General features: G+C 60.5%; 49 protein-coding genes and 1 riboswitch (2 of these 50 only partly in view). Of the genes, 27 read left to right on the forward strand and 22 right to left on the reverse strand.

Translation table 11 applies throughout. The features are described from left to right. Positions 1-621: the 5' portion of a ribonuclease HII gene (locus tag FBZ97_RS25740; protein ID WP_113330980.1), read on the reverse strand. 39 nt of this gene lie to the left of the window's left edge; the window shows 621 of its 660 coding nt (coding positions 1-621); the start codon lies at positions 619-621; its stop codon lies off the left edge, out of view. A 105-nt stretch (positions 622-726) separates the two neighbouring features. Next, the gene (locus tag FBZ97_RS25745) at positions 727-1,884 is read right to left on the reverse strand and encodes a PA0069 family radical SAM protein (RefSeq protein WP_113330981.1); all 1,158 of its coding nucleotides are present in this window, start codon (positions 1,882-1,884) and stop codon (positions 727-729) included. Between the two features lie 241 nt (positions 1,885-2,125). Between FBZ97_RS25745 and FBZ97_RS25750 the strand changes: the two genes are divergently transcribed. Both FBZ97_RS25750 and FBZ97_RS25760 read left to right on the forward strand, forming a co-directional pair. After that, positions 2,126-2,644: a glycosyl transferase gene (locus tag FBZ97_RS25750; RefSeq protein ID WP_069612432.1), complete on the forward strand. Its 519-nt coding sequence runs from the start codon at positions 2,126-2,128 to the stop codon at positions 2,642-2,644. A 278-nt stretch (positions 2,645-2,922) separates the two neighbouring features. Beyond that, positions 2,923-3,231, forward strand: coding sequence for a hypothetical protein (locus tag FBZ97_RS25760; protein WP_145322659.1), 309 nt, complete (start codon positions 2,923-2,925; stop codon positions 3,229-3,231). 31 nt (positions 3,232-3,262) lie between these two features. Here FBZ97_RS25760 and moaB read toward each other — a convergent pair whose 3' ends face one another. The 4 genes from moaB to FBZ97_RS25780 form a co-directional block, all read right to left on the reverse strand. After that, the gene (gene moaB, locus FBZ97_RS25765) at positions 3,263-3,817 is read right to left on the reverse strand and encodes a molybdenum cofactor biosynthesis protein B (protein WP_145322794.1); all 555 of its coding nucleotides are present in this window, start codon (positions 3,815-3,817) and stop codon (positions 3,263-3,265) included. Next, entirely contained in the window at positions 3,817-4,731 is a 915-nt protein-coding gene (locus tag FBZ97_RS25770) for a 4-(cytidine 5'-diphospho)-2-C-methyl-D-erythritol kinase (RefSeq protein ID WP_145322661.1), read from the reverse strand. The genes moaB and FBZ97_RS25770 overlap by 1 nt, the downstream gene beginning before the upstream one ends. Before the next feature lie 7 nt (positions 4,732-4,738). Beyond that, on the reverse strand, positions 4,739-6,595 hold the full coding sequence (locus FBZ97_RS25775) for a tetratricopeptide repeat protein (protein ID WP_113330985.1): 1,857 nt from the start codon (positions 6,593-6,595) through the stop codon (positions 4,739-4,741). 124 nt (positions 6,596-6,719) lie between these two features. After that, positions 6,720-7,736, reverse strand: a complete 1,017-nt coding sequence (locus FBZ97_RS25780) for a polyprenyl synthetase family protein (protein ID WP_069612437.1) — start codon at positions 7,734-7,736, stop codon at positions 6,720-6,722. Between the two features lie 108 nt (positions 7,737-7,844). Here FBZ97_RS25780 and FBZ97_RS25785 point away from each other — a divergent pair, with 108 nt between their 5' ends. From FBZ97_RS25785 to FBZ97_RS25800, 4 genes are all read left to right on the forward strand, one after another. Next, positions 7,845-8,075 carry a DUF2007 domain-containing protein gene (locus tag FBZ97_RS25785; RefSeq protein WP_069612438.1) on the forward strand — a complete coding sequence of 77 codons (231 nt, stop codon included), beginning with the start codon at positions 7,845-7,847 and terminating at the stop codon, positions 8,073-8,075. An 8-nt stretch (positions 8,076-8,083) separates the two neighbouring features. After that, positions 8,084-8,860, forward strand: a complete 777-nt coding sequence (locus tag FBZ97_RS25790) for a methyltransferase (RefSeq protein ID WP_113353861.1) — start codon at positions 8,084-8,086, stop codon at positions 8,858-8,860. A gap of 109 nt (positions 8,861-8,969) precedes the next feature. Then, the gene (locus FBZ97_RS25795) at positions 8,970-9,830 is read left to right on the forward strand and encodes a S49 family peptidase (protein ID WP_145322663.1); all 861 of its coding nucleotides are present in this window, start codon (positions 8,970-8,972) and stop codon (positions 9,828-9,830) included. 16 nt (positions 9,831-9,846) lie between these two features. Further along, positions 9,847-10,038 (forward strand): hypothetical protein, encoded by a 192-nt coding sequence (locus FBZ97_RS25800; protein ID WP_069612441.1) that lies wholly within the window; start codon positions 9,847-9,849, stop codon positions 10,036-10,038. A 122-nt stretch (positions 10,039-10,160) separates the two neighbouring features. Here FBZ97_RS25800 and FBZ97_RS25805 read toward each other — a convergent pair whose 3' ends face one another. Next, a complete protein-coding gene (locus tag FBZ97_RS25805; RefSeq protein WP_145322665.1) occupies positions 10,161-10,475 on the reverse strand; it encodes a type II toxin-antitoxin system RelE/ParE family toxin in 315 nt (104 codons plus the stop codon). An 8-nt stretch (positions 10,476-10,483) separates the two neighbouring features. Then, the gene (locus tag FBZ97_RS25810) at positions 10,484-10,768 is read right to left on the reverse strand and encodes a hypothetical protein (RefSeq protein WP_145322667.1); all 285 of its coding nucleotides are present in this window, start codon (positions 10,766-10,768) and stop codon (positions 10,484-10,486) included. A gap of 119 nt (positions 10,769-10,887) precedes the next feature. On the opposite strand from FBZ97_RS25810, the gene FBZ97_RS25815 reads away from it, so the two are divergent. The 6 genes from FBZ97_RS25815 to FBZ97_RS25840 all read left to right on the forward strand — a co-directional run bounded on the left by FBZ97_RS25815 (position 10,888) and on the right by FBZ97_RS25840 (position 18,721). Next, positions 10,888-11,847: a glycine--tRNA ligase subunit alpha gene (locus FBZ97_RS25815; RefSeq protein ID WP_113353864.1), complete on the forward strand. Its 960-nt coding sequence runs from the start codon at positions 10,888-10,890 to the stop codon at positions 11,845-11,847. 126 nt (positions 11,848-11,973) lie between these two features. Beyond that, on the forward strand, positions 11,974-12,525 hold the full coding sequence (locus tag FBZ97_RS25820; protein ID WP_145322669.1) for a LemA family protein: 552 nt from the start codon (positions 11,974-11,976) through the stop codon (positions 12,523-12,525). Between the two features lie 87 nt (positions 12,526-12,612). Beyond that, a complete protein-coding gene (locus tag FBZ97_RS25825; RefSeq protein WP_186449550.1) occupies positions 12,613-13,869 on the forward strand; it encodes a 3-phosphoshikimate 1-carboxyvinyltransferase in 1,257 nt (418 codons plus the stop codon). A gap of 94 nt (positions 13,870-13,963) precedes the next feature. Beyond that, the gene (locus FBZ97_RS25830) at positions 13,964-15,898 is read left to right on the forward strand and encodes a DUF2207 domain-containing protein (protein WP_145322673.1); all 1,935 of its coding nucleotides are present in this window, start codon (positions 13,964-13,966) and stop codon (positions 15,896-15,898) included. A gap of 85 nt (positions 15,899-15,983) precedes the next feature. After that, complete coding sequence (gene glyS / locus FBZ97_RS25835) at positions 15,984-18,212, forward strand: glycine--tRNA ligase subunit beta (protein WP_145322675.1); 2,229 nt, start codon at positions 15,984-15,986, stop codon at positions 18,210-18,212. 14 nt (positions 18,213-18,226) lie between these two features. Further along, positions 18,227-18,721, forward strand: coding sequence for a DUF523 domain-containing protein (locus FBZ97_RS25840; RefSeq protein ID WP_145322677.1), 495 nt, complete (start codon positions 18,227-18,229; stop codon positions 18,719-18,721). Between the two features lie 74 nt (positions 18,722-18,795). On the opposite strand, the gene FBZ97_RS25845 is transcribed toward FBZ97_RS25840, so the two are convergent. The 3 genes from FBZ97_RS25845 to purD form a co-directional block, all read right to left on the reverse strand. Further along, positions 18,796-20,610: a methyl-accepting chemotaxis protein gene (locus tag FBZ97_RS25845; protein WP_145322679.1), complete on the reverse strand. Its 1,815-nt coding sequence runs from the start codon at positions 20,608-20,610 to the stop codon at positions 18,796-18,798. A gap of 360 nt (positions 20,611-20,970) precedes the next feature. Further along, positions 20,971-21,399: a plant virulence effector HPE1-like domain-containing protein gene (locus FBZ97_RS25850; RefSeq protein WP_145322681.1), complete on the reverse strand. Its 429-nt coding sequence runs from the start codon at positions 21,397-21,399 to the stop codon at positions 20,971-20,973. A 214-nt stretch (positions 21,400-21,613) separates the two neighbouring features. Continuing rightward, the gene (purD, locus tag FBZ97_RS25855; protein WP_145322683.1) at positions 21,614-22,882 is read right to left on the reverse strand and encodes a phosphoribosylamine--glycine ligase; all 1,269 of its coding nucleotides are present in this window, start codon (positions 22,880-22,882) and stop codon (positions 21,614-21,616) included. Positions 22,883-23,128: 246 nt separating this feature from the next. Here purD and FBZ97_RS25860 point away from each other — a divergent pair, with 246 nt between their 5' ends. Beyond that, positions 23,129-25,438 carry a Tex family protein gene (locus FBZ97_RS25860; protein ID WP_145322685.1) on the forward strand — a complete coding sequence of 770 codons (2,310 nt, stop codon included), beginning with the start codon at positions 23,129-23,131 and terminating at the stop codon, positions 25,436-25,438. A gap of 144 nt (positions 25,439-25,582) precedes the next feature. Then, positions 25,583-26,842, forward strand: coding sequence for a cyclopropane-fatty-acyl-phospholipid synthase family protein (locus tag FBZ97_RS25865; protein WP_145322687.1), 1,260 nt, complete (start codon positions 25,583-25,585; stop codon positions 26,840-26,842). A gap of 89 nt (positions 26,843-26,931) precedes the next feature. Here the strand turns inward: FBZ97_RS25865 and FBZ97_RS25870 are convergent, their stop codons facing one another. Beyond that, positions 26,932-27,318: a hypothetical protein gene (locus tag FBZ97_RS25870; protein WP_246661844.1), complete on the reverse strand. Its 387-nt coding sequence runs from the start codon at positions 27,316-27,318 to the stop codon at positions 26,932-26,934. A gap of 342 nt (positions 27,319-27,660) precedes the next feature. Between FBZ97_RS25870 and FBZ97_RS25875 the strand changes: the two genes are divergently transcribed. The 3 genes from FBZ97_RS25875 to FBZ97_RS25885 all read left to right on the forward strand — a co-directional run bounded on the left by FBZ97_RS25875 (position 27,661) and on the right by FBZ97_RS25885 (position 29,979). Further along, entirely contained in the window at positions 27,661-28,446 is a 786-nt protein-coding gene (locus FBZ97_RS25875; protein ID WP_246661852.1) for a MipA/OmpV family protein, read from the forward strand. 74 nt (positions 28,447-28,520) lie between these two features. Next, positions 28,521-29,483: a 4-hydroxybenzoate octaprenyltransferase gene (ubiA, locus tag FBZ97_RS25880; RefSeq protein WP_145322796.1), complete on the forward strand. Its 963-nt coding sequence runs from the start codon at positions 28,521-28,523 to the stop codon at positions 29,481-29,483. A 40-nt stretch (positions 29,484-29,523) separates the two neighbouring features. Further along, positions 29,524-29,979: a GNAT family N-acetyltransferase gene (locus FBZ97_RS25885; RefSeq protein ID WP_145322692.1), complete on the forward strand. Its 456-nt coding sequence runs from the start codon at positions 29,524-29,526 to the stop codon at positions 29,977-29,979. Positions 29,980-30,048: 69 nt separating this feature from the next. On the opposite strand, the gene FBZ97_RS25890 is transcribed toward FBZ97_RS25885, so the two are convergent. After that, on the reverse strand, positions 30,049-30,615 hold the full coding sequence (locus FBZ97_RS25890) for a DUF6101 family protein (RefSeq protein WP_069613709.1): 567 nt from the start codon (positions 30,613-30,615) through the stop codon (positions 30,049-30,051). Positions 30,616-30,933: 318 nt separating this feature from the next. On the opposite strand from FBZ97_RS25890, the gene FBZ97_RS25895 reads away from it, so the two are divergent. Further along, a complete protein-coding gene (locus FBZ97_RS25895) occupies positions 30,934-33,450 on the forward strand; it encodes a DUF1217 domain-containing protein (protein WP_145322694.1) in 2,517 nt (838 codons plus the stop codon). Between the two features lie 220 nt (positions 33,451-33,670). Beyond that, the gene (locus tag FBZ97_RS25900) at positions 33,671-36,646 is read left to right on the forward strand and encodes a DNA translocase FtsK (RefSeq protein ID WP_145322696.1); all 2,976 of its coding nucleotides are present in this window, start codon (positions 33,671-33,673) and stop codon (positions 36,644-36,646) included. 326 nt (positions 36,647-36,972) lie between these two features. Here the strand turns inward: FBZ97_RS25900 and FBZ97_RS25905 are convergent, their stop codons facing one another. After that, on the reverse strand, positions 36,973-37,524 hold the full coding sequence (locus tag FBZ97_RS25905; protein ID WP_145322698.1) for an MOSC domain-containing protein: 552 nt from the start codon (positions 37,522-37,524) through the stop codon (positions 36,973-36,975). Positions 37,525-37,596: 72 nt separating this feature from the next. On the opposite strand from FBZ97_RS25905, the gene phnF reads away from it, so the two are divergent. Beyond that, a complete protein-coding gene (gene phnF, locus FBZ97_RS25910) occupies positions 37,597-38,331 on the forward strand; it encodes a phosphonate metabolism transcriptional regulator PhnF (protein WP_145322700.1) in 735 nt (244 codons plus the stop codon). Positions 38,332-38,334: 3 nt separating this feature from the next. Here phnF and FBZ97_RS25915 read toward each other — a convergent pair whose 3' ends face one another. From FBZ97_RS25915 to FBZ97_RS25925, 3 genes are read right to left on the reverse strand one after another with little or no spacing between them, the layout of a single operon-like run. Next, entirely contained in the window at positions 38,335-39,765 is a 1,431-nt protein-coding gene (locus FBZ97_RS25915; RefSeq protein WP_145322702.1) for an FAD-binding oxidoreductase, read from the reverse strand. Between the two features lie 33 nt (positions 39,766-39,798). Next, complete coding sequence (locus FBZ97_RS25920) at positions 39,799-40,773, reverse strand: L-threonylcarbamoyladenylate synthase (RefSeq protein ID WP_145322704.1); 975 nt, start codon at positions 40,771-40,773, stop codon at positions 39,799-39,801. Positions 40,774-40,832: 59 nt separating this feature from the next. After that, entirely contained in the window at positions 40,833-41,450 is a 618-nt protein-coding gene (locus FBZ97_RS25925) for a DUF6656 family protein (protein WP_069613716.1), read from the reverse strand. Positions 41,451-41,799: 349 nt separating this feature from the next. Further along, positions 41,800-42,004: riboswitch (cobalamin riboswitch) on the forward strand. Between the two features lie 95 nt (positions 42,005-42,099). On the opposite strand from FBZ97_RS25925, the gene FBZ97_RS25930 reads away from it, so the two are divergent. Continuing rightward, positions 42,100-43,344: an aromatic ring-hydroxylating dioxygenase subunit alpha gene (locus FBZ97_RS25930; protein WP_145322706.1), complete on the forward strand. Its 1,245-nt coding sequence runs from the start codon at positions 42,100-42,102 to the stop codon at positions 43,342-43,344. 2 nt (positions 43,345-43,346) lie between these two features. Further along, positions 43,347-44,435 (forward strand): hybrid-cluster NAD(P)-dependent oxidoreductase, encoded by a 1,089-nt coding sequence (locus FBZ97_RS25935; protein WP_145322708.1) that lies wholly within the window; start codon positions 43,347-43,349, stop codon positions 44,433-44,435. Positions 44,436-44,529: 94 nt separating this feature from the next. On the opposite strand, the gene FBZ97_RS25940 is transcribed toward FBZ97_RS25935, so the two are convergent. After that, positions 44,530-45,540 carry a GH25 family lysozyme gene (locus FBZ97_RS25940; protein ID WP_145322710.1) on the reverse strand — a complete coding sequence of 337 codons (1,011 nt, stop codon included), beginning with the start codon at positions 45,538-45,540 and terminating at the stop codon, positions 44,530-44,532. 246 nt (positions 45,541-45,786) lie between these two features. Here FBZ97_RS25940 and FBZ97_RS25945 point away from each other — a divergent pair, with 246 nt between their 5' ends. After that, a complete protein-coding gene (locus FBZ97_RS25945) occupies positions 45,787-46,254 on the forward strand; it encodes a BA14K family protein (RefSeq protein ID WP_145322712.1) in 468 nt (155 codons plus the stop codon). 70 nt (positions 46,255-46,324) lie between these two features. On the opposite strand, the gene FBZ97_RS25950 is transcribed toward FBZ97_RS25945, so the two are convergent. Further along, positions 46,325-47,326: a transporter gene (locus FBZ97_RS25950; RefSeq protein ID WP_113330486.1), complete on the reverse strand. Its 1,002-nt coding sequence runs from the start codon at positions 47,324-47,326 to the stop codon at positions 46,325-46,327. Positions 47,327-47,615: 289 nt separating this feature from the next. On the opposite strand from FBZ97_RS25950, the gene FBZ97_RS25955 reads away from it, so the two are divergent. Together FBZ97_RS25955 and FBZ97_RS25960 are read left to right on the forward strand one after the other, a co-directional pair. Further along, entirely contained in the window at positions 47,616-49,394 is a 1,779-nt protein-coding gene (locus tag FBZ97_RS25955) for an acyl-CoA dehydrogenase (protein WP_145322714.1), read from the forward strand. A gap of 9 nt (positions 49,395-49,403) precedes the next feature. Next, positions 49,404-50,156, forward strand: a complete 753-nt coding sequence (locus tag FBZ97_RS25960; protein ID WP_145322716.1) for a crotonase/enoyl-CoA hydratase family protein — start codon at positions 49,404-49,406, stop codon at positions 50,154-50,156. A 390-nt stretch (positions 50,157-50,546) separates the two neighbouring features. Here the strand turns inward: FBZ97_RS25960 and FBZ97_RS25965 are convergent, their stop codons facing one another. Further along, a complete protein-coding gene (locus FBZ97_RS25965; RefSeq protein WP_145322718.1) occupies positions 50,547-51,797 on the reverse strand; it encodes a class I SAM-dependent RNA methyltransferase in 1,251 nt (416 codons plus the stop codon). After that, positions 51,794-52,534: a TlyA family RNA methyltransferase gene (locus FBZ97_RS25970; RefSeq protein WP_145322720.1), complete on the reverse strand. Its 741-nt coding sequence runs from the start codon at positions 52,532-52,534 to the stop codon at positions 51,794-51,796. Before FBZ97_RS25970 ends, FBZ97_RS25965 begins: the two co-directional genes overlap by 4 nt. Before the next feature lie 112 nt (positions 52,535-52,646). Between FBZ97_RS25970 and FBZ97_RS25975 the strand changes: the two genes are divergently transcribed. Beyond that, positions 52,647-53,654: a DUF4424 domain-containing protein gene (locus FBZ97_RS25975; protein WP_145322722.1), complete on the forward strand. Its 1,008-nt coding sequence runs from the start codon at positions 52,647-52,649 to the stop codon at positions 53,652-53,654. A 224-nt stretch (positions 53,655-53,878) separates the two neighbouring features. After that, positions 53,879-55,861, forward strand: coding sequence for a methyl-accepting chemotaxis protein (locus tag FBZ97_RS25980; RefSeq protein ID WP_145322724.1), 1,983 nt, complete (start codon positions 53,879-53,881; stop codon positions 55,859-55,861). A gap of 72 nt (positions 55,862-55,933) precedes the next feature. Here FBZ97_RS25980 and dxs read toward each other — a convergent pair whose 3' ends face one another. After that, positions 55,934-57,671, reverse strand: the 3' portion of a protein-coding gene (gene dxs / locus FBZ97_RS25985) for a 1-deoxy-D-xylulose-5-phosphate synthase (RefSeq protein WP_113353892.1). Its footprint extends 179 nt past the window's final position; the window shows 1,738 of its 1,917 coding nt (coding positions 180-1,917); the start codon falls outside the window, past its right edge; it ends in the stop codon at positions 55,934-55,936.

The following is a 57,671-nucleotide window of genomic DNA, read 5'->3' on the forward strand; positions in this document are numbered from 1 at the left end:
GTGCAGCGGGCAGGGACCATGCTCCTCGATACCTGCACGATGCTGCGCCGTGCCATAGCCGGCATGGGCCGCGAAACCATAGGCCGGAAAAACGACACCAGCACGCGCCATCATTCTGTCGCGTGTCACCTTGGCCACGATCGAAGCGGCAGCAATGGAGAAGGAGCGCGCATCACCTTTGACCACGGCTTTTCCTGGGCAGGCGAGCCCAACAGGCACGTCGAGCCCATCGGTCAACACATAGCTCGCCGGCACGGCAAGCCCGCAAATGGCACGGCGCATCGCATCGAGGCTTGCCTTGCGAATATCGGTCGTGTCGATACGGCCGGCACTCGACGAGGCGATGGACACGGTTGCCGTCGCCAGGATTTCGACGAACAGCTCCTCACGTCTGGCGGCTGTCAACTGTTTGGAATCGTTTAGCCCGTTCGGGATACGCTCTGGATCGAGAATGACGGCGGCCGCCACGACCGGTCCGGCAAGTGGGCCTCGGCCCGCCTCATCGGCCCCGGCAACCGGCCAATGGCCGGCACGGCGCGCAATCAGTTCCAGCTCGAAAGTGGGGACGAGCGGAACATCCTCGAACAGCATTGGAGAATCGGGTGGTGCACGGCGTGACATGCGGCGAAGCTCGCACACCACCCGATCTCCTGCAAGCCCCCGGTGGATCATGGCGGCGAAGCCAGGGGCTTTTCCAGCGGGTACAGGGAAAACCCGCAGGGATCGTCAGAGCAGCGACAGCTGCACGCCGCTGCCATCCGGCGGCACGAACAGGTCGTCGCGTAGCGCAATATTGCGGCGTGTGAGCGCGAGCCGGCGGGTCGCCATCTCGAAACGGCGGCTGATCTGCCAGGCATAGGGTCCGGCACCCTTCATGCGCTTGCCGAATTCGGCATCGTAATCCTTGCCACCGCGCATCGAGCGGATCAGCGACATGACGTGACGGTAGCGATCCGGATAATGCTGCAGCAGCCAGTCGCGGAAGAGCGGGCTTACTTCCAGCGGCAGCCGCAGGATGACATAGCTTGCCTCCAGCGCACCGGCCGCCTTGCCGGCGTCGAGGATACGCTCGATCTCATGGTCGTTGAGCGCTGGAATGATTGGTGCCACCATGATCGAGGTGCGGATCCCAGCCTCGCTCAAAGCCTGGATCGCCTCCAGCCGCCGCGGCGGCGTCGCGGCTCGCGGCTCCATGGTGCGCGCGAGCTTGCGGTCGAGTGTCGTCACCGACAGGCCTACGCGCACCAAGTTCTTGGCGGCCATCTCTTTCAGAATGTCGATATCGCGCATGATCAGCGCCGACTTGGTGACGATGGCAACCGGATGGTTCGCCCGGTTCAGCACTTCGAGAATCTGGCGCATGATCCGCCATTCCTTCTCGATCGGCTGATAGGGGTCGGTATTGGTGCCGATGGCAATCACCCGCGGCTTGTAGCCGGGCTTTGCCAGCTCACGCTCCAGAAGCTTGGCGGCATCCGGCTTGGCAAAGAGCTTCGATTCGAAATCCAGCCCCGCCGACAGTCCCATATAGGCATGCGTCGGCCGTGCGAAGCAATAGATGCAGCCGTGCTCGCAGCCGCGATAAGGATTGATCGATCGGTCGAAGGGAATATCGGGGGATTCGTTGCGGGTAATGGCCGTGCGCGGCTTCTCCACCTGCACTTCGGTTTTGAATGGCGGCAACTCTTCCCAGCTTTGCCAGCCGTCGTCGAAGGCTTCGCGCTGCTGCGGCTCGAACCGGCCGCTCGGGTTCAATCCGGCGCCGCGCCCACGCCGACGCTCGACGTCGACCCTGAGACCGGCATCGGCGATCAAAGCATTGGCAACATCTGCCGTATTGGCAGGCGCGAAAGCGGCCTGCCCTGCAAGGGACTGCTCGTTCATCGGTAGCTCCAGGGCGGCTCATGCCATCGCATGCCGCGTCTAAGATGATTAAATTCCTATCCGACAAATAAGAACATTGCAAGAACAAAAATCCGCGATCGTCATTTTCCATCTCATTCACGGGAGGTATTCGGCGGCGCCGGCCGTGAGAATTTTCGGCCGCTTATGATGCTTTTCTTAAACGCTCGAGCCTGAGGGTTAGGTGCTGGCAATAAATTATGCGCCGCTCTATAAATGGGCAATGTTGACGGTCATCATCGAATGCCAGGATCACGAACCCGAGCTGGCGCAGACATTGGCGGCATTGGTGGCAGGAGCGGTCGAAGGGCTGGTCAGCGACGTGGTCGTGCTCGATCACGGTTCCAGGGACGGCACATCGAAGGTGGCCGATGCCGCCGGCTGCCGCTTTTATTCGCAGTGGGATATCAAGGATATATTACGGTCTGCGAGGGGCGAATGGTTGCTGCTGGTCGAGCCGGGCGCGCGGCCGCAAGCCGGCTGGATCGATGAGATCGCCGAATATGTCTCGCTGAACAAGGTGCCGGCGCGCTTTACAGCATCGCGCGGCTATCGTCGCCCCTTTCTGAAGCGAATTGGCCGTCGTACGGCGCCCCTGGAACTGGGTTTGCTGCTTTCCAAGCACCAGGCGATCGCCGTCGCCAGGTCGGGCATGGGGCTGGCGGAGTTCGCCAAGGGACAGAAGGGCCGACGGCTTTCAAGCGAGCTCATTCCGTCCTGGGTGGCACGCGCGGCGCGATAGGGCCTAGAGCGTTTCCGCTTTTCTTCGAATCGCGAAAACGCTCCATCTTCTTGTTTTTACGCAGCTCCGGACGCAAAATCGCTTCGCACTTTTGCTGGAACTGCGCTAGCGTTCCGCAGATTCCATTTGTAAACGCGCGAATAGCTGCGATAATTTGCATGTGGCGGCACCTTATGCGTGTCGCGTCAGGCGGCCGACCATGAAGATGCCGATATCAGGCGGAACTGGTCAGCGGAACTCTCCTTTTCTGCCGGGATTTCGGCGAAAGGAGGTGCGTTATGAAACGCACGATGCTCTACCGCCTCATGGCAACGATCTTCGTTGCAAATGCAACTCTTTTCCCCGGCATTGCCGCCGCTCAGGTGACCTTGGCCTGCGCTCAACGCGTCGATATCGTCGCGTTTCTTGGTGACCATCTCTCTGAAAAGCTTTCGGCCGTCGGCAAGCTCGATCAGAGCACGATTGTTGAGATCTACGCCGCCGAGAGCGGCAACTGGACACTGCTGATGAGCGACGTATCCGGCCGGAGCTGCATCATTCTCATCGGCGATTCTTGGGAATCAATTCCTGTTCTGCCGAAGGCATGATCGACGCGCAATATCGCGTTGAGCAGAAGACTTATCTCGAGCCGGCGCCGCGCTTTAGATGCTCGTCGAGGCGCGGCATGATCTCCACGAAATTGCAGGGCATGTGGCGATAGTCGAGTTGCGCCTTCAAGATGCCGTCCCATGCATCCTTGCAGGCGCCAGGCGAACCCGGCAGTACGAAAATGAAGGTGGCATTGGCTACACCGCCGGTCGCCCGTGACTGGATCGTCGCCGTGCCGATCTTGTCGTAGGAAATGCGATGAAAGACCTCGGAAAACCCATCCATCCGCTTCTCGAACAGCGGCTCCAGCGCCTCGGGCGTGACATCGCGGCCGGTAAAGCCAGTCCCGCCGGTGGTAATCACCACATCAATCGCATCGTCCTTCGTCCAGGCTTCCACCTGCGCGCGGATGCGCTCCTTGTCGTCTGGCACGATAGCGCGGGCAGCAAGCCTGTGACCCGCCTCCACAATGCGGGCAGCCAGCGTATCGCCGGATTTATCGTCAGCGAGCGTGCGTGTGTCGGAAACGGTCAGCACGGCGATGCCGACGGGAATGAAGGATCTTTCGTTGCCTGACGCTGCCATCATGCCTCTCCCGCGATCGTTTCGGTTACCTGGAAATACCAGTCCGGCCGCTGCCTGTGAAGCGAAGCGGCGGCGGCCGCCGCCTGTTCGATATCGTTGAAAATACCGAAGCACGTCGCACCGGAACCGGACATGCGCGTCATGATCGGCGCCTGGCTTTCGATCAGGCCGGAGAGCGCTGAAATCTCACCGCAGATCGATCGTGCCGGCGGTTCGAGATCGTTGCGCAAGGTCTTGATCGTGTCGATCCATTCGCCATGTCCCTGCGGCATCTGCGATGGAAACAAGAGCGGCGGATTGTCCTTGCGGGTGAGCTGCCGAAACACATCCGATGTCGAGACGCCGACAAGCGGATTGCCGAGAACAACGGCAAAGGCGGGAAATCCCCGCAGCAGGTCTATCGCCTCGCCAATCCCGCGCGCGACCAGCGGTTGGCTGGCAAGGCACATCGGCACATCGGCGCCGAGTTTCAAGGCGATGGTTTTGACCGTCGCCTCCGGCAGGGTAACGCGCCATAGCCGCATCAGCCCGCGCAAGGTCGCCGCCGCGTCCGCCGAGCCGCCGCCGATGCCGGATGCGATCGGTAGATTCTTTTCCAGATGAATATGGGCAGGGGGGGCATCGAAGCCGGCCGAGTTGACTGCCTGCCGCAAGAGATCGCGCGCCTTGAGAACGAGATTGTCGCCGGCCTCGGCATCGGCCGAAAGCAACGGGCCAAAACGTCCTGAGAGACTGAAATCGTCATCCGCACTTGCGCGAAAGAAAAGACGGTCGCCATGGCGGGCAAAGCTGACGAGCATGTCGAGCAAATGATAGCCATCGGCTCGGCGACCCGTGACATGCAATGCAAGATTGATCTTTGCGGGCGCTTCTTCCGTGAGGTCGAAATCGCCCGCAGCCAAGATCGTGCTCATGGAAATCTTAGGACTTCTTGTCGACCGGCGCCGGAGCGTTCGCGTCGGGCGAGGGCGCGGGTGCTGGATCGGGCAGCTTGCTTTTGTCAACAGTCTTCGGATCGTTGTCGAGCGGCGGCAAGCCCTTCTCGACCTTCTCCTTGATTTTCGGAATATCGGCTTCTTCCGGCTTCGAGGCGAGCGCCCGGTTCCACTGATAGACGGCTTCGAGCTTGCGATTGACACGCCAGTAGGCGTCGCCGAGATGGTCGTTGATCGTCGGATCGCCGGCCTTGAGCTGCGCTGCCCGCTCCAATTCGCTCACCGCATCATCGAAACGGTTGAGGCGGAAATAGGCCCAGCCAAGGGAATCGACGATATAGCCGTCATCCGGCCTCAGATCGACGGCCTTCTTGATCATGTCCAAACCCTGGTCGAGGTTCATGTTCATGTCGACCCAGGAATAGCCCAGATAATTCAGCACCTGCGGCTGGTCCGGATTGAGTTCGAGGGCCTTCTTGAAGTTCGGCTCTGCATCCGCCCATTTCTTCAGCCGCTCATAGGCAATGCCGCGCTGGAAGAAAACCGCCCAGTCGCTGCGCTTCGGCACCGGGCCGATGATCTGCACGGCCTTGTCGTAATTATCGGCCATGGACTGGAAGTCCTTGGCGTCGGAAAGCACGCTGCCATAGGCGAGATAGCTGCGGACATCGTTGGGATCGGAATCGATCAGTGCCTTCAGATGTTTGCGTGCATCGTCGATTTTACCTGCCTGGGCGAGTGCGAGGCCGAGCTGCAGCTCGGAGATGCGGGCCATCGGCGAATTATCAGGCACCTTCTTGTAGAAGGCGATCGCTCGATCGGTCTGCTCCTGTTTTTCGGCCAGCCCGCCGAGCAGGACCAGCGTATCGGCCGCCTTCGGATCGAGGGAGTTGGCGATCTGCAAATAGAGCGAGACGACATCCTCGGCACCATCGCGGTTCAGCGCAGCACCGATGGTGAACAGAACGGCGGCTGCACCCTCGCTGGCGTTCGTCACCTGCTGATCCGGCGTATCGCCCTTGCTGATGCTGTCGCGCAGTGCATTCAGCGGCGCATAATTGCTGACGAGATTGTCGCCGACGGAAATCGCATCCAGGGCCTTCTGCTTGTCTCCGGCCTTGGCTTCGAGGCGTGCGAGCGCCATGACGGCGCGCATGAAGGTGTCAGGTGCGGTCGCGCCGCCCGTCTTGTCGAGGATGGCATCGTTAAGGTGAGAGCGTGCCGACTTCAGGTCGCCCAGCGTCAGCGCAATGGCGCCGGCATGATAGTTCTTGAAGATGTTGAACCAATCCGGGCCCTTCATCTTGTCGATCATCGAGATTGCTTCCTTGCCGCGGCCGGATCCGGCACGCGCCCAGGCGGCGAGCAGGTTGGTCATCATTCGGTCGAGATCGTTCGGACCGTTATATTTGAGGATTTCCTGCGCGGTGCGGTATTCATGGCGGCGGATGGCATCCATGCCGCGCACGATCGTCGTGACACGCTCGACCGAAGGATCGCTCTTCAACTCGTTGGCGTATTTGACGCCTTCTTCCAGATTGCCGTTCAGCAGCAGCGAGATCATCAGCCGCTGGCGAATTTCCGGATTGCTCGGATCGATCATCAGCGCCTTTTTGTAGAGCGCAATGGCAGTATCGTAGTCGTGATCGACATCTGCGGTACGGGCGGCGAGGAACGCGCCTGCGAACGTATCGACGCTATCCGGATCGAAAGAAGTGACCGGAGCACTGGCCTCCGGCGCTGCCGGCTTATCCTCTGCGCGCGCGCCAGTCAGGGCGGACACCGAAAGGATTGCCGCCAAGGCTACGCCCGAAAGGAAACGGATGGCAAGTCTCTGCCGCATTAGAAAGCCTTTCATCAAGGGAATGGCCGGCGACTTCGCCGGCGGCACAACGCATTCGTGTCAACTGATTCACAACAGGATGGCTTTTTTGAAGCGGCCCTGCAACAAATTCAGGCCGCCGCTGTCAATTAACGCGTTCGATGCAGAAATCGATCACTTCCAGAAGTGCCGATTTCCAGGGCGTTTCCGGCAATGGCGCCAAGGCGTCGCGGGCAATGGTGCCGTAGTGTACGGCGCGGGCAATTGTGTCGGCCAGCGCGCCGTATTTCGTGATCAGGCCGAGGGCCTTTTCGAGATTCTCGTCGCTGTTATCGCCGGTTTCGATGGCCTCACGCCAGAAGGCGCGTTCCTTCTCGGTGCCGCGGCGATAGGCGAGGATTACCGGAAGCGTGATCTTGCCCTCGCGGAAATCGTCGCCGACATTCTTGCCGAGGTCGGCAGCCTTGCCGCCGTAATCGAGCGCATCGTCGACGAGCTGGAAGGCTAGGCCGAGATTGGTGCCGTAGGATTTCAGCGCATTGCGCTCCGCCTTGCCGGCATTGGCGACGATCGGGCCGACTTCGGCCGCGGCGGCAAAGAGCGCCGCGGTCTTGGCGCGGATGACCGAGAGATAATCGTCTTCCGTCGTCTCCATGTTCTTGGAAACGGAAAGCTGCAGCACTTCGCCTTCCGCGATCACGCAGGCTGCCGAAGAGAGTACGTCGAGCGCTTCGAGCGAGCCGACTTCCACCATCATGCGGAAAGCCTGGCCGAGCAGGAAATCGCCGACCAGAACGCTCGCCTGGTTGCCCCAGATCATCCGGGCCGTGGATTTGCCGCGGCGCAGATCGCTTTCATCGACGACGTCGTCGTGCAGCAGCGTCGCCGTATGCAGGAATTCGACCGATGTCGCGAGCTTGATGTGATTGTCGCCCTGATAGCCGTACAGTGCGGCGGACGCGATCGTCAGCATCGGCCGCAAACGCTTGCCGCCGGAGGAGATGAGGTGCTCCGCAACCTCGGGGATCATCTGCACATCGGAGCCGGCCTTGGACAGGATGAGCTGATTGACGCGTTCCATGTCCGCCTTGGTCAGGTCCACCAAAGGCTTGATGGATGCCAGTTTATTCTTGCTTTCTTCCAGCGGTATCACGACGCCCAACGATCCGGACTCCTGTTCATTTCCTGCAAAGCACAATAAGAAGGGGCGAAAGAGGCGGCAAGAGGCGAATTGTCTCGTCGCGTAAATTTGACAGGAATTCTAAGGCTTATGCACGAGCTGATCCGCACCAACGACCCGGTCCTTCTCTCATTTGCAGAGAGTCTGATGAAGGATGCAGGAATCCATTGCCTGGTGGCGGATCAGGCGATGAGCGTTCTGGAGGGTTCGCTCGGCATGCTGCCCCGCCGCTTTCTGGTGGAGGAGGAGCGTGCCGATCTGGCGCGCCGCATCCTCATTGATGCTGGTCTCGGTGACGAACTGCGCCCGGTGCGGACCTGAGGTCGGCCATGACCGGCAAGCCCTCCGAAACCATCGATGCCTTCCACCGCGGCGCCTTCCATGTCGTGCAGCCGAAAGGCAGGGGGCACCGCTCCGGTATGGATGCCATGTTGCTGGCGGCCCTCGTCGCAGATGAGCGGACGATCCGGGTGGCGGATCTCGGCGCAGGTGCTGGAGCAGCCGGAATGGCCGTGGCCTCGAGACTCGACCGGGCGGAGGTCGTGCTGTTCGAGCGCTCGTCCGACATGGCCGAGTTCGCGCGCAGGAGCCTTTCGTTGCCGGAAAATGCCCGTTTTGCCGGCCGCGTGTCCGTTATCGAGGCCGACGTGACGCTGACCGGCAAGGATCGCAACGAGGCGGGGCTTGTCGACGACAGCTTCCACCATGTCATCATGAACCCGCCTTTCAACGATGCCAGCGACCGGTTGACGCCCGACGCCTTGAAGGCAGAGGCACATGCCATGACGGACGGACTGTTCGAGAAATGGATTCGCACGGCAGGTGCGATCATGATCCCTGGTGGGCAGCTGTCGCTGATCGCCCGGCCGGAGTCGATCGGCGAGATCATCGCCGCCTGCGGTCGCCGCTTCGGCGGCATTGAAATCACACCGATCCATCCCCGCGAAGGCGAGAGTGCGGTGCGCATCCTGGTGACGGCGATCAAGGGTTCGAGGGCGAGGCTGGCGCTGCGCGCACCTCTGATCATGCACGGCGAAGGGACGCATAAATTCACCGATTTCGTCGATGATATGAACAACGGCCGCGCTTCGTATCCGCGCCGATAGCCATTCGGCTGCCCTCAGCGTCAGAGCATCAAATACAATCCGCAATATTGCGTTTGCCATTTCCATGCATACATCACGGGCAACAAACATCATGAAACAGGGATGACGAATGGTTGGGTTCTTGAGACGCATGCTTCCGAAGCGCTTCCGCAAGGAGGAGGTGATCATCCCCGTCGTCCGCCTGAGCGGCGTCATCTCTTCCGGGGGAGGGCCGCTGCGGCAATCGCTGAATCTGGCAGGCTCATCCCAGGCTCTTGAAAAAGCCTTCGGTATGAAGCCGGCGCCGGCTGTCGCCATTATCGTCAATTCGCCGGGCGGTTCTCCGGTGCAGTCGCGGATGATCTACAATCGCATCCGCGATCTGGCAGCCGAGAAAAACAAGAAGGTCCTTGTCTTCGTCGAGGACGTTGCGGCCTCCGGGGGTTACATGATCGCGTTGGCCGGCGACGAGATCATTGCCGATGCCACCTCGATCGTCGGCTCGATCGGCGTCGTTTCCGGCGGGTTCGGATTTCCGGAGCTCCTGAAGAAGATCGGCGTCGAGCGCCGCGTCTATACCGCCGGCGAGAACAAGGTGATCCTCGATCCCTTCAAGCCGGAGAAGGAAAAGGACATTGAATATCTAAAGAGCCTGCAGCAGGAGATCCACAAGGTCTTCATCGAAATGGTGCTCGAGCGTCGTACAGGAAAACTCTCGGCTGACGAAACGGTGTTCTCCGGCCTGTTTTGGACCGGCAGCCGCGGGCTGGAGCTCGGCCTGATCGATGGTCTCGGCGACATGCGCCAGGAGCTGAGGAAGCGCTTCGGCGATAAGGTCAAGCCTATGTTGATCACCACGCCGCGCAGCCTTTTCGGCCGCAAGGCTCCGGGCATCTCGCTTGGGAGCATGGATGGCCTCGGCGCCGGGCTTGCATCCGGGCTTGCGGAAGCGGCAGAGGAAAGGGCATTGTGGAGCCGGTACGGATTGTAAGCGGGAGCGCTGGCTAATGTCCCGGATCATCTTCTTCATCATCGCAGTCGGCGGGATTTGGTTCCTGTATCGGCGTTTCGTCCGCGATGCCCAGCGGCTCGCCGAAAAATCCCGCCGTGCCGAAACGGAACGCCGCACCGGCGCGATGGGAACGCTGGTTAAGGACCCGAAAACCGGCGAGTATCATGTGAAGCGCGAGGATAAGTAGTATGGACGAAGCAGAGCGGCTGAAGTCGGCTTTGGAGAAAGTCAAGTCGTTCAGGTTGGAGTTTCCCGCCGATTGGAAGTTTGATCGCGATGAAGCCAATATGCGTAGCGATCATTCGGATCTCAGCGTCGTTTTTCCACCCGTGACATCCAATCCGCTCCCGCGTAGCTGATGCAGATAATGTGGACGACCTGGGCCGCATCATCTACCGTGAAGCATACGACCGCCTTTTCTGAAGCGGGAATTGCTCTCAGCTTTGGCCCGATATCGGTGCGCACTGTGCCTACATGTGGAAAGTCGGCGAGCTTATCGATGAATTCCGTGATTTCATCGATTTTTGCTAGCCCGACTTCGATACCTGCATAGCTGGAAATGAAATCGACGATGTCGAAGAGATCACCTTCGACAAGCGGATGTTTGGTTATCGCATAACGCATGGGCCGACTTACTTGGCGTATTTCTGGCGCAGCCGATCCTTCACTCTGGAGGCCATTACCTTGCCGTCCCAAGGGAGCCACCGATCCTTGGGCAATTCCATGCGCCGGCGAATTTCATCCGCCATGCCGGATACCGCATCGTTGGGTGCATCATCATGGTGAGTTATTTGGTCGATCTGCTCGATCGCAGCTTCGACGAGGCTGGAAATCGATGGAAACGCACCTTCCTCGACCATCTTTTCAGCAAGGCGAAGATGGTGTTCGGATAGTGTGATTTCGGTTTTGATGTTCATTATCTTCTCCAGGAAAGCGCGGAGACGCATAGCGCTATCTATACGTCATGTCTTGACCCTTGTCTCCTATCGTGGCACCTGTCGCGCCACCCTACACCAAGCAGATAGTAGCTGATCCCATGACTGCCAACGTGCCCGACCATATGAACCCGAAGCGCTCCTTTCAGGCGCTGATCCTGACGCTGCACAATTACTGGGCCGATAAGGGTTGCGCGGTTCTGCAGCCGTACGACATGGAGGTCGGCGCCGGCACGTTCCATCCGGCGACCACGCTGCGCTCGCTCGGTCCCAAGCCGTGGCGCGCTGCCTATGTCCAGCCGTCGCGCCGCCCGTCCGATGGCCGCTATGGCGAGAATCCGAACCGCCTGCAGCACTATTATCAGTATCAGGTCATCCTGAAGCCTAATCCGCCTAATCTGCAGGAGCTCTATCTCGGCTCGTTGAAGGCGATCGGCCTCGATCCGCTTCTGCACGATATCCGCTTCGTCGAGGACGATTGGGAAAGCCCGACGCTCGGCGCATGGGGCCTCGGCTGGGAATGCTGGTGCGATGGCATGGAAGTCTCACAGTTCACCTATTTCCAGCAGGTCTGCGGCATCGAATGCGCTCCCGTCGCCGGTGAGCTGACCTACGGCTTAGAGCGTCTTGCGACCTATGTTCAGGGCGTCGACAGCGTCTATGACCTGAACTTCAACGGCCTCGAAGGCGAAGACAAGATCACCTACGGCGATGTCTTTCTCCAGGCCGAGCAGGAATACTCCCGGCATAATTTCGAATATGCCAATACCGAGACGCTGCATCGCCATTTCATCGATGCCGAAAAGGAATGCCAGGCGTTGCTGGCAGCCGGTGCGCCCGGCGACAGCGAAAACCATCGCCTGCACAAATGCGTCTTTCCGGCTTACGACCAGTGCATCAAGGCGAGCCATGTCTTCAACCTGCTCGATGCCCGTGGTGTCATCTCGGTGACGGAACGCCAGAGCTACATCCTGCGCGTGCGCACGCTCGCCAAGGCCTGCGGCGAAGCTTTCCTGCTGACGGATGCCGGCGGCGTCAACTGGAACCAGCAGGCCGCTTGAGGCAAGCTTCCCCAGGATTGGGCATTGCGGCCCTATCTTGGCTCTGCGCTACCGTTAAAGCCGAGTGACATTGGCGTGAAATCTGCCTAGTGTCCCTTGGGTTGCAGTCGCCACGGGGGATTTCAGATGCTTGTTCTTCTCGCGATCATAGTGCTGGCCGCGCTCTATGTCGTCTTCGCCTATAACGGGCTCGTCCGCGCACGTCAGGTAGCTGAGGAGGCCTGGTCAGGCATCGATGTGCAGTTGAAGCGCCGCGCTGATCTCATTCCCAATCTGGTCGAGACGGTCAAAGGCTATGCCGGCCACGAGCGCCAAACCTTGGAAGAGGTTGTCGAACTGCGCAACAAGGCGCAGGCCGTGCCGTCTGGAGATGTCGCCGCCCGAGGTCAGGCAGAGGGCTTGTTGTCGCAGGCCCTTGGCCGGGTGATCGCGCTCGCCGAAGCCTATCCCGATCTCAAGGCCAATACCAACTTCCTGGAACTGCAGCGCTCACTCGAGGGCGTGGAAAACGAAATCCAGATGTCGCGCCGCTATTACAACGGTGCCGCACGCGATCTGAACGTCAAGGTCGAAACCTTCCCGAACAATCTCATTGCCGGCCCCTTCGGCTTTGTCAAGAAGGCCTATTTCGAGATCGCTAACGAAGCCGACCGCGCCGTTCCTACGGTAAAGTTCTGAGATTCCCGCTATCGGTTTTTCATGCGAGGCGGTAAAGGATGCCGACCGCCGGCCATCGGCCGGCTTCCTGACTGACCAAAGAGAATGATGATGGGTAGAGCCAAACTCACGATTATCCCGCCGGGCAAGCCTTTGACCGGACGCGCCATGCCGCCCGGATCGAAGTCGATTACCAATCGCGCACTGCTGCTGGCTGGCCTTGCCAAGGGCACGAGCCAGCTGACCGGCGCGCTGAAGAGCGACGATACCCGCTATATGGCCGAAGCGCTGCGTGCCATGGGCGTTGTCATCGATGAGCCCGATGACACGACCTTCATCGTGACCGGCAGCGGCAAGCTGCAGGCGCCGGCTGCACCGCTTTTCCTCGGCAATGCCGGAACCGCGACGCGCTTCCTGACAGCTGCTGCGGCACTCGTCGAAGGCAAGGTCATTGTCGATGGCGACGCGCATATGCGCAAGCGGCCGATCGGCCCACTGGTCGACGCATTGCGCTCCCTCGGCGTCGATGCCTCCACGGAAACCGGCTGCCCGCCCGTCACCATCAACGGCACCGGCCGCTTCGAGGCAAGCCGCGTGCAGATCGATGGCGGCCTGTCCAGCCAGTATGTCTCTGCGCTTCTGATGATGGCCGCCGGCGGCGACCGCGCCGTCGATGTCGAGCTGCTCGGCGAACATATCGGTGCCCTCGGCTATATCGATCTCACGGTCGCGGCCATGCGCGCTTTCGGCGCCAAGGTCGAGCGCGTGAGCCCGGTTGCCTGGCGCGTGGAGCCCACCGGCTATCATGCCGCCGACTTCGTGATCGAGCCGGATGCGTCCGCCGCAACCTATCTCTGGGCGGCCGAAGTTCTCAGCGGCGGCAAGATCGATCTCGGCACGCCGGCGGAACAGTTCTCGCAGCCGGATGCGAAAGCCTATGACCTGATCTCGAAGTTTCCGCATCTTCCGGCCGTCATCGACGGCTCGCAGATGCAGGATGCCATCCCGACGCTTGCCGTTCTCGCTGCCTTCAACGAAACGCCGGTGCGCTTCGTCAGCATTGAAAACCTGCGCGTCAAGGAATGCGATCGCATCCGCGCATTGTCGAGCGGCCTGTCGCGCATCGTTCCGAACCTCGGCACCGAAGAGGGCGACGATCTGATCGTGGCATCCGACCCAAGCCTGGCGGGCAAAGTGCTGCCGGCGGAGATCGACAGTTTCGCCGATCACCGCATCGCGATGAGCTTTGCGCTCGCCGGTCTGAAGATCGGCGGCATCACCATTCTCGACCCCGATTGTGTCGCCAAGACCTTCCCGTCCTATTGGAACGTGCTGGCTTCGCTGGGGGTCACCTACGAAGACTGACGCTCCGCCATCTCAAGGGAGGCTGAGCGCGGAATAATCATGACGCAAAGCGGTGCCGGTAGCAGCGGCGCCGCGGCCATCCTTTGGGGGAGTGATGACACGGCTTTGCGGATTCTTTCTGGCCCTGTGCCTGCTGCTCTGTGCGACGGCGGTGACGGCAGCCGAGCTCATCACCAATTTCGATCAGGCAATCGCGCTGCATCGTGACGGCTCCATGCGCGTTGTCGAGACGATCTCCGTAAATGCAGAGGGGCGTGATATCCGCCGCGGCATCTTCCGGGATTTCCCGCTGACGATGACAGATGCCAACGGCCGCGAAATCGAGGTGGATTTCAAGGTGGTCTCCGTCGAGCGTGACGGCCAGCCGGAGGATTGGCGCAGCGAGCGTATCAGCGGCGGCGAACGCATCTATATCGGCAAGGCCGATCGTATCCTGAACCCAGGCCCGCATACATTTCGCCTGACGTATGACACCAACAGGCAGATGCGCTATTTCGGTGATCACGACCAGCTTTACTGGAACGTGACGGGCAACGGCTGGCTGTTCCCGATCATCAACGCGAAGGCAATCGTCACCTTGCCCGACGGCGTGCAGCCGCAGCAGCTTGCCTTCTTTACGGGGCCGCTCGGCGCTACGGGCAAGAACGCAAGTGCGAGCCAACAGGGCAATATTGTTACCTTCGCGACAACCAGGCCGCTCGCCACCGCCGAGGGCCTGACGATCGCCATCAAGCTGGCCAAAGGAGCGATTGCGCCGCCGAGCGACAGCCAGCAATGGGGCTGGTTCCTTCGGGATCATCTCGATACGATCATAGCCATCGGCGGGTTGATCCTGCTGTTTGCCTATTACATGCGAAGCTGGATCGCGGTCGGCCGAGATCCACCTGCAGGTGTCATGGTCCCGCGCTGGGATCCGCCTGACGGCATTTCGCCAGCGCTCGTGAACTATATCGATAACAGGGGCTTCGCCAGTTCCGGCTGGACGGCATTCTCTGCGACGGCAATCGACCTTGCCGTGCGCGGCTATGTCATTCTCGATGATCTGAAGGAAAAGGTCGTTGTCCGCCCGACCGGCAAGGCCGGCGGCGATCTCAGCGGCGGCGACAAGGTGCTGATGCAGGCCGTCGGACCATTTTCTCCGCTCGTCATAGACAAGGAAAACGGCGAGGCGGTGCAGGGTTTGGGTGCGAAGTTTCGCAGCGCGATCGAGCGCGATCATCGCGGCGAGTATTACAAGGCCAACTCGCTCTATGTCGTGGTCGGTGTTGCTCTCTCGGTCTTGATCCTGGCATCCATCATCATCTTCGGGCGGTTGCATGAAAATGCGGTGCCGCTGATCGTCATGCCCGGTGTCCTGTCGATTTTCGTGACCATCTTTACCAATATCATCGGTCGAAGATTCCGGCGTCCCAACGCCAGTCTCGGCCAGCGAATTCTTTCCGTTCTGATCTGCGCCTTCTTCGGCTTCGTATTGGTATCCGTCGCGGTCAACGGCTTTGCCGCCGCGGTCGTGCCACTGTGGGAAGCGGGCCTGCTGCCGCTAGTGGCGGGCATCGTCGGCATTTTTGCGCTCAACGTCGTCTTCTATTTCCTGATGGGCGCGCCGACACCGCTTGGACGCAAGATGATGGATGGCATCGCCGGCCTCCGGCAATATCTGACGCTCGCCGAACGAGACCGGATGAACATGCAGGGCGCGCCGCAGATGTCGCCGCAGCATTTCGAAAAACTGCTGCCCTATGCGGTCGCGCTCGGTGTCGAAAAGCCCTGGTCGAGCGCTTTCGAGACCTGGCTTGCGACCGCCGCAGGTGCAGCCGCGGCAGCCTACGCACCGGTCTGGTATTCCGGCGATTTCCGCCCTGGTAATATCGGCGGCACGATCGGCGACTTTTCCTCTTCCATGGCGTCGACCATAGCCTCGACGATTCCTGCACCGGCATCGAATTCATCCTCCGCTTTCGGCGGTGGAGGCGGCGATGGTGGATCCTCCGGCGGCGGTGGCGGAGGTGGCGGCGGCGGTGGATGGTAATTTCGCCGTTTGCCTTGGTGACTTTTGTTGCCGGGCTTGCTAAGTCCGCCCGGATCCTTTTTGCCTCAACGTAAAGACAATTCCCATGCCCGATCTCCTTCTCGAACTCCGCTCCGAGGAAATTCCCGCCCGTATGCAGCGCAAGGCTGCCGGCGACCTGAAGAAGCTGGTGACCGATGCGCTGGTCGAGGCTGGTCTGTCCTATGAGGGCGCCAGGGAATATTGGACGCCGCGGCGCCTCACGCTCGACATTCGCGGGCTGACGGCGCGCTCCGCCGACGTGCGCGAAGAGCGCAAGGGTCCGCGCACCGATGCCAATGAAAAGGCGATCGAAGGCTTCCTGCGCGGCGCCGGCCTGTCCTCCATTACCGAGGCACAGGTGCAAAGCGACCCGAAGAAGGGCGATTTCTACGTTGCGGTGATTTCCAAGCCCGGCCGCGCCGCGGAAGAGATTGTCGCTTCCGTGATGCCCGATATCATCCGCAACTTCCCTTGGCCGAAATCGATGCGCTGGGGTAAGGCATCAGTAAAGCCCGGCTCGCTGCGCTGGGTGCGCCCGCTGCAATCGATCGTCTGCGTCTACGGCACCGAGCATGAGGAAACCGTCGTCATCCCCTTCGAGATCGACGGCATCGTCGCCTCGAATGTGACCTATGGCCATCGCTTCCATGCGCCAGGCCCGATCACGGTCAAGCGTTTCGAGGATTATGCGTCGAGCCTGGAAAAGGCCCACGTCGTTCTCGATGCTGAGCGCCGCAAGGACATTATCCTGCATGATGCCCGCGATGTCGCCTTTGCCAATGGCCTGGAACTGGTCGAGGATGAAGGCCTGCTGGAAGAAGTGTCCGGCCTGGTCGAGTGGCCGCAGGTGCTGATGGGCTCCTTCGAGGAGGATTATCTCTCGATCCCCTCGGAGATCATTCGCCTGACCATCAAGACCAACCAGAAATGCTTCGTCACCCGGCCGCAGGCCGGCGAGACGCTGTCCAACCGCTTCATCCTCGTCGCCAATATCCAGGCGACGGATGGCGGCAAGGAAATCATCCACGGCAACGGCAAGGTCGTGCGCGCCCGTCTGTCGGACGCGCTGCATTTCTGGAAGCGCGATCAGGGCGATCTGCCCGATCTCGAAATGCTGGAAGCCTCCGCTAAAAAATTCGGCCTCGATCTGAAGAAGCCGCTCGATCAGCGCATGGCCAAGCTCGATGCGCTGAATGTTACCTTCCATGCCAAGCTCGGCAGCCAGGGTGAACGCGTCGCCCGCATCCGCGCGCTGGCCGCTGAACTCGCCAAGATCACCGGCGCCGATGCCGCTCTGGTCGACCGTGCCGTCGTGCTCGCCAAGGCCGATCTGCGCACCGAAGCCGTCGGCGAATTCCCCGAACTGCAGGGCGTGATGGGCCGCAAATACGCCTCGCTGCAGGGCGAGAATGCTTCTGTGGCAACAGCGATCGAAGATCACTACAAGCCGCAAGGCCCGTCCGACCGCGTTCCCGAAGACAAGGTTGCAATCACTGTCGCGCTGGCCGACAAGCTGGATACGCTCGTCGGCTTCTGGGCGATCGATGAAAAGCCCACGGGCTCGAAGGACCCTTATGCACTGCGCCGCGCAGCCCTCGGTGTCGTGAGAATATTGTTGGAAATGAAGACTCGGTTGGCGCTTGGAGGCGCCATATCATCACAGATGAAGCGCCTGGATGCCGATATTTCTGCTACCGAAGCTCAAAAGAAATCAAAGACCGGTAGTGACTTTGTTGTGGCATCAGTTGTCATCGGAAGTGGGGATTCTCGGCAATCCGACCTGCTCGCCTTCTTCCATGATCGCCTCAAGGTTTATCTCCGCGATCTCGGTGCCCGGCATGACCTGATCGACGCCGTGCTGACGCCGGAGGCCGATGATCTCCTGATGGTGGCCCGCCGTGTCGAGGCGCTGACCGCTTTCATCACCTCCGAGGATGGCAAGAACCTGCTCGCCGGCACCAAGCGCGCCACCCAGCTTTTGGCCGCCGAAGAGAAGAAGGGCACCGTCGTCGCCGACGGCGTTTCGGAAGCCTTGCTGAAGCTCGATGCCGAAAAGGATCTCTTTGCTGCCGTGAAGGCCGCCTCTGCGGAGGCCTCTGACGCGATCGCCAAGGAAGATTTCCGCTCGGCCATGGCAGCCCTTTCCAAGCTGCGCGCGCCCGTAGACCGCTTCTTCGAGGACGTACTCGTGAACGATGAAGACGCCGCCATCCGCGCCAATCGCCTGGCACTGCTGCGCCTGATCCGTGAGGCAACCGGCACGGTCGCTGACTTCTCGAAGATCGCGGGATAAGACATGGGGGCGCGATGACCGGAAAAATCCTCGTCAGCGCCTGCCTCATGGGCCATGCCGTCCGCTATGACGGCCGCTCCAAGCCTCTTGTCCATCCGGCGATCGATCGCTGGCGGGAGGAGGGGCGGTTGGTGACGATCTGCCCGGAAATGTCCGCCGGCATGGCGGTTCCAAGACCGCCTGCCGAAATTGCAGGCGGCGCGACCGGCGAGGATGTGCTTGCCGGCACCGCACGGGTAATGGAAATCACCGGCGGCGATGTCACGGCGGAATTTCGCCAGGCGGCGGAAAATGCGCTGGCGCTCGCAACGGAAACCGGCTGTCGTTACGCTCTCCTGATCGACGGCAGCCCATCCTGCGGCTCCGGCTTCATCTATGACGGCACATTTTCCGGCGGCAAGCAGAACGGCCGCGGCGTCACGGCGGCGCTGCTCAAGCAGGCCGGTATCGAGGTCTATTCCGATCGCGAGATCGACAGGTTGGTCGAGCGGTTGAAGGTCGCAGACTAACGCAGCAAAGCCTTGCTCAAAAGAAAACCGCCGGATGCGAGGCCGGCGGTTTCCCATTTTTGCAGCTGTACTGATCAGGCGGCGCGGCGATGATCCATGGTTGCGCGGCCTTCGTTGACACGGAAGCCGCGGATGAGGGCAAGAAGATCTTCCGTGTCGGCGGCGAGCGTCTCAGCCGATGCGGTGGTTTCCTCAGCCATGGCGGCGTTCTGCTGCGTGGCGGCATCGAGCTGGTTCATCGAGGACGAGATCGAGCGCAGCGTCGTATCCTGCTCGGAGGCGCTGTGGGCGATCTTCGAGACGATCTCATTGGCTGCCTTGATCTGACCGGAGATGCGTTTCAGCGCTTCGCCTGCCTCACCGACAAGGCGAACGCCCTGATCGACCTGACCGGAAGAGCGGGCGATCTGGTCCTTGATCTCCTTCGCGGCTGCGGCGGAGCGCTGGGCGAGTTCACGCACTTCCTGGGCGACGACCGCAAAGCCCTTGCCGGATTCGCCGGCACGAGCCGCTTCCACACCGGCGTTGAGCGCCAACAGGTTGGTCTGGAAGGCGATCTCGTCGATGACGCCGATGATCTTGCCGATTTCGGCCGAAGATTTCTCGATGCCGCTCATCGCTTCGATCGCCTGAGCAACCACGGCATCGCTGCGCGATGCTTCGGCGCTGACGGCATGGACCCGCTTGCTGGCCTCATCGGCGCCTTCCGCGGTCTGACGGACGGCGACAGTGAGTTCGTCGAGCGCTGCCGAGGTTTCTTCCAGGCTTGCGGCCTGTCGCTCGGTGCGCTGCGACAGCTCGTTGGAGGCGCGACGGATTTCTTCCTTGCTGAGGCCGATGTCGTTGCCTTTGGCATTGACGCGTCCCATCGCGGCTTCGAGGTGCGACAGTGCCTCATTGAAGTTGTTGCGAAGGCCGGCATAGCTGGCGCCGAGATCGCCGCAGCGCACCGTCAGATCGCCGCGAGCAAGCTCTTCGAGCGACTTGCCGATGACCGCAACGACGCGGGCCTGTTCGCGGGCCTCGTCCTGCTGCTGGCGCAGGTTCTGTTCGCGTTCGTTGCTGATTTCCAGCTCCTGTGCCGCCTGACGGTCGGCAAGCGCATGACGTTCGCGAACCTTTTCCTGCAGCGCCTGGGTCGCCTTCGCCATCAGGCCGATTTCATTGCGCATCTCGGTATGCGGGATGGCGGTCTTCACGTCTTCGTCCGCGACGGCCTTCAGGGCTGCGTGGACGTCGGTCAGCGGCTTCGTGATGCCGCGGATGAAGTAGAAGGCGGCACCGATACCGATCAGGAAGACGATGCCGCAGATCATGAGAGCACGCCACATCGTGGCATTGATCTGTGCCTCGAGGTCATCCATGTAGACACCGCAGCCGAGCACGATCTGCCAGGGAGCGAAAGCTGCCGAATAGCTGCCCTTCAGGAAGAACTCGCTGTCGGAGTGACCCGGCTTGTTCCAGTAATAGATGGTGCGGCCGCCGCCCTTGATGCCCTTCTCGACCATTTCCTTGCTGAAATGGGTGCCATTCTTGTCGACTTGGCCGGACATGTCCTTGCCGATATTGACGGGGCTCGGATGAATGCGCTGGATCACATTGTAATCGAAACCGAAGAGATAGCCTGCCGGCGCGAAGGTCACATGCGAGAGAACCTTGAAGGCTTCGGCCTGGGCCGCCTCATGGGTCATCTCGCCGGATTTTTCGCGCTGATAATACTGGTTCAAAACCGAGATGCCGGATTCGACCTGCGTGCGCAGCATGTCGAAGCGGTCGTCGTAAATGGAATCGGCCTGGGACCGGATCTGGAAATAAGTGGCCACCGCGAAGGCGGCCATCAGGACGCCAAGCAGGGCAAACAATTGATGCGATATCTTGAGATTCTTCATGGTGCCTCCCACAGGGGTGAATACCGGTGCGGTTTCCTACCGCCTGTGCGATCGCCTGAGAGAATCCCAATACGCTTGCCGCCGCTTAAATGACATGCTGCTGTCCGGTGACAGTAAAATCGCTGTTTATGTCTAAAAAAGCTTTAATTATGGGGTCTTGGTTGTATTTAATTTCGAATTAAACCGCAGATATGTGCAATCATTGTAAGTAATACGCAATTATATTTGAAGATCACACCAGCGAAACTTAGGTTTTGTGAGAGATTATTTAGTTCTGCCGAATACGAAGAGGATATATTTCGAAGTATGAATATAGTCGGCATTTCGCAAGCGCCCAAACGCGGGAACGCCTTGTGAAGATTACTGGCGAAGCTGGAAGCCGGAGATATCGAGCGGCGCAGGTTCGCGAGCTACGGAGGAGTTGGGCAAAGCCGCCGTCTGAGCGGTCATGTCGATCCCATCGGCAGGCTCACCGGCCGCAGCAAGCGCTTCTGGCGTCGGTTTGCTGACGAAGTTAACAGGCGAGCCGCCCATCCACGCTTCGGTGCGGACGACCCTTTTCTGACCATCGATATTGCGCACGACCACGGATTGGGTGCCAGGCTCCAGCGCCGGCACGGTATATTCCTTTTCCGTGACCGGCGGCTTCAGCGGAGGGCATTCGGCACAGCTCTTGTCGATAATGCTGCCTTTGCCGCCGATCATCGTGCCGTTGATCGGCTGAATCGACGAAGCCATGGTGGAGCCGCCGGCTAGTACGCACGCCAAGGTCAGAAAAAAGGAACGCATAACCAAGAACTCCGCCTTGAGCAATTCCAGGAAAAGTGCGAAGCGGTTTTCCGTCCGGAATTGCGTAAAAACAAAGGGATAGAGCATTTTCGCGTTTCGAAGAAAAGCGCAATGGCTCTATAGTGACGAAGACATTAGTGTCGCTTTATTTCCATCCCGTCAGGAGATTAGGTAAAAATTTAATGGACTTGCGATTGCAGAGCCGCAGGGATGTTTACTTTTCGCGCTCCACTGCACGCCAGCCGATATCATTGCGATAGAAGCCGTTATCCCATTTCACCTTGCTGGCCAGGGCATAGGCGCGTTCCTTTGCTTCGCCCACTGTCTTGCCCGTTGCCGTAATATTCAGCACCCGACCACCGGTTGCAACCAGCGCTCCGTCCTTCAGGGCTGTGCCGGCATGGAACACCTTCTCGTTTTCACCATCCGCGGGCAGCGCTGTGATCGGCGTGTTCTTGGCATAGGAACCGGGATAGCCCTTCGAGGCCATGACGACGGTCAGCGCCGGGTCGTCGCTCCATTCGGCCGTCATCTGATCCAGGGTGCCGTTGGCGCAGGCATAAAGCAGCGGCAACAGATCGCTCTTCAGCCGCATCATCAGCACCTGGCATTCGGGATCGCCGAAGCGGACATTGTATTCGATCAGTTCTGGCCCCTTGGCGGTGATCATCAGCCCGGCGAAGAAGACGCCGCTGAAGGGATGGCCGCTTTCCGCCATGCCGCGCATCGTCGGCTCGATGATTTCCTTCATGGTGCGCTCGACCATGTCTGGCGTCATCACGGGAGCAGGGGAGTACGCGCCCATGCCGCCAGTGTTCGGGCCGGTATCGCCATCGCCGACGCGCTTGTGGTCTTGGGCGGTCGCAAGCGCCAGCGCATGCTTGCCGTCGCAAAGGCAGAAGAAGCTTGCCTCCTCGCCGTCGAGATAGGCCTCGATCACCACTTCCGCCCCGGCCTCGCCGAAAGCGCCCTCGAAGCAATCGTCGATCGCAGCAAGCGCCTCGTCGATGGTCATGGCGACAGTGACGCCCTTGCCCGCCGCAAGACCGTCCGCCTTCACCACGATCGGCGCCCCTTGCGCGCGGACATAGGCTTTCGCCTTCGGTGCATTGTTGAAGCGCTGATAGGCCCCTGTGGGAATATCGTAGCGGGCGCAGATATCCTTCGTGAAACCCTTGGATCCTTCAAGCTGGGCTGCCGCCGCGGAAGGGCCGAAGACGGCGATGCCGACGGCGCGTAGCGCATCGGCAATGCCGGCGACCAGAGGCGCTTCCGGGCCGACCACGACAAACTCGATGGCCTTTTCCTTGCAGAAGGTAACGACGGCCTCGTGATTGTCGATATCGAGCGCTGCCAGCGTCGCATACTCGGCAATGCCGGGATTGCCGGGTGCGGCATAGAGTTCCGTCATGAGAGGCGATTGCGCCAGCTTCCAGGCCAATGCGTGTTCGCGTCCGCCCGATCCGATCAACAGAACTCTCATGGCTTGCCCTTTCGTTGCGTCCTTTTGCGCGGTTAAGCGGGGTTGAGCCAAAGGTCAAGCGGCAAATCCTGTGGAGGCAGGGCCGGCAACATTGCCATGCCTTTTTATCCCGCTAAAGCGGAAACGGCTTTCGCCCTCCACGCCATCTCCGCGCCGGGATTAGCGTGTTGCGTGGCGAAAACCGCTTCTTATGTCCGCGGGATCATGCTTATGGTCCCATCACGCTCGTTCAGTTCAGAGAGACACATGGCCGCTGATATCCGTTCCCTTGCCGCAACCATCGCCGCCGAGATCAATGCCCGCCCGGATCAAGCCAAGGCCGCCATTGAACTCCTGGATGAAGGCGCGACCGTGCCCTTCATCGCGCGCTACCGCAAGGAAGTAACCGGTGGCCTCAACGATACCCAGCTTCGCACGCTCTCGGAACGTCTCGTCTATCTGCGTGAACTCGAGGCTCGCCGTGCGGCCATCATTGAATCCATCACCAGCCAGGGCAAGATGACCGACGAGTTGATGGCCAAGATCGGCACCGTCGCCACCAAGTCGGAGCTGGAAGACCTCTATCTGCCCTACAAGCCGAAGCGCCGCACGCGCGCCGAGATTGCCAGGGAGCGCGGCCTCGGCCCCTTGGCCGACACGATCCTCGGTGATCGCTCCAAGGATCCCACGGTGCTGGCCGAGGGCTTTATCACGGCCGATGTGCCTGACGTGAAGACGGCGCTGGAAGGCGCGCGCGATATCATCGCCGAAGGCATTGCTGAAAATGCCGATCTGCTCGGTAAGCTGCGCAATTATATGAAGACCCATGCCACGCTGAAGGCCGCTGTCGTCGACGGCAAGCAGGAAGCCGGCGCCAAATTCTCGGATTATTTTGCGCATCAGGAGCGTTGGGCGACAGCGCCCGGTCATCGGGCGCTCGCCATGCTGCGCGGCTGGAACGAAGAGGTGCTGACGCTGACCATTGAGGTTGATACGGATGCCGTCTCGCCCAACAAGCCGGTCGAGCGCATGATCACTGCGGCCTATGATATCGGCGCCAGCCGGCCCGGCGACCGCTGGCTGACGGAAGTCGCAAGCTGGACCTGGCGCGTCAAACTTTCGATGTCGCTGTCGCTCGACCTGATGCGCGAACTGCGCGAACGTGCCGAAGAAGAAGCGATCCACGTCTTCGCCCGCAATTTGAAGGATCTGCTGCTGGCAGCGCCGGCGGGCTCGCGCGCTACTATGGGCCTCGATCCCGGCATCCGCACCGGCGTCAAGGTCGCCGTGGTGGACGGTACGGGCAAGCTGCTAGAGACGACGACGGTCTATCCCTTTCCGCCGAAGAACGACGTACACGGCACACAGGCCGCACTTGCCTCGCTCATCCGCAAGCACAAGGTCGAGCTGATCGCGATCGGCAACGGCACCGGCAGCCGAGAAACTGAAAAGCTGGTGGCCGACATGCTGGCCGAACTGCCCGCGCCGAAGCCGACCAAGGTCATCGTCTCCGAAGCCGGTGCATCGGTCTATTCCGCCTCGGAAACGGCTGCGCTCGAATTTCCCGATCTCGACGTTTCGCTGCGTGGTGCCGTCTCCATCGCTCGCCGCCTGCAGGATCCGTTGGCGGAGCTGGTAAAGATCGAGCCGAAGTCGATCGGCGTCGGCCAGTACCAGCACGATGTCGACCAGCAGAAGCTGTCCCGTTCGCTGGATGCCGTGGTCGAAGATGCGGTGAATGCTGTCGGCGTCGATCTCAACACGGCCTCGGCGCCGCTGCTTGCCCGCGTCTCCGGCCTCGGGCCGTCGATCGCCGATGCTATCGTTAGGCATCGCGACGGCGAGGGGCCATTCGAGACGCGGCGCGATCTCCTGAAAGTCGCCCGTCTCGGCCAGCGCACCTTCGAGCAATGCGCCGGCTTCCTGCGCATCCCGAATGGCAAGGAGCCGCTCGACGCTTCCTCGGTGCACCCGGAGGCCTATGGTGTGGCCAAGAAGATCGTCGCTGCCTGCGGCCGCGATCTCCGCACGCTGATGGGCGATACGGCAACGCTGAAGGCTATCGACCCCCGGCAATTCATCGACGACAAATTCGGCCTGCCGACCGTGCGCGACATCATCGCCGAGCTGGAAAAGCCGGGCCGAGATCCGCGTCCGAGCTTCAAGACAGCAACCTTTGCGGAGGGCGTCAACGAGATCAGCGACCTTAAGCCGGGAATGCTGCTGGAGGGAACCGTGACCAATGTCGCGGCCTTCGGCGCCTTCGTCGACATCGGCGTCCATCAGGACGGTTTGGTGCATGTCTCGCAGTTGGCGGATCGCTTCATCAAGGACCCGCATGAGGTCGTGAAGGCCGGCGATGTCGTCAAGGTCAGGGTTGTGGAAGTCGACGCAAAGCGTAAGCGAATCGGCCTCTCCATGCGTAAAGATGGCAGCACTGTGGCAGCCCCGTCGGGGCGGGATACACGCGAACAGGGTGGTGCGCGCAACGCTGGCGTTAAGGGAAATACCCGTCCGAAGGCCGAGCAGCAGGGTAGTTTTGGCGCCGCCTTGGCCGATGCACTCAAACGAAAATAAGGACTTAGCGGAACTTCGTGCAAGAATGTCACACTCTGGCAGCGTTGTTGCCAGAGTGCCAATGACTGTGGAAAGGTGCGCTTGCCACAACGCTGTGAGGCGTTAAAGTTGCCTTAATGTCATGTCATAACATTCGAGGCGTCCATGGCGTCGACTCTTTTTCCTCTCGTCCAGAAAATCATCCGTAAAGGTTCACTCAGGCTTACGCTCGCATCCGGCGAGACCCATGTGGTCGGCGACGGAACTGGAGAGACGGTGGCCGTCCGCTTTGCCGATCAGCAGGCAGAAGATGCGGTTGCCCGCGATCCGACGCTCAAGCTCGGCGAAATGTATATGGAAGGCCGCTTCATCCTGGAGCAGGGCGACATTTACGAGTTCCTGTCGCTGGTGAAGCAGAATACCACCAATGAGGTCTTCGACTTCCGCATGGCGGCGCTGCTGATCGGTCGCATTGCCTGGCAGCAGATCAAGAGCCGCTCGCCGATCAATCGCAACAAGCACAATGTTGCGCATCACTACGATCTCTCAGCGAAGCTCTTCGACCTCTTCCTCGATGAGGACTGGCAATATTCCTGCGCCTATTTCAATCCGCCTGGCATCAGCCTGGATGAAGCGCAGGTCGCCAAGAAACGGCACATCGCTGCCAAACTGCTGGTCGAGCCCGGCCAGAAGGTATTGGAAATCGGCTCCGGCTGGGGCGGTATGGCCATGTATCTCGCCGAGGCCTATCCCGGCCTCGACGTGACCGGTATCACGCTCAGCGAAGAGCAGCTCAAGGTATCGCGTGAGCGGGCGGCCAAGCGTGGCCTCTCCGATCGCGTCCGCTTCGAACTGCAGGACTATCGCTACATGTCCGGCAAGAAATTCGACCGTATCGTCTCGGTTGGCATGTTCGAGCATGTCGGCATCGGCGATTACGGCAAGTTCTTCCGCAAGGTTTCGGAGCTGCTTGATGATAACGGCGTCATGCTGCTGCACTCCATCGCCCGCCCGAAGCCGAGCTTTGCCACCAACGCCTTCATCGAAAAATATATTTTCCCCGGCGGCTACATTCCGTCGATCGGCGAGACCACGCCGCCGCTGGAAAAGGCAGGCTTGCTCACGCGTGATGTCGAGACCCTGCCGATGCACTATGCCTATACGCTGAGGCATTGGCGCAACCGCTTCGTGGCGCGCAAGGCCGATGCCGTCGCGCTCTACGACGAGAAGTTTTTCCGCATGTGGGAATTCTATCTGGCCGGCTCCGAAATGGGCTTCCGCTGGGATGAGCTCTTCATCATGCAGCTCCAGATCACCAAGAACCAGTTCGCCGTCCCCGACAACCGCAATTACATCGCGGAACGCGAGGCGAAGCTGAAGGAGTTCGAGGCGGGGCGTGCACCTTTGGAGAAGGTGACGTTCTGAGCCTCCGTCATCGCGCCGTTTGACGAGGCCGGACCGCGGAAAGCCACGGTTCGGCCTTTTCTATTCATGCCTGCACGTCATCAAAGTTGCTACCTGCCGACATGGACGGTGAAGGTGCCGTCCTGCACCGTACCATCCGTATTCAGTCCCGCAAGGCGCAGGGTGAATTGGTCGGTGCCCGAGAAACCGGGATTCGGCGTGTAGTAGACAATGTTCCCCTGGACCGTCTTGCCCGAGCATAGATAGGCATTGCTGTCTTTCGGGAACTTTGCCGCGACCGGGCCGTGCTCGACGTCAACCTTGCCGTGGGCAGGCTGCTTGATGACGCCCGTATAGGGAAATCCCGCAAAGGTGCAGTCCTGTTTCACGAGCGAAGTGCTCGTAATCTTCGTCTTCTTGCCGGGGGCGACGCTTCCCGAAAAATGGCTTTGTTTCGCCCCGCCGATCGGAGTGCCGACGCAGCCGGAAAGCGCCACGCCGGCAGTCAGGATCAGACCTAAGGAGATCAGGGATATGTTCTTTATTCGTTTCTCATCTTTTGAAATTGGGGGCTACGAGATGGCGGGCACTTGGCAATTGCGACCATTACCCACGATTGAGAATCTATACAGAAATTAAATCAGCACGATAGGCCGGCGCATGTCGAATGGCATCCGGTTAGAGCAACCTGAATTTGATGTTCTGACTGGATTCGGCGTCTTGTGGTTAAGGGAGCGGTAACGCGATCCGCATAATTTGAGGCAACTCTCGGGTCCTCCGGCCCTTTGTATTGCGTATCATGGAGTTTCATTGTGTTTGCAAAGTTAAGGTTCCTTTTCATTGGCGGCCTCTCCGCTATCGCCTATGGCGGCGCTGCTGAGGCGGGCGACGGTCAGCATTTGTGGTCGGGTGACTGGTACCTAAGCGTCGGTGCGGCCGGTTTCTCTGCACCGAAATTCGAAGGCGGCAAGCACAACAAGCTGCAATGGTCGCCGTTGGTATCCATCGGCCGGCAGGGTCCTGGCCCTCGCTTTTCCTCGCGCAACGACAATCCCTCCTTCGCCCTGATCGAAAGCGATGCATTCCGCGTCGGCATCGTCGGCAAGTTTGTGCCGAGCCGCGACAGCAGCGATGGCCACGAGCTGAGGGGATTGAAGAAGGTCAAGTGGGGTGTGGAAGCTGGCGGCTTTGCCGAGGCCTATCCCACGGATTGGCTGCGCGCCCGCGTCGAAGTTCGCCAGGGCATTCGCGCCCATAGCGGCGTCGTCGCCGATGCCGCGGTGGATGCCTTTACCGACATCACACCGGAGCTTCGCGCTTCGGCCGGTCCACGCATGACGCTCGCCAGCAGCGACTATTTCGACACCTATTATGGCGTCAATGCGCGCGAATCGGCTGCCTCCGGCCTCAGCGGCTACAAGCCCGGCGGCGGCGTCAAATCCGTCGGTTTCGGCGGCGCACTGACCTGGAAGGCCTCGCAGAACTGGACCACCAGCACCTTCCTCGAATATACCCGGCTCACCGGCCCGGCTGCCGACAGCAGCCTCGTGCGCGAGCGTGGCGACCGTAACCAGCTGCTGATCGGGGTTTCCGCCAGCTACAAGTTCAATTTCACGATGAACTGAGCAACGGACGAGGTCATGTCTCGTTATGGCCTCGCCGCTTGACCTCGGGTGCCGGATATCACTACTACTCGCCTATGCAAAACACAGGCGACATCAACGGGCGCGTCGCTGACGCGCCATCCGGCAACTGGGTCTACCGCGTTCTGCCCCCGACGCTTTGGCCATACGCCCAGCTTGCACGCTGGGACAGGCCGATCGGCTGGCAGCTCCTGATGTGGCCATGCTTCTGGTCCGTCGCGCTTGCGGCCAATGCCTCCGTCGCCCTGGGACATGGCTCCCCCGGCTTCGTGGTGATCTACCATCTCTCCCTCTATTTCATCGGCGCCGTCGCGATGCGCGGTGCCGGCTGTACCTACAACGATCTGGTCGACCACGAGATCGACATGTCCGTGGCGCGTACCCGCTCGCGCCCGCTGCCCTCGGGCCGCGTGACGCGCCTTCAGGCCAAAGTGTTCATCGCATTGCAGGCTCTCGTCGGCTTGCTGGTGCTGCTGCAGTTCAATTGGTTTGCCGTCGTGTTCGGTGTCCTGTCGCTCGGCATCGTTGCGCTCTATCCCTTTGCAAAGCGCTTTACCGACTGGCCGCAATTCTTCCTCGGCCTTGCCTTTTCCTGGGGCGCTCTGATGGGCTGGGCGGGTCTCTTCGGCAGCCTGTCGCTTGCCCCGATCGTGCTCTATCTCGCCGCCATCCTCTGGACCATCGGTTACGATACGATCTACGCGCATCAGGACAAGGAGGATGATGAGCTGATCGGTGTGCGCTCGACCGCCCGGCTTTTCGGCGATCAGACGCGCCTCTGGCTGGTCGGGCTCTATGGGGCGACGCTGCTTCTGATGCTGCTATCCTTTGCGCTCGCAGGTACAAGCTGGCTGGCCTATCTCGGCCTGGCCGTCGCCGGCGGCATGTTCGCCTATCAGATCGCCGTGCTCGATATCAACGACGGCGCACAATGCCTGGCCCTCTTCAAATCAAACAATCGGGTGGGGCTGATCATCTTCGCCGGTCTTGTCCTGTCGTTCCTGTTTCTTGCTCCCTGAAGGAAGGGATGCGCCGCATCAGGTTCCAGGGGAGGGCGTCATGGCATGCGAAATCCGTCTGGCCTCAGAGGCGGACACCGAGGCGATCAGCGGCGTAATCCCGACCGCACTTCACGAGAGCAACGCTCAGGATTATTCCCCCGATATCATCGCGCGCGTTGCCGAAAGCTTTAGTCCCGCTGGCGTGCGCAGGCTCATGAGCAGCAGAACGGTCTTCGTGGCGGTCGAAGATGGAAGCATTGTCGGCACCGCGAGTCTTGACCGTGCCGTCGTGCGCACGGTGTTCGTCTCTCCCTCCGCGCAGCGACGTGGCATTGGCGCCTACCTGATGGCGGCAATCGAACGAGCGGCGAGGGCAGGTGGCAATACTACCCTGTCCGTCCCCTCGTCGATTACCGCGCAGGGCTTTTACGAAAAGCTCGGCTTCCATGCTGTCGGCGAGAGTTTCCATGGCGATGAACGAACGATCATCATGGAACGCTCGCTGATACCATAAGATTTCGGCCGCGGGATCGGTTTTCCCGCGGCCGGTTTCTGGCGATATTCGGTTTCAAGCCTTATCGGCTTAATGTCTGGCGATGATCTCGCGACCCTGAATTTTCATCTTGATGCCGAGCTTGCCGGTCGTGCGGCGCACGAGGAAGCGTGGGCGGCGATTTGCGAAATAGGAATGGCGGCGACGCGGCTGGCTGTCCTGCGATCGGACACCGCCGAGATGTTCTTCCAGCGGACGGGCCACGCCGTCGGCTTCGATCATCAGCATCGGAATACGGAAGGCTTCCGACCAGGAGCGCCAGTCGGCGGCGATGTCGCTCAAATCGTGGGCCACGAGAAGGGGGATGCAGAGGTCCGGATCGGAGTGATGCAGTTCCAGCGTGACGGTGACTTCGCCGTCGCCGTGATCTATGGCGCGGGCGGCTACACCCTGGAATGCACGCTTGGGCAAGGCGACGGACAGCGGCAGGCCGCTGGACGGCAGGATCTTGCGCAGCACTGCGCCGCGCTCGTCGATCGTAATGGTGACATCACCTTCGGCACCTCGCATGGCGTAGCTGACCTGTTGCGGGAAGCGCGCCGGATCAAGCCGCAGTGTGGTTCCAGCCCAGTCGGGCTTCAGGACGGTATTAGTCATCGATTTTTCTACCCTTGCTTTACCTGAGAGCCGGTTGTTCCGGTCTTCTCTCGGAGAACTTTTGTCCTCTCGTTGTTGGGCAGATTAGGCGCCGTCCCTTCCAGACAGCTTAAAAATCGAGGTTAAGAAAACTTTGCGTCCTCAAATGGTTAGCAAACTCGAATGCATCAGGGTTTCCATAAGGTGAACACAGGGCAGGGTGGTGCGCCAGTATAGTGCACGCATAAGGTGAGTGCGTGTAAGTCTCAGGTAAGGTTTGTATGAAATAATGTCAGCCAGATTCGCCCCCTTTATTAGAGATCTATTGGGATTCTGCTGATGATTTCCACTTATCTTGGTTATACGATCGCAACCAGAGATATGGCGACCTCACTCAACCAGGTGGCGCAGCAGTCGCAAAACAAGCGTTTGATCGACTATTACAACGCCAATATCGGCAAAGTAACTGACGTCGACAGCTTCCTGAATGACTATCAATTATACAGTTACGCAATGGAAGCCTACGGGCTTTCGGACATGACCTACGCCAAGGCCTTTATGAAACAGGTCCTGACCAGCGACCTCAGCGACTCCAGTAGTTTCGCCAATAAGCTCACCGATCCGCGCTACAAAGAATTCGCTGCGGCGTTCAATTTCGGCACGAGCGCGACGGGTACGACGAATACGGCACAAACCAGCACGCAGGAAGACGACCTCATCGGGCTTTACCAACAATCCTTTACGAATGAGGAGACGTCGGCGGCGAGCGAAACGACCTATTACAGCCAGAATATCAGCTCGGTTAAGACGGTCGATGACCTGCTCGGCAATACCCGCCTGCGTAATTATGTGCTGCAGGCCTACGGTATCGACCCGACCTATGTGTCGAATTCGGCTCTGAAGCAGATGCTGACGAGCGATCTCAGCGATCCGAACAGCTACGTCAATCAGAATGGTGGCACTGCCGACAAGGCCCTAGTGGCGGAATTCAATTTCAATGCCGATGGCACGGTCAAGACATCGACGCCGGACGGCGACACGGCCTATTACGAGGCCAATATCGGCAGCGTCACCTCGGTCGATCAGCTGACGTCCAATCCGCAGCTGTTCCAATACGTCAAGACGGCATTCAATATTCCGTCCTACATTACGGCAGACCAGTTCAATGCTTCGGCCAAGGATGCCAGCACCGCAAGTTCGAACGGGCTGACCGCCGTCATGGCGGAATTCAACTTCCAGAGCGACGGCACCGTCGCATCCGGTTCACAAGCACAGACATCTGACCAGATAAGCGCCACCACGGCAGGCTATACCGCGAACTATCCCGGAGGGCCGCAGACGCTCAGTCAGCAGACCGATGTGATGAGCGCCTACAATTCCACCGTGCCCTCGTTCACGACGAGCGTCGGCGCAACCGACAACGATCTCTATTACAAGAATCATATCGGCTCCATCACGTCGGTCGACCAGCTGACATCGGACACGCGCCTTTTCGATTACATCAAGACTGCTTATGGCATCGATCCGACGACGCCAGCCGTCGTCTTCAAGAACGCCTTTGGCGATTCGACGACCGCCGCCATCTTCGGTTTGACCGGCGTCGTCTCCCAATTCAATTTCCAGTCGGACGGGACGCTTGCTTCCGGTCAGACCGCGCAGTCCCAGTCTGAGATCGACGCGGCCTCAAAGGCCTATATGAGCAACTACCAGTCGTCGCAATCGACCCTGACCACGGATGCGGTCAACAACTACAAGAACCGCATCGCCAGCGTGAAGACCATCAAGGATTTCTTTGCGAGCAATACGTCCGACAGCAGTGCCGCCAACGATAGCGCGCCGGAACTTTACCAGATGGCGCTGCGTGCCTATGGCATCGGCGAGAACGAAGTCACGAAGTCTCAGCTGACGAAGATTCTCGAAAGCGATCCTTACGATCCGAAGAGCTATGTCAACTCGCTCAAGGACTCTCGTTTTACCGCGCTTGCCAAGGCCTTCAATTTCGACAGCAAAGGCAATCTGAAGGCGCCGGTGCAGTCTTTGTCGCAAACGCAGATCAACAGCTATATCTCGGAATATTCCAGCCGCACCACGGCGGGGCTGTCGGGCGCCGAACTGACCAAAGCCACCAGCGATGCCAAGACCGCGGGCACCTATTTCGCCACCAATATCGTCAAGGTGACCAGCGTCACGGATCTCCTGGCCGACAGCAAGCTTACGAATTTCATCCTGACGGCCAATGGCATCGATCCGAAGACGGTCGATACGGCGACGCTGAAGAAAGCTTTCGCCTCCGATCCGTCCGATTCGAAGAGCTTCATCAACACGACCGATGGCGCCAAGTTCAAGAGCATCGTCGAGGCGTTCAATTTCGGCACCGACGGCAACCTGACCGACAGCAAGCTCGGCACCGCGCAAAACCAGGGCGCCCTTGCGGCGACCAATGATCTCTTTCTGCATCAAACGCTGGAAGATCAGCAAGGCGAGACCAATCCCGGCGTGCGACTGGCGCTCTACTTCCAGCGCAAGGCGCCAGATATCAACTCGATCTATGACATCATGGGCGATTCGGCGCTTTATGAGGTCATCACCACCACCTACAACCTGCCAAGCTCGATCTCCAATATGGATGTCGATACCCAGGCCAGCATGCTGAGCAAGTTCGTCAATGTGAGCGATCTGCAGGACCCGGATAAGGTCAATCAGCTGCTACAGCGATTCTCCGCGATGTATGACATGGAGAACAATACGACCTCCTCGACATCGCCGGCGCTATCGATTCTCACGGGCTCGTCGTCGAGCTCCGGCATCAGCGCCGATACGCTGCTTTCCATCGCGCAGCTGTCTTCGTCGCGGTAACAGGTTCCCGCAAAAAATCTAACCTGTCTCCCTGTTGCGCTTCCGCGCGGCAGGGGCTTGCCATGCCATTGTTTTCGCAGGGTTTCTGAGCATATTCGGACGTGTTTTTCGGGTGTGGAATGGCAGCTTTCCACAACGGCAGGAAGGAACTTATTAACCATCCTTGCCCTATTCGATTTGAGAAGCCAACGGCAATATCAATGACTGGGTTGCAGGTCTCATGCGTCTTTCCCGAACGACACTTTCCAATGCCTCGCAAGGCGTCCAGCCGGAGGGGGATCTCGACCCGGAGCAGGCGGCCGAAGAGGCCCGCCGGGCCGAGCAGATTGCTGCTCGCCGCGCGTTTCTGGAAGAGAAGATTCGCAATGCCCGCGAAGCTAAGCGCAAGGCCGAAGAGCAGCGCCAAGCCGAGGAAAAGCGCCTTGCCGACGAGGTGAGGAAGCGCACCGCAGCTGCGCCACCGCCCGTTGTAGAGGCGTTGCAGGCCGCTGCGGTTACGAGCGAACAGGAAATGCCGGTTCTGCCGCAGGGGATCTCTGCGGAAGATCTCGCGTCTCCAGGTTGGCAGAATGCCTTCCTGATGGGGCCGAACGTGCGCTTTACCCGCACGCGTGAAAACGAAATCATCAGCCGCCGTCCGCCTGCCGAGCCGAAGCCCGAGATCCGGCCGCAGGCTTCCGCGCATGCAGCGATGCGGGTGATGGAGCCGCCTGTTGTGGCCGAAGTACCTGCTGCAGCCATTGTCGTCCCGCCCGTGCGGCAGGACGAGTTCCATCTGCCACCGCTCGAAGACATGCCGCTGGTGGTGGAAGGCTATATTCCGACAGTAATTCAGAATTCCCCGGCAACCGAGCCGGACGCATTGGAGATGACCGTTATCGCTACCGCATTCTCGAAAGCTCCCGCGATCGCGCTGGATGCTTCCCCTGTACAGTCAAGTGTTCCCGAGTCCGTAGCCGCGCCTGTGGTCGAGTCGCGTCTTGCCCATCTTTCCGATTTCGCTTTCTGGGACGCGATGCCGTTCGACGGCGAGTTCGTTTCTGCCCTCAGGGGTGAGCCGAAGCAGCCCGCGCCGTCCAAGCCGGAAGTCGATGCCGAATCGATCATCGCAAAGTTCCGCGTCGTCGAGTGCCGCCGTCCGGCCGCCGCCGTCGAGCGGCAGCCCGTTGCCGCGCAGCCTCCGGCAGTAGAGCTCGCAGCACCAGTCGAAACTGTTCCCAGCCAGCCGGCGGCAGATCTGAGCACGCCGGCCATGGACGAGCTCGCAGCGCTGGAAGCGGCCGTTCTGGCTCCGGCCATCGAAGTTGTGCCGGTCGCTGAGGAAGCGCCGCAGCCGGAGCCGCAGCCTGTCGTTGAGGCCTCAGCCGAGACATTCGTACCGCCTGCCTTTGTCACCGCCGTTTATGGCGCTGAAACCGCTCCGGCTGTCGAAACTCGCCCCGCTCCGGTCATGGTCGTGGCACCGATGCCGGCGAAAGTCGCCGCTCCGGCGGCTGCTGAACCCGTCGTCAAGGCTGCATCCACCATTCCAGCAGTTGAGGCCGCTGCTCAGCGCCTGATCGACGCGCCGCCTTCGCCGATCTCGCCGCGCCGTCCCGTCTCCCTGACGCCGCCCGAATGGCGCCCGATCGCCCGCACCGCCGATGGAGAATACGAGCTGCCGCCGCGTGAATTGCTGCAGGAGCCCGTCGCCCGTTCCGGCGTGATCATGACGCAGGAAACGCTTGAGCAGAATGCCGGCCTGCTGGAGAGCGTGCTCGAGGATTTTGGCGTCAAGGGCGAGATCATCCATGTCCGCCCCGGCCCGGTTGTCACCCTTTATGAATTCGAGCCGGCGCCCGGCGTCAAATCCTCGCGCGTCATCAACCTCGCAGACGATATCGCCCGTTCGATGTCGGCCCTCTCGGCTCGCGTTGCTGTCGTTCCGGGCCGCAACGTCATTGGCATCGAACTGCCGAACGTCAACCGCGAGACGGTTTATTTCCGCGAGATGATCGATTCGCCCGATTTCGAGAAGAGCGGCTACAAGCTGGCGCTCGGCCTCGGCAAGACGATCGGCGGCGAGCCTGTTATCGCAGAACTCGCGAAGATGCCGCATCTGCTCGTGGCCGGCACCACCGGCTCGGGCAAGTCCGTCGCCATCAACACCATGATCCTGTCGCTGCTCTATCGCATGACCCCGGAACAGTGCCGCCTGATCATGGTCGATCCGAAGATGCTGGAACTCTCGGTCTATGACGGCATCCCGCACCTCCTGACCCCTGTCGTGACCGATCCCAAGAAGGCCGTCATGGCGCTGAAATGGGCGGTGCGCGAAATGGAGGATCGCTATAAGAAGATGTCGCGCCTCGGCGTACGCAATATCGACGGCTACAACAGCCGCGTTGCCTCCGCCAAGGAAAAGGGTGAGACGATCCACGTCATGGTTCAGACTGGCTTCGACAAGGGCACTGGTGCCCCGATCGAAGAGCAACAGGAAATGGACCTGACGCCGATGCCCTATATTGTCGTCATCGTCGACGAAATGGCCGATCTGATGATGGTTGCCGGCAAGGAGATCGAAGGTGCGATCCAGCGCCTGGCGCAGATGGCGCGTGCCGCAGGTATCCATCTGATCATGGCGACGCAGCGTCCGTCCGTCGACGTCATCACCGGCACGATCAAGGCGAACTTCCCGACGCGTATCTCCTTCCAGGTGACGTCGAAGATCGACAGCCGCACCATTCTCGGTGAGCAGGGGGCGGAACAGCTCCTCGGCCAGGGTGACATGCTGCACATGGCCGGCGGCGGCCGCATCTCCCGCGTCCACGGCCCCTTCGTCTCCGACGAGGAAGTCGAGAAGGTCGTGGCACATCTGAAGCTGCAGGGCCGTCCGGAATATCTCGATACGGTGACCGCTGACGAGGATGAGGAAGACGAGGAAGAAGACACAGCCGTCTTCGACAAGGGCGCGATTGCCTCGGAAGACGGCGACGATCTCTACGAGCAGGCGATCAAGGTGGTCATGCGCGACAAGAAGTGCTCGACCTCTTACATCCAGCGCCGCCTCGGCATCGGCTACAACCGCGCGGCATCGCTGGTCGAGCGCATGGAAAAGGACGGCCTGGTCGGCCCCGCCAACCACGTCGGCAAGCGCGAGATCATCTCGGGCAACCGCAATGGCGGCGGCAATTCGGGCCAGGACGATTTCGATTGATCCAGCGGGGGGTGACGCTGGCCGCGGTCGCCGCGGACAGTGCGCACCCCCCTCTGTCACTTCGTGACATCTCCCCCACAAGGGGGGAGATTGTGGGGAGTATGACGCCCGCCCTTAGTTAAAACAAAAACTTCGATTTCAATAAATGCGATGCTTACTTGGGGCAACTACGCGCCGCAGGTTAACGATCTCCCCCCTTGTGGGGGAGATGTCCCGAAAGGGACAGAGGGGGGTATCAGAGGCTCAGCATATTCAGAGCTGGCTTCTCCCATAAGGTCGTCCCCGCCGTAGGCATGCCTGCCTGACCATGACGCTGTTATCTTTGATCAAACCCGCTCAAGCTTCGCATGCGGCAGCGGCGGCAACTCGATACGTATTGCATCATCGCGCTGCACACGGCCGCCCTGCACGACGATGCCCATGATGCCCGCCTTGCGGATCAGCCCACCATCGGCATCCTTGTCGAGCACGGCATGCAGCAGGCCTTTCTGAAAATTGTCGATCTGCTTACAGGGATTGCGCAAGCCCGTCACCTCGACGATCGCTTCAGCGCCGATATGCAGGCGCGTGCCTTGCGGCAGAGAAAGCAGATCGATCCCTCGGGTGGCAATATTCTCGCCCATGTCACCCGGCGAAACGGAAAAACCCTTTTCAGTGAGCTCGTCGAACAACTCTTCCTGAATGAGGTGCACCTGGCGCAGATTCGGCTGGGTCGGATCGACCGCAACACGAGAGCGGTGTTTCACCGTCACCCCCATATGCGCATCGCCTTCGACGCCGAGCCCCGTTAGCAGCTGAATGTAATCCTTGGTCTGCTTGCTGAACGCGTGAACGCCACTGCTGCTGACTGACGTCACATATATGCGCTTGTCGCCCATGCCGAACCCTTCCATAAACAATCTGGATCTTTATAAATTGGTATATACCAATTTCAAGGCGACACTATTGTGATGGAAGAGAAAAATCGACAGGACAAAGGCGTAAGGGCTGCGGGCGGCTGGGCGGCCGTTGCCGCGAAGCTGAGAAATGCAATCGATACGGGCACGCATGCGCCCGGCAGCCGGCTGCCGGGCGAGCGCGCTTTGTCCGAACAATTCGGTGTCTCCCGGGTGACGATACGGCGCGCGATCGCAGAGCTGGAAGGGGAGGGCTTGTTGCGCGTGGCGCGCGGCAGCGGCGCCTATGTCCGTGCCGATATGCCCGTTCGTTTCCAGTTGGGCGACAAGGTACGGTTCACCAAGGATCTGACCGCGACGGATGCGAACCTCACGCGCAAGGTTGTCTCGGCCAGGGAAGTTCCGGCAACTGCCGATATCGCCACGCGGCTCAATCTTCAGCCGGGCGAGGCGGTGCTGGAAATGTGCCTGGTAGCCTATGCCGATGCGCTTCCCGTCTCTGTCGTGATGCGCAGCTGCTCGGCCAAGCGCTTCCCCGGTTTGGCAGAGAAATTCACCGTAATGGGCTCATTCACGGCGGCGCTGAAGGATTATGGCGTGGCCGACTATTGGCGACGCTCCACCGACATCACCGCGCGCATGCCGACTGAAGCGGAAGCCCGCCTGCTGCAGCAATCGCGCCTCGCGCCAGTGCTTGCCTATGCCGGCGAAGACATCGATGCCGATGGCAACGTGATTTCCTACCAGATCGGCTGCTTTGCTTCGGAGCGGGTCGTTGTGACGGTTTGAGCCTCAGACCTTGAGGACCTTGCCCGGATTCATGATGCCTGCCGGGTCGAAGGCTGTCTTGATCCGGCGCATCAGGTCCATTTCGATCTCCGAGCGGATGGAAGCAAGCTCGTCGCGCTTCAGCTGGCCGATGCCGTGCTCGGCCGAGATCGAGCCGCCATGCTGCAGCACCAGACCATGCACGATCTTGTTCATCTCGCGCCACCGGCCGATGAACTCCGCCTTGTCGGCGCCGACGGGCTGCGAGATGTTGTAGTGAATATTGCCGTCGCCCATATGGCCGAAGGCGCAGACACGCGCGCCCGGCATGGCGGCGACAACGGCCTTTTCGGCTTCCGCCATGAATTGCGGGATTTGCGCGACTGGCACGGAAACATCGTGCTTGATCGAGCCGCCTTCCGGCTTCTGTGCGTCCGACATGCTCTCACGCATATGCCAGATGGCCTGCTGCTGCGCTTCCGAGCTGGCAATGGTCGCATCCTGGATCAGGCCGGCCTCATAGCCCTGTTCGAGCAGCGCCGACATCATCCGCTCGGCCGTTTCGGCCGAATCCGAGGTGGAAATATCGATCAGGACATACCAGGGATGGGCTGTGTCGAGCGGGTCGCGCACGCCCGGAATATGCCGCGTGGTGAACTCGACGCCGATGCGCGGCATCAGCTCGAAACCAGTCAGTGCCGTGCCGCAGAGGCTGGAGGCATTCTTGAATAAAGTCAGCGCGTCATCGACCGATTGCAGGCCGGCAAAGGCCACCTGATGGCCAAGCGGCTGCGGGAAAAGCTTCAGCACCGCGCCGGTGATGACGCCGAGCGTGCCTTCCGCGCCGATAAAGAGGTCTCGGAGGTCGTAGCCGGTATTGTCCTTCTTTAGACGGCGCAGGCCGTTCCAGATCTCGCCCGTGGGCAGCACGACTTCGAGGCCGAGGCAAAGCTGGCGCATGTTGCCATAGGCGAGAACGGCGGTACCCCCGGCATTGGTGGAAAGATTGCCGGCGACACGGCAGGAGCCCTCGGAACCAAGCGAAAGCGGAAACATGCGGCCATGCTCGGCCGCAGCCTTGTGAACATCGGCGAGAATACAGCCACCGTCGACGATCATGGTGTTGCCGACCGGATCGATATCGCGGATGCGGTTCATGCGCTCCAGCGAAAGGATGATGTCGGAACCACCCTCGCGCGGCGTTTGCCCGCCGACAAGGCCGGTATTGCCGGTCTGGGGAACGATGGCCGCGCCGGTCTCGCTGGCAAGCTTGAGGATGGCCGAAACCTCTTCTACCGAGCCGGGCTTAAGCAGCATGGGCGAGGTGCCGTGATAGAGCCCGCGGTTTTCCACCAGATGCGGTGCAAGTTCCGCTGGGTCCCGTATGGCATGCTTTTCGCCGACGATGGCGGCGAAGCGATCGAGAAGGTCGGAAGAGGGGGCGGAGCTGCTCATGGCGTGTCCTTTGCCTGATGACGTCGGGCTGATTTACTCTCTGGGCGCGGCGGCGCGGCGCAGCCGGTCGTTGATGGCCTCGCCGAGGCCCTCGTCGGGAATATGCGAAAAGGCGATCGTTGTCGCGCCTGTGGCATCGGCACGCTTCATGAAGTCAAAGAGGTTTGCTGCGGCTTCGGCGAGATCGCCGCTGGCGCTCAGATCCAGCACGGCAATAGCCTTTTCGATGCCGGGAATATCTGGTGTTCCAAAGCGGATCAGCGCTTCGTTCGCGGAAACCTCAGTCGCGTCGAGGCGCACGGCTGCGCCCGGTGCATAATGCGAAGCCATCATCCCCGGAGCCTCGATGGCAGCCGAGGCTTTCTTCTTGCGCTTCAGCGCCTTGCCGGCCACTCGTTCGATCTCGCTTGCCGCCAGCCCGCCGGGCCGCAGCAGACGTATCTCGCCATCCTCGACCTTGACGATGGTCGATTCCACGCCGACGACCGAGGCCCCGGCATCGAGGATGAGCGTAATCCGCTCCCCAAGGTCGTCATCGACATGATCGGCGCTTGTGGCGCTGATCTTGCCCGAAGTATTGGCACTCGGCGCGGCAAGCGGACGGCCGAAGGCGCGGATCAGATCGCCGGCAAAGCCTTGCGGCACGCGGATGCCGACCGTGTCGAGCCCGGCAGTCGCCAGCGGATGGATGCCGCTGTCGGGTCTCAGCGGTAGCACCAGCGTCAGCGGGCCGGGCCAGAAAGCTTCCGCCAATTTACGGGAGGTAGGATCGAAGACCGCATAGCGTTCGGCCATGGCGAGATCGCTCATATGGCAGATCAGTGGATTGAAGCGCGGACGGCCCTTCGTCTCATAGATCCGGGTAATGGCGGCTGGATTGGTGGCATCGGCGGCAAGGCCGTAGACCGTCTCCGTCGGCAGCCCGATCGGCAGACCCTCGGCAAGCGTTGCCGTCGCCACTTCTATTGCCGTTTGCGGATGTTCGAGAATGTCTATGTGTCGTGCCATGGCCTGCCTGCTTGCAGTTCAGGCCGTTTCTTATGCCCTTCGAGTTTTCGGATCAATCGTCAAAGCTGGCGAATGATGTCGCGAAGCTGTTCGTTGCGGGCGCCGAGCAGAAGAACGTTGCGGATGGCGATCTGCGGATCGTGAGTGTGGAACAGGACGCCATTGCCTCTGACGTCGCGATTGATCGTCAGCTTCTTGTCTTCCGTGTCCTTGTCCGGGTGGATGGCGACGGCGAAATACATCCGCGAATATTTGAGGCTGATGTCTTCGAAGAAGTTCTCTTCCTGGCCGATGCGGGCAAAGAAATTGGCGATATAGAAGGCCCAGTTCACGTCCTCGTAATGCGCGAATTGCGTCCGCGCAGCGGTGACGTGGCAATAGCCGAGATGCGGCGTGTCCTTCAGCGTGTGATGAAAGATGAGCTTCGGAAAGCGGATGGACTTGTGGAAGCTGTTGAGCCGGTCATGGGTTTTTTCGCCGGCATCCCTGAGCTTCTGTGCCGTGCGCACAGCCACCTGCTCATGGGTAAGATATTCCCGCTCTTCCGCCAGCCAATGTGGCCTGTTGCGGTTGATGCGGCCGGTGCGCAGGAATTCGCTGTAGCCCGTCGTCGATACCGGTGGCGCCGGTTCGGGCTCGGCGGGCTTCCCAGCGTCGAAATATCTGAGTTTGGCCATGCCGGATCTCGCTATAAAACTCTTTGGAGAACATGATGGATTACGGAGCTTGAGCCGAGCTTGATCGCGCCTGAGCCAAGACTACCGCTACCGACTCTGCAGGCGCTCTCCGCCGCCCACTTATTCTCCTGATTAGCGGCCGCTCGCGGGCTTGTCGCAATCAGAATAAAGCGTCATTGGCAGAATGCAAATGCGATGCTCGGGCCACCTCTCGCGCGGGCGACTAAATGATTGAATCACCTCTCAATATTCTCACAGCCTGCAACCGTCTTATCGTCCGGTTTTGCCTGTCGTCAAATTCGAAGCCGATGTCGCATTGCAGCGCAGCGGCCGAGGAGACCGAGAGCTATGATGATATCAATCTCAAGGTGCCGTCTGCTAGGGAGACGGAGAATTGGGAAGCCGGTCAAAATCCGGCGCTGCCCCCGCAACGGTGGTGGAGTGAGGCATGGCGGATAAAGCCACTGGACCGATCGGTCTGGGAAGGTGCCATGGGGCTCTGGAAACAGGGCCGCTCCAGAGCCCGGAAACCAGCCTTGGGCACATAGGTTTACTGACCGCGGCGGGTGGTCGGGACATTGCTTTTGGCCGCTCCCAATCGGCCGTGCATGTCCTTTGCCCGCCTCCTGGTACTGCTAAGGATAGGCAAATGGACATCGGCAGCAAAGTTCTGCGGCAACTGAAGAACCACCGGACGGGTTTCAGCCTTGAGCAACCCTTCTACACCGATCCGGATTACTTCAAGCTCGATATGGAGACGATCTACTATCGCGACTGGCTGTTTATCGGCCATGATTGCGAAGTGCCGCGCGCGGGCAACTATTTCACTGTCCAGATCGGCGATTATCCCGTCGTCATCGTCCGCGGCCGCGATCAGGTCATCCGCGCCTTCCACAATAGCTGTCGCCATCGCGGCTCACGCGTCTGCACGACGGAGCGCGGCTCCTCGGCAAAGCTCGTCTGCCCCTATCACCAGTGGACCTACGAACTTGACGGCTCGCTGCTCTTTGCCCGCCAGATGGCGGAGGATTTCGACAAGAGCCAGTATTCGCTGAAGCCGGTTCACTGCGAAAGCGTCGGCGGCTACATCTTCATCTGCCTCGCGCAGAACGCTCCCGATTTCGCCCCGGTTCGGGCGACGATCGAGCCCTACATGGCGCCGCATCGCATCAGCGAAGCCAAGGTCGCCTTCCAAAGCACCATTATCGAAAAGGGCAACTGGAAGCTCGTCTGGGAAAACAACCGCGAATGCTATCATTGCGCGGCCAATCACCCGGAACTTTGCCGCACCTTCCCGGAAGCTCCGACTGTCACCGGCGTGCAGGGCGCGATGAATGACCCCGTTATCGCTGAACACTGGCAGCGCTGCGAAGCCGCGGGCCTGCCGAGCGAGTTCAAGATCTCGCCGGATGGGCAGTTCCGCGCCGCGCGCATGCCGCTGATCGAAGGGGCCGAGAGCTACACCATGTCCGGCCAGAATGCCGTCAGGCGGCCGCTTTCATCTGACGTGACGATCAACGGCATCGGCACCATGCTGCTGTTCCACTACCCGACGACGTGGAACCACATGCTCGGCGACCACGCGATTTCCTTCCGTGTCCTGCCGATCAGCGCCGAGGAAACGGCCGTCACCACGAAGTGGCTCGTCCATAAGGATGCCGTCGAAGGTGTCGACTACAATCTGGAAGAGCTGACCCACGTCTGGACCGAAACCAACGATCAGGACCGCCGCATCGTCGAGGAAAACGCCTTCGGCATCCGCTCGCCGGCCTATGAGCCCGGTCCCTATTCGGAGGTCCATGAAGGGGGAGTCATGCAGTTCGTCGAATGGTACACGACGTTCATGATCAACCGGCTGCAGGGCGACCAGGCCAAGCTGTCTGCGGTTGCCTGAGTATGAACATGACCGTCTCCTACCCGCATCGACACCTCGACCAGATGCAGCCCTGGAACGACAGGCAGCATGTGCTCGAATGCCTCTCGGTCACGCCCGAAGCGCCCGACGTGATGACCTTCACGTTCCGCTCGGACAAGGACAACTGGTTCCGCTATCTGCCGGGACAGTTCGTGACGCTGGAGCTGCCGACGGCTCCGGAGTCGGTCATGCGCACCTATACGCTGTCGTCGACGCCGTCGCGGCCCTTCTCGGTCGCCGTGACGGTGAAGGCGCAGAAGGACAGCATCGGCACGCGCTGGATGTTCGAGAACCTGAAGCCCGGCATGCGCATCAAGGCTTTCGGCCCGCTCGGCGATTTCAGCCATATCCGCCATCCCGGCGAGAAATATCTCTTCGTCTCGGCCGGCTCCGGGATCACGCCGATGATGTCGATGACGCGGTATATGTCCGATATCGCACCATTGTCTGATATTACCTTTGTCAACTGTTCGCGCAGCCCGACGGATATCATCTTCCGCTCCGAACTCGAATATCTCGCCCGCTTCATGCCGAGCCTCAACCTCGGCTTCATCGTCGAGGGCTGCGGCCGCACCGATCTCTGGTCGGGTTTGAAGGGCCGCATCGACAAGGCGAAGATCGGTCTGCTGGCGCCGGATTTCATGGACCGGACGATCTTCTGCTGCGGCCCGGAAGTCTTCATGGACGCCGTGCGCTCCATGCTCGAAGCCCATGGCTTCGACATGTCGCGCTACCATCAGGAAAGCTTCCAGCCGGCCAATGCGGCGACACCGCTCGCAGAAGTTTCCGATGATGCATCGGGCGAGGCGGCGACCACGATCCGTTTCACCATGGCGGGCAAGGATGTGGCCTGCGCAGCGGGGCAAACCGTGCTTCAGGCGGCCCGTGGCGCCGGCGTGCGCATCGGTGCCGCCTGCGAATCCGGTCTTTGCGGGACATGCCGGGTCATGAAGCTCTCCGGCGAAGTCGAGATGAGCCACAATGGCGGCATCCTCGATGACGAGATCGACGAGGGCTATATCCTCGCCTGCTGTTCGCGTCCGAAGACGGATGTGCAGATCGAGGCGTAGAGCATTTCCAGGTGCGCAGCGGTTTTCCGTCCGGAATGCGTAAACAAACAAGAAGATAGAGCGTTTTCGCGATTTGAGGAAAAGCGAAGATACTCTAGAAATCCTGGTAATTCAGCTCGTTGATCTCGGCCGGCTTCGATTGCGGGGTCGAGGCAGTGACGACTGGGTCGACGTCGGCCATGAGCGAAACGAGCGTCTGCCGCGGCCCGCTGCACATCTGCGCGAGCGCGATCGTCACGTCCGGCGCGGGCAGGGGTTTGGCCGGCAGGAGATCACCCTGCGGCCAGATCTTGGCAAGCTGAATCTTCGTCATCGGCACGACATTGACGTCGATATCGGTGAGCGTGCCCGGCACGCGATAGGGGCAGCTTTTCTCCGAGCAATTGTCTGAAGAAGCGAACTGCCAGATGGCATAATTGTCCCAGTTGCCGAGTGGAAAAGTGCCTTTGACATCAGGCTTGTAGCGCGCATACCACAAGGGCAGCCGCGACAGCAGCGGATAGGTGCCGCGATGGTCGGCTATGTATCGCGCCGTGTTGTGATTGACGTAGAGAATGGGGTAGCGCCCCGTCCTGACCTTGATGTGGGCGACGTAGATCTGCGCGTCATCCAGCGACATGAACCGCGTCGCGTCCATGCCGTCGATATCGAGCACCATCAATTCATCGGGCTGAGGATTGGCGTAGTCGAGAAAATGATTGGCCTGATCGATCGGATTGCCCGGGCGCCCCAGATGATAGGCGCCCCATAACAGGCCATTCGTCTTTGCCAGCATGCGGCGGGTTTGAAACAGTTCGCGGCTAACTGCGTATTTTCGCCACATCGTCCTGCAATGGGCCACCGTATCGCCGCCATGGTCGCCTGTGCAACTGAAGCTTTCAGGAAGTCCGTCGGACGCCTTGGAGATGAAGCCGGCTATCCGTTTGTCCTGCAGAAACGCGTTCCAGTCGATGGTGTTCAGCTCGTAAGCATCGACAATCAGGGCGTTTTTTGGATCGTCCCAGGGCTGGCTTTCGCCGGCCGAAGGCTTGGAGACCGGCCCCATCAGGGCCAGGATCGTCAGGAAGCAGTAAATGAGGAGGTTACTCTTTCGGTATCCTTTCATGAAATAATAGTAAGGATTGCTGGTTAATCTTGGGTTAAGAAAGCAATCACTATAAGTTCATCGTGGAGCCCCTCGTAACTCCTTAAATCGGTAGGGATTTGAGGAACTAAATAACGCGCTGCCGCGTTTCTTGCCGTCTATTCGGATATGCGACGAAGCAGGCGGCGAAACCTTGCTCGGGAAGCATTCCCGACATGAAACGCTACAGGCTTGAGTATCAAGTCAAACCAGGGAATGGAGATGAAAATGCTTGGTTTCCGTGCAAAAATCGCGACAGTCACCTTAACGGCTGCCGTCGCCCTGACGAGCTTCACACCGTCTTTTGCCATGCAGATGCCGGCCGCACCGATCGTAAAACAGTCCGCGCCCACCCAGGCCGCGCCTGGTAATGTCGAACAGGTGCAGTGGCGCCATGGCGGCTACTACCGCCGCGGCTGGTATGGCGGCTATCGTGGTTATCGAGGGTATCGTCATGGCTATCGCTATCATGACGGCTATTGGTTCCCGCTGGCTGCCTTCGGCGCAGGCGCGCTGATCGGCGGCGCGATCGCCAGCCAGCCGCGTTACTATGAGCCGGCTCCGGCTCCGTCCGCGGGTATCAACCCGCGCCATGTCGCCTGGTGCGAGTCACGCTATCGCTCCTATCGCGCCTACGACAATACCTTCCAGCCGAATTCCGGCCCGCGCCGTCAGTGCTATTCGCCGTATTTCTAAGCAGCGTTTCCAGAACGACCAATGCCAGCCGTCCGGTTTTTCGCCGGGCGGCTTTTTGCATGATTCGACGTCAGAGAATATTGACCCGCTTGAGTAGCCACCATGCCAGCAGCATGGAGGCGATGATGAAGCCAACCGCATATCCGGTGCCACTTGCACCGCTCGCCAGCGGCAACCCTGATGTGTTCATCCCGAAGAATCCGGTCACCAGCGTCGGCGGCAGCAGAAACGCGGTCATGATCGACAGGATGTAGAGATGCCGATTGATCTCGGAGGCAAGCTTCGAATCGATCTCTTCGTGCAGCAGCCTCGCCCGTTCCTGCAGTGCATAGACGTCGTGCTCGACCGCTTCGAGGCGTCCCGTCAGCCGGCCGGCGACATCCTCGAAGCCGAGCGGCATTTCCTCGTCGTCGGAGGCAGCGGCGTGGCGCATCAACGAGAGAACGGTCCGCAGATGGCGATGCAGGCGCACGATCGTCCTGCGGATGGGCGGCAGCTTGGCACGCTCGTCGCGCGACGTATTGCCGTGGACGAAATCCTCGATGCCATTCAGCTCTTCGCTGATTTCGATAACGACGGAGATCAGGGTTCGTTGGAACTCGACGACGATCAGCTCGAAAATATCAACGGGATTGGAAAATCGTGCGGCGTTTTTTTCGATCAGCACCCGGGTCCTGTCCAGGCTGCGCAGCGGCTGCAGCCGGGTTGTTATCAGCAGGCGATCGGTCAGTGCGAAATGCAGCCAGCCGATGTCGTGGGTGTTGTGGGCAAAGTCGCGCTGGAAGTCGACCAATGTGCCGAAAAGCATCTGTTCGTCGACCGTAATCGTTGCATGTGTCTCATGCGTGGTCAGCGCTATGCGGGCGGCTTCGTTCAGCCCCGGCGCATCCTCGAGGAAGGCCGGCACCCGGGCATCCACGAGATTGAGATGCAGCCAGAGAAAGCCGTCGTCGCCGAACAGCCTCGAACGATCGGTATCGTCAGGTAGGCGCTCCGGCTTGGTTTCGCCGGGACGGAGACGGTATGCCCAGATAAAGCCTGGTATGGTGTTGGCTGACGTGAGCGTGTTCATGGGGGCATCATTCGCATTGTCTGAACAGTTGCCTTAGTCTTCGTTCATGACGATTGTTTATGCAAGTCGCTGCTTTGGCGGAATAATCGCGGATATAGGCGGCGATGTCACGGCCGCTCGGCACGCGTAAGACACACGTCACGTTCGGGTTCGCGAGATGATGGAAATCGATGCTTCCTGCAATTTGAGAAAATTGACGTTTACGTAAAAATAAACTAGCTATAACCACAAATGGCCGATGGTCCGGGTGAGGCGGGTCATTGTCAGTACCCGTTCGGAGGAAATCATCATGTACAAGGCGCCTGTCGAAGAAATCGCGTTCACGCTGAAACATGTCGCCGGCATGGAGCGTGCCATGGAAGAGGGCGTTCTCGGCGATCTCAGCACCGATCTTGTCGATGCCATCCTGTCGGAAGCCGGGCGTTTTGCCGGCGACGAGGTGGAGCCGCTTGCCGAGAATGGCGACATGCAAGGCGCAAGGCTGGCGGATGGCAAGGTGGTTCTTCCCGATGGCTGGGAGAAGCTCTACCGCGACTGGATCGCTGGCGGCTGGAATGGCCTGACCGCGCCCGAGGAGTTCGGTGGGCAGGGTCTGCCGCACATGCTGAACATCGCGACGCTGGAAATGTGGAATTCCGCCTCGATGGCCTTCGGCCTCGCGCCGACGCTGACCATGGGAGCGGTCGAAGCGCTGCGGGCTCACGGCAGCGAAGACCTCAAGAAGACATATCTGGCAAAGCTCGTCTCGGGCGAGTGGACGGGGACCATGAACCTGACGGAGCCGCATGCGGGTTCCGATGTCGGCGCTCTGCGCTCCCGCGCCGAACGCCGCGATGACGGCACCTATCGCATCTTCGGCCAGAAGATTTTCATCACCTGGGGCGATCACGAAGCGACCGAGAACATCATCCATCTCGTTCTCGCCCGCCTTCCGGATGCGCCGGCCGGCACGCGCGGCATTTCGCTGTTTCTCGTGCCGAAATTCCTTGTGAATGAGGATGGTTCGCTCGGCGCCCGCAACGATCTTTTCGTGCATTCGCTGGAACATAAGCTCGGCATTCATGGTTCACCGACCTGCACGATGATCTATGGCGATGGCAAATATGGTGCGGAAAAGGGCGCCGTCGGCTGGCTGGTGGGCGAGGAGAACAAGGGCCTCGCCTGCATGTTCACGATGATGAACAATGCCAGATTGGCTGTCGGCATTCAGGGCGTGGCGATTGCGGAAGCGGCAACCCAGAAGGCCATCGCCTATAGCCGGGAGCGCACCCAGGGCCGCGCGCCGGGCACGGCCGTATCGGGCATGAGCCCCATCATCGAGCATCCCGATGTCGCGCGTATGCTGCTGACGATGAAAGCCCTGACTCAAGGGGGGCGCGCGATCTGCTACGCCTGTGCACAGGCGATCGACATGTCGCATCGCGATCCCGAGAGGGCGAAATATTGGCAGGAGCGTGCAGCATTGCTGACGCCGATCGCCAAATCCTTTTCCACCGATGCCGGCGTCGATGCCGCATCGCTTGGCATACAGGTTCATGGCGGCATGGGCTTCATCGAGGAGACGGGGGCAGCACGCCTGCTGCGCGATGTGCGCATCGCACCGATCTACGAGGGCACCAACGGCATCCAGGCGATCGATCTGGTGACGCGCAAGCTGACAATCGGCAATGGCGATCATGTGCGCGGCGTCATTGCCGAACTGCGTGAGATTGCCGATAGTGTCGCGAAATCCAATCTCGAAGGCTTCGGTGAAACGGCGCCGCGGCTGCAGGCAGCCATTGCCGATCTCGAAAAGACGAGCGAATGGCTCCTGTCGAAACAGGCAGAAGGCGCCGTTGCCGAAGCTCTGGCGGGCGCCACGCCTTACCAGCGGCTTTTCGGCCTGGTGCTGACCGGCTCGTATCTGGCCAAGGGTGGCCTTGCCGATGCAGGCGACGGCGAAGGCGCCAAGCGCATCGCACTCTGCCGGTTCGCTGCCGAAAATCTTCTGGCCGAGACCGCCGCTCTCTCTGATCGGGTCATCGCCGGCGCATCCAGCCTCGAAGCCGCCCGCGCTGCACTAGCCTAAGGAAAAGCCATGACCGACCACATCCTGATCGAACGCCCCGAGACTGCGCCGCAGGTCCAGATCATCCGCTTCAACCGGCCGGAAAAGAAGAATGCCATCACGCGCGCCATGTATCAGACCATGACCGATGCGCTCAAGGCAGCGGAAGCTACGCCGGACATCCGCGTCCACGTCTTTCTTGGCACGGAAGGCTGTTTTTCCGCCGGCAACGATCTGGCGGATTTCCTTGCCTTCGCCATGAGCGGCAATATGGGGCGCGAAGTCATTGATTTTCTCGTTGCACTGGCGAGCACAAAGAAGCCCGTCGTCTCTGGTGTCGATGGTCTGGCGATCGGCATTGGCACCACGATCCACCTTCATTGCGATTTGACGGTCGCTTCCGACCGCAGCCTGTTCAAGACACCCTTCGTCGATCTTGCGCTGGTTCCGGAAGCGGCTTCAAGCCTGCTTGCTCCGCGCGTGATGGGACATCAGCGTGCCTTCGCCCTGCTTGCTCTCGGCGAAGGATTCTCCGCTGCCGAAGCGAAGGAGGCGGGCCTGATCTGGAAGGTGGCGTCACCGGAAACGGTGGAGACGGAAACGCTGTCGCTGGCTGCAAAACTCGCCGCCAAGCCGCCCGAGGCTCTGCGGATTGCGCGTGACTTGATGCGAGGCCCAACCGATGCCGTCCTCGACCGCATCCAGGAGGAAGCCGAACATTTCGCCGCCCAGCTGAAAAGCGCCGAGGCCCGCGCGGCTTTCGAAGCCTTCATGAAGCGGTGAAGCTCACCCGCCCTCGCAGGGCTATCGTATATGAGCGGAGATCGCCGCCGTCCCCTTCTCCCCAGCGGGGAGAAGGTGCCGCCAGGCGGATGAGGGGGTGCCCGCCAAGACCACAAAAATCCATGAATTCAAATCGATAACCCCCTCATCCGACCCTTCGGGCCACCTTCTCCCCAAGGGGAGAAGGAGCTTATGGTGCTCGTCCACCTCCATATGCGATAGCCCTGCCCGCCCTCGTGCTTCGAGACGGCCTTCGGGCCTCCTCAGCATGAAGGCTAATCTCTGGCGCATCTCGATCGTGAGCGACTCCGCCCTCATGGTGAGGTGCGAAGCCCAGAGGGCGTAGCCTCGAACCAGGAGGGTCGGCCACCAAACTTCTCGCGAAGAGAGCTACTTCTCCAGCGCCGCAACCACCTCGACATGCGAGGTCCACAGGAACTGGTCGATCGGCGTCACCCGCGCAATGCGGTAGCCGCCCTCGACCAGGATAGCGAGATCGCGGGCGAGGGTCAGCGGGTTGCAGGAGACGGCGACGATCTTCTTGACCTGGGAGCGCGCCAGTTCCTTGCTCTGGAATTCCGCGCCGGCGCGCGGCGGGTCGAAGACGACGGCATCGTAGACCTTCAATTCCTGCGCCATCAAGGGCCGGCGGAAGAGATCGCGGCGTTCCACGGTGACTGGCTTCAGTCCCTGCGTGTTGCGGGCAGCATGATCCAAAGCGGCAAGCGGCTTGGCCTCACCTTCGACCGCATGCACCCGCCCGATCCGTGCCAGGCGAAGCGAGAAGGTGCCGCTGCCGGCGAAGAGATCGGCGATACGCTTGGCCTTGCCGACATGGGTTGCAACCAGCTCCGCCATGGCGTCCTCGGCCTGCTTGGTCGCCTGCGTGAAGGCACCCGGCGGCGGCGCAACCTGAACGCCGCCGAAATCGATGATGGGCTTTACCGGCTCCACCAGGATCTCGCCGTTCAGCGAGACGCGGGCGATGCCGCGAAGCGACAGCACCGTTTCGATCGTGCTGCGGCGCTGCTTATCCGAAAGGGATTTGATGCCGTCGACGGCGAGATCGAGGCCCGTCTGCGTCTCCAATACGGAGATGCGGAAGGCTTCGGCATTGATGGCGATTGCCGCTGCAATCGTCTTGATGGCGGGCAGCCTGGCCATGATGCCGGCCGAGGCGATGGGACATTCCTCGATGGCGACGATGTGGTGGCTTTCGGCCTGATTGAAGCCGATCAGCATATCCTTTTCAGTCTTGCGCGCGGCGAAGACGACCCTGCGGCGCTCGCCCGGATGCGCGGCGACGATATCGTCCACTTCGGGCGTCAGGCCTTTGGAGCGAAGTGCGTCGACAACCAGCTGGCGCTTGAAGGCGCGATAGGGCGCATCGGCATAATGTTGCAGGGTACATCCGCCGCAGGCGCCGTTGACGCCATGTGGGCCGAAATGCCGACAGTGCGGCTCCTGGCGATCCGGCGAGGCCGTCGTAATCGACATCAAGGTGCCTTGGCTTTTCACGCGCGCGATGGCGACGTTTTCGCCTGGCAGCGTGAAGGGCACGTAGATCGGGCCATCGGTGCCCTGCGCGATGCCGTCGCCCTGGGCGCCGAGCTTCTGAATGGTAACGGTTTCGGTGCTCATGGTTTGATCCCTGCGAGAAGAAATTCCTGATTGCCGTCGCCGCCAGCGATCGGCGAGGCGATGAGGCCGAGGCTTTGCCAACCCATGTCTTCGGTGAACCAGCGCTCGAGTTCGGCGGCCACAGCCGGAGCGGAGGAGGGGTCCTTCAAAAGCCCGGCCTTGCCGATCGCATCGCGGCCCGCCTCGAATTGCGGTTTTACGAGCAACGCAGCTCGCGCGCTCGGTTCGGCAAGCGCAAGGGCCGGTGCAAGAGCCAGCTTCAGCGAAATGAAGGAGACATCGGAAACGACGAAGGTGAAAGGTTCGCCGATATCTTCCGCCGTCAGGTTGCGCGCGTTCAGCCCCTCGATATTGGTCACGCGTGGATCGTCCGCTATGCGCGGATGCATCTGGTCGTGGCCGACATCGATTGCCGTGACATGGGTAGCGCCGCGCTGAAGCAGCACTTCGGTAAAGCCGCCTGTCGATGCGCCGACATCGAGACAATGTTGTCCCTTCGGATCGAGACCGAAATGATCGAGCGCCGCCACCAGCTTCAAGGCCGCGCGGGAAACATAATCCTGCGCCGGATCGTCGATACTGATCTTGGCATTTTCGGAAAAAAGTGCTCCCGGCTTCGTCACGATCTTGCCGTTCACGGTGACCGTACCGCGCTGGATCGCATCGCGAGCGCGCGAGCGGCTGGCGAAGAGCGAAAGGGTGACAAGAAGCTGATCGAGGCGTTGCGGTTCGGACATGGGCTGTCCATGCCGGGCAATGCATTATGTTGCAAGCCTTTTATGCTGTAATCGGCGTTGACGTCGGATAGCGGCCAGCCATAATCGCCGCGATCAATGGGCGAGGGGCATCATGTGGAAGATTGGTGGCTATGCTGCGCTGATGGCGATGTCAGCGGCTCCGGCTATGGCAAACGACACGATGGCCGAGCTGAAGACGGGCGGTCTCGCCTATGTCCGCACCGGCGATATCAGCATGGATCAGGAAAAGCTGTTCATTTCCCCAGAACAGGTCCGTGTCGATTACGTATTTGAAAACACGTCCGACAAGGACGTCGAAAGCGTCGTCGCCTTTCCAATGCCCGATATCAAGGGCGACATCGACAGCATGGTTGATGCCGGAAATGTCGATTCCGACAATTTCCTCGGCTTCACCGTCACACAGGACGGCAAGGCCATCACGCCGATCCTGCAGCAGCGCGTATCGGTTGCCGGAGTCGACATGACCGACGAACTGAAGGCTCACGGCGTGCCGCTGCTGCCGCTCAGCAAGGCGGCGACGGATGCTGTCGCCAAGCTGCCCGTCGATGTGCTCGAGGATTGGACAGCCCGCGGACTGATCGCCGATGATGAATACGACGCCGACGGCCAGGGCATGAAACATCATCCGACGCCGATGTGGACGCTGCACACGACCTATTGGTGGCGCACCAAGTTTCCGGCCAAGGCCAGGATCGCCGTGGAGCATCGCTACAAGCCGAGCGTCGGCGGAACCGTCGCCATCACCTTTGCCGGCGACGAAGATTACCAGAAGCAGCAGCTGCAGAACTATCGCGCTAAATATTGCCTCGATGAGGCCTTTCTGAAGACGGCCGTCAAGCTTGCCACAGCGGCCGATAAGGGTGGTCGCGGCTATACCGAAAGCTGGATCTCCTATGTGCTGACGACAGGTGTCAACTGGTCCGGCCCGATCAAGCATTTCGAGCTGACGGTCGATAAGGGCAGTCCCGAGAACTACATCAGCTTTTGCGGTACGAATGTGAAGAAGATCGGCGCGACGACGTTCCAGATGATAGCGCAGGATTTTTACCCGGAGCACGATCTGGAAATCCTGATCCTGGCTGCGGCAGCGGTGAACTAGCGCTGAGCTGAGCAGTCCGCGCAAATTAAATAAATTTAAAGCCGAAACCTCTACTCATGCCGAGGATTGCGGTGATCCGCTTCCAGATCACCGCCTGCCATGAAGGCTTCACGCGTTTGCGTCCCAATCATGCCCTCCCTGAATTCTTCGAGCATCGGCCGTACTCCCTCCCAATGACGGCCGGAGGATGCTCGCCAGGACCGGCGCTCAGGAGGCGCTCGCTCATGTTTGCGAAAAAACTCTCTTTGAATGGCAAGCTTGCCATTACATTTACGGCCCTGATCGCCATTTTTGCCTGTGTTTCCGCTTTCGTCTATGCAAAGCAGGACGTCTCGGCCGGAGCCGCCGACGAGCAGGCAAAATCGCAGCAGCTCGTCAGCCTGATCGATGATTCGCTGCAGGCCATGCTGGAACAGGCCGTCAACCTGCGCGGCTTCCTGCTTCTGCGCAGCGACAGCACCTATGGCGATATCTTCAACAATCGCGAGCGGATGCTGAAGAGCATCGCAGCCGCCAAGGAGGCGGCCGCCGGTTCTCCGGATCTGCTGCAGGCGATCGACAACATGCAGAAAGCTGCTGATCTCTATTTCCATCAGCTCGCGGAGCCACAGGCCAGGGCGCGCAAGGAAACCGAGATGCCGCTCGATCAGATCGTCAAGATCGGCCAGAACGAAACCAAGGGTCAGCTTGACGGCTTCCGTGAAGCTGCCGCCAAGATCAAGAAGGCCGCACGCGCCAGGGCGAGCGACCTGGCAGCCATGCAGGACGATGCCAATGGCGATCTTCGCCTGACCCTCATTCTTGGCAGTATCTTCGCCTCGCTAGCCGCCGCTGTGCTTGCCTGGCTGCTCTCGCGCATTATCGTGCGCCCGATCGTCGGCATGACGGCGGCCATGGGCCGTCTGGCAAACGGCGAGCACGATATCGAAGTCCCGGCGGTCGGCCGCGGCGACGAAATCGGCCGCATGGCGGATGCCGTCCTCGTCTTCAAGGAGGCCGGCATCGAGAAGCTGCGTCTTGCCGGCGAGACCGAGCGCATGCGTGACGATGCCGAACGTCAGCGCCTGATGAATGACGAGCAGAAGGCGCGTGAAGAAGGCGAAATCCGTTTCGCCATGGAAGCGCTCGCCGGCGGCCTCTCGGCTCTATCGTCGGGTAATGTCGCAACCCGTCTTCACAACAGCTTTGCACCGCAATTCGACAGCGTTCGCGCTGATTTCAACAATGCAGTCGAGAAACTGGAGGCCGCCCTGCAGTCTGTCGGCTCCAATGCCCGCGCCATCAATGCAGGTGCTGACGAAATTCGTGCCGCCGCCGATGATCTGGCGCATCGCACCGAGCAGCAGGCTGCCGCCGTTGAAGAGACGGCCGCAGCGCTGGAGCAGGTCACGACCACGGTGCGCGATTCCGCCAAGCGTGCGGAAGATGTCGGCCATCTCGTCGAGCGCGCCCGCCAGGGTGCTGAACGGTCGGGCGAAGTGGTTCGCAAAGCCGTCGCGGCCATGCAGCAGATCGAAAAGTCCTCGGGCGAGATTAGTAACATCATCAGCGTCATCGACGACATCGCGTTCCAGACCAATCTTCTGGCGTTGAACGCCGGCGTCGAGGCAGCTCGTGCGGGGGATGCCGGCAAGGGCTTTGCGGTCGTTGCCCAGGAAGTGCGCGAGCTTGCCCAGCGCTCCGCCAACGCCGCCAAGGAGATCAAGTCCCTCATCACGACGTCGAGCGATCAGGTCAACACTGGTGTGTCGCTAGTCGGCGAGACCGGCAAGGCGCTGGAATTGATCGTATCCGAAGTGCAAGAGATCAACCGCCATGTCGGCGCGATCGTGACGGCGACCCGCGAGCAGTCGACCGGCTTGCAGGAGATCAACACGGCCGTCAACAATATGGACCAGGGCACCCAGAAGAATGCCGCGATGGTCGAAGAGCAGACGGCGGCAAGCCACGCGCTCGCCCGCGAAGCAGCTGCACTCAACGAGCTGCTGCAGCAATTCCGTCTCGGCAATTCCGTGCAGGCTGCACCTGCTCGGGTAATGCCCGCCCGGCCCATATCGGCAACGCCGGCACGGCCAGTCGCGGCAACGGCGCATTCGAAGCCGGCCATGTCTCCGGCCCGCGCTCTCGGGCGTACGGTCGCCAAGGCCTTTGCCGGTAAGGCAACGGCTTCCGCCGCCGCACCCCAGGACGATTGGGAAGAATTCTGATTAAGCAACCCTCCCTTTGATGGCAGAGCTATCGCCCGTATGCGATAGCCCAGCCCACAAGGGGAGGTAAAGCTATCCAGCAGCTTCGACGATGCGGCCGTGGCCGAGCGTGCGGAAGACCGTTTGCACGATGCCGGCACGGTCGAGACCGGCCCGGGCATTCATGGCTTCGGGCTTTGCCTGTTCCATCCAGATATCGGGCATGACGAGCGAACGGATTTTCAGGCCGTTGTCCAGCAGGCCCTCATTGGCAAGGAACTGCATGACCTGGCTGCCGAAGCCGCCGACCGAACCTTCCTCAATGGTGATCAGCATCTCGTGATGGGCGGCAAGCTGACGGATGAGGTCGTGATCGAGCGGCTTGGCGAAGCGCGCGTCCGCAACTGTCGTCGAAAGACCGGCGGCATCGAGATCCTCGGCGGCTGCGAGACTATCGGCGAGACGCGTGCCGAAGGAGAGTAGGGCGACCTTCGTGCCCTGCTTGATGACGCGACCCTTGCCGATTTCGAGGATCTGGCCGCGTTCCGGCAGATCGACGCCGACGCCTTCACCGCGCGGATAGCGGAAGGAGATCGGACCGAGATCATAGGCGGCAGCGGTGCGCACCATGTGCTTCAGCTCCGCCTCGTCTGCCGCGGCCATGACGACGAAGCCCGGCAGAGTCGCGAGGAAAGCGGTGTCGAAGGAGCCCGCATGCGTCGGGCCATCGGCACCGACGAAGCCGGCGCGGTCGATCGGGAAACGGACCGGCAGCCCTTGAATGGCCACATCATGCACCACCTGGTCATAGGCGCGCTGCAGGAAGGTGGAATAAAGGGCGGCGAAGGGCTTATAACCTTCTGCAGCGAGGCCGGCGGCGAAAGTCACGGCATGCTGCTCGGCAATTCCGACATCGAAACAGCGCTTCGGGAAGAACTCCTGCAGCTTGTCGAGGCCGGTGCCGTTCGGCATGGCGGCGGTGATACCGACGATTTTGTCGTCGAGCGTCGCTTCCTGCACCAAAGCGTCTGCAAAGACGCTTGTGTAGCTCGGCGCATTCGGCTTCACTTTCGTCTGAGCGCCGGTGATGACGTCGAACTTGTTGACGCCATGATATTTGTCGGCAGCCGCTTCGGCTGGGGGATAGCCCTTGCCCTTCTGCGTCACGACATGGATCAGCACCGGTCCCTGTGCATTGTCGCGCACATTGCGCAGCACGGGCAGCAGATGTTCGAAGGAATGGCCGTCGATCGGACCGATATGGTAGAAGCCCATCTCCTCGAACATGGTGCCGCCGGTTACATAGCCCCGTGCGTGTTCGACTGCCCGCGTGATGGCGCGGTCGACCTTCTTGCCGAGATAAGCGGTCAGTTTCTTTCCAAAATCCCGGAAGCCCATATAGGTGCGGCCGGAGGCGAGGCGGGCGAGATAGGCGCTCATCGCTCCCGTCGGCGGGGCAATCGACATGTCATTATCGTTGAGAATGACGATCAGCCGGGCATCGAGCGCGCCGGCATTGTTCAGCGCCTCATAAGCCATGCCGGCTGACATGGCACCGTCGCCGATGACGGCGATCACCCGGCGGTCGCTGTTTTCGAGCTCGGCGGCAACAGCCATGCCGAGGCCGGCGGAAATGGAAGTCGAGGAATGCGCTGCGCCGAAAGGATCGTACTCGCTTTCGGCCCGGCGCGTGAAGCCGGAAAGACCGTTTTCCTGGCGCAGCGTGCGAATGCGGTCGCGACGCCCAGTCAGGATCTTGTGCGGATAACACTGATGCCCGACATCGAAGATCAAACGATCGTTCGGCGTATCGAAGACGCTGTGGATGGCA

Source organism: Rhizobium sp. ERR 942, from assembly GCF_007828395.1.
GTDB classification, from domain to species: domain Bacteria; phylum Pseudomonadota; class Alphaproteobacteria; order Rhizobiales; family Rhizobiaceae; genus Rhizobium; species Rhizobium dioscoreae.

Coding starts and splice junctions, on each gene's coding strand:
- FBZ97_RS25745 (WP_113330981.1), bottom strand. CDS start 1,884: ATGAACGAGCAGTCCCTTGCAGGGCAGGCCGCTTTCGCGCCTGCCAAT.
- FBZ97_RS25750 (WP_069612432.1), top strand. CDS start 2,126: ATGTTGACGGTCATCATCGAATGCCAGGATCACGAACCCGAGCTGGCG.
- FBZ97_RS25760 (WP_145322659.1), top strand. CDS start 2,923: ATGAAACGCACGATGCTCTACCGCCTCATGGCAACGATCTTCGTTGCA.
- moaB (WP_145322794.1), bottom strand. CDS start 3,817: ATGGCAGCGTCAGGCAACGAAAGATCCTTCATTCCCGTCGGCATCGCC.
- FBZ97_RS25770 (WP_145322661.1), bottom strand. CDS start 4,731: ATGAGCACGATCTTGGCTGCGGGCGATTTCGACCTCACGGAAGAAGCG.
- FBZ97_RS25775 (WP_113330985.1), bottom strand. CDS start 6,595: ATGCGGCAGAGACTTGCCATCCGTTTCCTTTCGGGCGTAGCCTTGGCG.
- FBZ97_RS25785 (WP_069612438.1), top strand. CDS start 7,845: ATGCACGAGCTGATCCGCACCAACGACCCGGTCCTTCTCTCATTTGCA.
- FBZ97_RS25790 (WP_113353861.1), top strand. CDS start 8,084: ATGACCGGCAAGCCCTCCGAAACCATCGATGCCTTCCACCGCGGCGCC.
- FBZ97_RS25795 (WP_145322663.1), top strand. CDS start 8,970: ATGGTTGGGTTCTTGAGACGCATGCTTCCGAAGCGCTTCCGCAAGGAG.
- FBZ97_RS25800 (WP_069612441.1), top strand. CDS start 9,847: ATGTCCCGGATCATCTTCTTCATCATCGCAGTCGGCGGGATTTGGTTC.
- FBZ97_RS25805 (WP_145322665.1), bottom strand. CDS start 10,475: ATGCGTTATGCGATAACCAAACATCCGCTTGTCGAAGGTGATCTCTTC.
- FBZ97_RS25810 (WP_145322667.1), bottom strand. CDS start 10,768: ATGAACATCAAAACCGAAATCACACTATCCGAACACCATCTTCGCCTT.
- FBZ97_RS25815 (WP_113353864.1), top strand. CDS start 10,888: ATGACTGCCAACGTGCCCGACCATATGAACCCGAAGCGCTCCTTTCAG.
- FBZ97_RS25820 (WP_145322669.1), top strand. CDS start 11,974: ATGCTTGTTCTTCTCGCGATCATAGTGCTGGCCGCGCTCTATGTCGTC.
- FBZ97_RS25825 (WP_186449550.1), top strand. CDS start 12,613: ATGATGGGTAGAGCCAAACTCACGATTATCCCGCCGGGCAAGCCTTTG.
- FBZ97_RS25830 (WP_145322673.1), top strand. CDS start 13,964: ATGACACGGCTTTGCGGATTCTTTCTGGCCCTGTGCCTGCTGCTCTGT.
- glyS (WP_145322675.1), top strand. CDS start 15,984: ATGCCCGATCTCCTTCTCGAACTCCGCTCCGAGGAAATTCCCGCCCGT.
- FBZ97_RS25840 (WP_145322677.1), top strand. CDS start 18,227: ATGACCGGAAAAATCCTCGTCAGCGCCTGCCTCATGGGCCATGCCGTC.
- FBZ97_RS25845 (WP_145322679.1), bottom strand. CDS start 20,610: ATGAAGAATCTCAAGATATCGCATCAATTGTTTGCCCTGCTTGGCGTC.
- FBZ97_RS25850 (WP_145322681.1), bottom strand. CDS start 21,399: ATGCGTTCCTTTTTTCTGACCTTGGCGTGCGTACTAGCCGGCGGCTCC.
- purD (WP_145322683.1), bottom strand. CDS start 22,882: ATGAGAGTTCTGTTGATCGGATCGGGCGGACGCGAACACGCATTGGCC.
- FBZ97_RS25860 (WP_145322685.1), top strand. CDS start 23,129: ATGGCCGCTGATATCCGTTCCCTTGCCGCAACCATCGCCGCCGAGATC.
- FBZ97_RS25865 (WP_145322687.1), top strand. CDS start 25,583: ATGGCGTCGACTCTTTTTCCTCTCGTCCAGAAAATCATCCGTAAAGGT.
- ubiA (WP_145322796.1), top strand. CDS start 28,521: ATGCAAAACACAGGCGACATCAACGGGCGCGTCGCTGACGCGCCATCC.
- FBZ97_RS25885 (WP_145322692.1), top strand. CDS start 29,524: ATGGCATGCGAAATCCGTCTGGCCTCAGAGGCGGACACCGAGGCGATC.
- FBZ97_RS25890 (WP_069613709.1), bottom strand. CDS start 30,615: ATGACTAATACCGTCCTGAAGCCCGACTGGGCTGGAACCACACTGCGG.
- FBZ97_RS25895 (WP_145322694.1), top strand. CDS start 30,934: ATGATTTCCACTTATCTTGGTTATACGATCGCAACCAGAGATATGGCG.
- FBZ97_RS25900 (WP_145322696.1), top strand. CDS start 33,671: ATGCGTCTTTCCCGAACGACACTTTCCAATGCCTCGCAAGGCGTCCAG.
- FBZ97_RS25905 (WP_145322698.1), bottom strand. CDS start 37,524: ATGGGCGACAAGCGCATATATGTGACGTCAGTCAGCAGCAGTGGCGTT.
- phnF (WP_145322700.1), top strand. CDS start 37,597: ATGGAAGAGAAAAATCGACAGGACAAAGGCGTAAGGGCTGCGGGCGGC.
- FBZ97_RS25915 (WP_145322702.1), bottom strand. CDS start 39,765: ATGAGCAGCTCCGCCCCCTCTTCCGACCTTCTCGATCGCTTCGCCGCC.
- FBZ97_RS25920 (WP_145322704.1), bottom strand. CDS start 40,773: ATGGCACGACACATAGACATTCTCGAACATCCGCAAACGGCAATAGAA.
- FBZ97_RS25925 (WP_069613716.1), bottom strand. CDS start 41,450: ATGGCCAAACTCAGATATTTCGACGCTGGGAAGCCCGCCGAGCCCGAA.
- FBZ97_RS25930 (WP_145322706.1), top strand. CDS start 42,100: ATGGACATCGGCAGCAAAGTTCTGCGGCAACTGAAGAACCACCGGACG.
- FBZ97_RS25935 (WP_145322708.1), top strand. CDS start 43,347: ATGAACATGACCGTCTCCTACCCGCATCGACACCTCGACCAGATGCAG.
- FBZ97_RS25940 (WP_145322710.1), bottom strand. CDS start 45,540: ATGAAAGGATACCGAAAGAGTAACCTCCTCATTTACTGCTTCCTGACG.
- FBZ97_RS25945 (WP_145322712.1), top strand. CDS start 45,787: ATGCTTGGTTTCCGTGCAAAAATCGCGACAGTCACCTTAACGGCTGCC.
- FBZ97_RS25950 (WP_113330486.1), bottom strand. CDS start 47,326: ATGAACACGCTCACGTCAGCCAACACCATACCAGGCTTTATCTGGGCA.
- FBZ97_RS25955 (WP_145322714.1), top strand. CDS start 47,616: ATGTACAAGGCGCCTGTCGAAGAAATCGCGTTCACGCTGAAACATGTC.
- FBZ97_RS25960 (WP_145322716.1), top strand. CDS start 49,404: ATGACCGACCACATCCTGATCGAACGCCCCGAGACTGCGCCGCAGGTC.
- FBZ97_RS25965 (WP_145322718.1), bottom strand. CDS start 51,797: ATGAGCACCGAAACCGTTACCATTCAGAAGCTCGGCGCCCAGGGCGAC.
- FBZ97_RS25970 (WP_145322720.1), bottom strand. CDS start 52,534: ATGTCCGAACCGCAACGCCTCGATCAGCTTCTTGTCACCCTTTCGCTC.
- FBZ97_RS25975 (WP_145322722.1), top strand. CDS start 52,647: ATGTGGAAGATTGGTGGCTATGCTGCGCTGATGGCGATGTCAGCGGCT.
- FBZ97_RS25980 (WP_145322724.1), top strand. CDS start 53,879: ATGTTTGCGAAAAAACTCTCTTTGAATGGCAAGCTTGCCATTACATTT.